Source organism: Nostoc sp. PA-18-2419 (assembly GCF_005869855.1).
Classification (GTDB): domain Bacteria; phylum Cyanobacteriota; class Cyanobacteriia; order Cyanobacteriales; family Nostocaceae; genus Nostoc.
The window spans coordinates 115,344-173,014 of the sequence record NZ_SZNH01000004.1 but is presented as its reverse complement, the minus strand read 5'-3'; the positions used below and the strand labels follow the sequence as shown (position 1 = coordinate 173,014).

At 41.0% G+C, this 57,671-nt stretch carries 47 protein-coding genes and 1 pseudogene (2 of these 48 cut by a window edge); 23 read left to right on the top strand and 25 right to left on the bottom strand.

The genetic code is table 11. The features are described 5' to 3' along the window. The 4 genes from FCR06_RS06300 to FCR06_RS06285 all read right to left on the bottom strand — a co-directional run. Window positions 1–1,059: the 5' portion of a Fic family protein gene (locus FCR06_RS06300; RefSeq protein WP_138497989.1), read on the bottom strand. It extends 93 nt beyond the left edge of the window; 1,059 of the gene's 1,152 nt are visible here — the first part of the coding sequence; the start codon lies at window positions 1,057–1,059; the stop codon falls past the left edge of the window. Between the two features lie 188 nt (window positions 1,060–1,247). Beyond that, window positions 1,248–2,204: a 1-aminocyclopropane-1-carboxylate deaminase/D-cysteine desulfhydrase gene (locus tag FCR06_RS06295; protein ID WP_138497988.1), complete on the bottom strand. Its 957-nt coding sequence runs from the start codon at window positions 2,202–2,204 to the stop codon at window positions 1,248–1,250. Window positions 2,205–2,648: 444 nt separating this feature from the next. Beyond that, window positions 2,649–3,563 (bottom strand): FTR1 family protein, encoded by a 915-nt coding sequence (locus tag FCR06_RS06290; RefSeq protein ID WP_138497987.1) that lies wholly within the window; start codon window positions 3,561–3,563, stop codon window positions 2,649–2,651. A 193-nt stretch (window positions 3,564–3,756) separates the two neighbouring features. Next, on the bottom strand, window positions 3,757–4,305 hold the full coding sequence (locus tag FCR06_RS06285) for a hypothetical protein (RefSeq protein WP_138497986.1): 549 nt from the start codon (window positions 4,303–4,305) through the stop codon (window positions 3,757–3,759). 855 nt (window positions 4,306–5,160) lie between these two features. Here FCR06_RS06285 and FCR06_RS06280 point away from each other — a divergent pair. After that, a complete protein-coding gene (locus tag FCR06_RS06280) occupies window positions 5,161–5,370 on the top strand; it encodes a molybdopterin-binding protein (protein WP_138497985.1) in 210 nt (69 codons plus the stop codon). A gap of 280 nt (window positions 5,371–5,650) precedes the next feature. Here the strand turns inward: FCR06_RS06280 and FCR06_RS06275 are convergent, their stop codons facing one another. The 5 genes from FCR06_RS06275 to FCR06_RS06255 all read right to left on the bottom strand — a co-directional run bounded on the left by FCR06_RS06275 (window position 5,651) and on the right by FCR06_RS06255 (window position 10,368). Further along, a complete protein-coding gene (locus tag FCR06_RS06275) occupies window positions 5,651–6,253 on the bottom strand; it encodes a heme-copper oxidase subunit III (RefSeq protein WP_138497984.1) in 603 nt (200 codons plus the stop codon). Window positions 6,254–6,482: 229 nt separating this feature from the next. Continuing rightward, the gene (gene ctaD / locus FCR06_RS06270; RefSeq protein WP_138497983.1) at window positions 6,483–8,144 is read right to left on the bottom strand and encodes a cytochrome c oxidase subunit I; all 1,662 of its coding nucleotides are present in this window, start codon (window positions 8,142–8,144) and stop codon (window positions 6,483–6,485) included. 66 nt (window positions 8,145–8,210) lie between these two features. Continuing rightward, window positions 8,211–9,137, bottom strand: coding sequence for a cytochrome c oxidase subunit II (locus tag FCR06_RS06265; protein ID WP_138497982.1), 927 nt, complete (start codon window positions 9,135–9,137; stop codon window positions 8,211–8,213). A 116-nt stretch (window positions 9,138–9,253) separates the two neighbouring features. Continuing rightward, window positions 9,254–9,871 (bottom strand): DUF2231 domain-containing protein, encoded by a 618-nt coding sequence (locus FCR06_RS06260; RefSeq protein ID WP_138497981.1) that lies wholly within the window; start codon window positions 9,869–9,871, stop codon window positions 9,254–9,256. Beyond that, window positions 9,868–10,368 carry a DUF2231 domain-containing protein gene (locus FCR06_RS06255; protein WP_138497980.1) on the bottom strand — a complete coding sequence of 167 codons (501 nt, stop codon included), beginning with the start codon at window positions 10,366–10,368 and terminating at the stop codon, window positions 9,868–9,870. Before FCR06_RS06255 ends, FCR06_RS06260 begins: the two co-directional genes overlap by 4 nt. Window positions 10,369–11,093: 725 nt before the next feature. Between FCR06_RS06255 and FCR06_RS06250 the strand changes: the two genes are divergently transcribed. Together FCR06_RS06250 and FCR06_RS06245 are read left to right on the top strand one after the other, a co-directional pair. After that, window positions 11,094–11,654 carry a chemotaxis protein CheB gene (locus FCR06_RS06250; protein WP_138497979.1) on the top strand — a complete coding sequence of 187 codons (561 nt, stop codon included), beginning with the start codon at window positions 11,094–11,096 and terminating at the stop codon, window positions 11,652–11,654. A gap of 16 nt (window positions 11,655–11,670) precedes the next feature. After that, window positions 11,671–13,800: a response regulator gene (locus FCR06_RS06245; protein ID WP_138497978.1), complete on the top strand. Its 2,130-nt coding sequence runs from the start codon at window positions 11,671–11,673 to the stop codon at window positions 13,798–13,800. Between the two features lie 173 nt (window positions 13,801–13,973). On the opposite strand, the gene FCR06_RS06240 is transcribed toward FCR06_RS06245, so the two are convergent. Next, entirely contained in the window at window positions 13,974–14,333 is a 360-nt protein-coding gene (locus tag FCR06_RS06240; RefSeq protein ID WP_138497977.1) for a DUF2237 family protein, read from the bottom strand. 169 nt (window positions 14,334–14,502) lie between these two features. Then, window positions 14,503–14,934, bottom strand: coding sequence for a hypothetical protein (locus tag FCR06_RS06235; RefSeq protein WP_138497976.1), 432 nt, complete (start codon window positions 14,932–14,934; stop codon window positions 14,503–14,505). A 117-nt stretch (window positions 14,935–15,051) separates the two neighbouring features. Between FCR06_RS06235 and FCR06_RS06230 the strand changes: the two genes are divergently transcribed. Continuing rightward, complete coding sequence (locus tag FCR06_RS06230) at window positions 15,052–16,902, top strand: S8 family peptidase (RefSeq protein ID WP_138497975.1); 1,851 nt, start codon at window positions 15,052–15,054, stop codon at window positions 16,900–16,902. A gap of 109 nt (window positions 16,903–17,011) precedes the next feature. Then, complete coding sequence (locus tag FCR06_RS06225) at window positions 17,012–17,245, top strand: hypothetical protein (RefSeq protein ID WP_138497974.1); 234 nt, start codon at window positions 17,012–17,014, stop codon at window positions 17,243–17,245. Here the strand turns inward: FCR06_RS06225 and FCR06_RS06220 are convergent. Beyond that, complete coding sequence (locus tag FCR06_RS06220) at window positions 17,232–17,555, bottom strand: thioredoxin family protein (RefSeq protein ID WP_138498102.1); 324 nt, start codon at window positions 17,553–17,555, stop codon at window positions 17,232–17,234. The genes FCR06_RS06225 and FCR06_RS06220 overlap by 14 nt on opposite strands. A 1,893-nt stretch (window positions 17,556–19,448) precedes the next feature. On the opposite strand from FCR06_RS06220, the gene hetF reads away from it, so the two are divergent. Next, window positions 19,449–21,953, top strand: coding sequence for a cell division protein HetF (gene hetF, locus FCR06_RS06215; RefSeq protein WP_138497973.1), 2,505 nt, complete (start codon window positions 19,449–19,451; stop codon window positions 21,951–21,953). Window positions 21,954–22,026: 73 nt separating this feature from the next. Here the strand turns inward: hetF and FCR06_RS06210 are convergent, their stop codons facing one another. After that, window positions 22,027–22,272 (bottom strand): hypothetical protein, encoded by a 246-nt coding sequence (locus FCR06_RS06210; RefSeq protein ID WP_138497972.1) that lies wholly within the window; start codon window positions 22,270–22,272, stop codon window positions 22,027–22,029. A 51-nt stretch (window positions 22,273–22,323) separates the two neighbouring features. Then, entirely contained in the window at window positions 22,324–23,052 is a 729-nt protein-coding gene (locus tag FCR06_RS06205) for a COR domain-containing protein (RefSeq protein WP_138497971.1), read from the bottom strand. A gap of 71 nt (window positions 23,053–23,123) precedes the next feature. Here FCR06_RS06205 and FCR06_RS32435 point away from each other — a divergent pair, with 71 nt between their 5' ends. Next, window positions 23,124–23,297, top strand: a complete 174-nt coding sequence (locus FCR06_RS32435) for a hypothetical protein (RefSeq protein ID WP_223280047.1) — start codon at window positions 23,124–23,126, stop codon at window positions 23,295–23,297. Between the two features lie 370 nt (window positions 23,298–23,667). Here the strand turns inward: FCR06_RS32435 and FCR06_RS06200 are convergent, their stop codons facing one another. Next, on the bottom strand, window positions 23,668–24,894 hold the full coding sequence (locus FCR06_RS06200; RefSeq protein WP_411267984.1) for a glycoside hydrolase family 10 protein: 1,227 nt from the start codon (window positions 24,892–24,894) through the stop codon (window positions 23,668–23,670). A gap of 325 nt (window positions 24,895–25,219) precedes the next feature. Here FCR06_RS06200 and bchI point away from each other — a divergent pair, with 325 nt between their 5' ends. Then, window positions 25,220–26,344 carry a magnesium chelatase ATPase subunit I gene (gene bchI, locus FCR06_RS06195; protein WP_138497969.1) on the top strand — a complete coding sequence of 375 codons (1,125 nt, stop codon included), beginning with the start codon at window positions 25,220–25,222 and terminating at the stop codon, window positions 26,342–26,344. A 101-nt stretch (window positions 26,345–26,445) separates the two neighbouring features. Further along, complete coding sequence (locus tag FCR06_RS06190; protein ID WP_138497968.1) at window positions 26,446–26,742, top strand: hypothetical protein; 297 nt, start codon at window positions 26,446–26,448, stop codon at window positions 26,740–26,742. A 51-nt stretch (window positions 26,743–26,793) separates the two neighbouring features. Here FCR06_RS06190 and FCR06_RS06185 read toward each other — a convergent pair whose 3' ends face one another. Next, the gene (locus FCR06_RS06185; protein ID WP_138497967.1) at window positions 26,794–27,882 is read right to left on the bottom strand and encodes a DNA polymerase beta superfamily protein; all 1,089 of its coding nucleotides are present in this window, start codon (window positions 27,880–27,882) and stop codon (window positions 26,794–26,796) included. 440 nt (window positions 27,883–28,322) lie between these two features. Here FCR06_RS06185 and FCR06_RS06180 point away from each other — a divergent pair, with 440 nt between their 5' ends. From FCR06_RS06180 to FCR06_RS06150, 7 genes are all read left to right on the top strand, one after another. After that, the gene (locus FCR06_RS06180) at window positions 28,323–28,883 is read left to right on the top strand and encodes an HdeD family acid-resistance protein (RefSeq protein ID WP_138497966.1); all 561 of its coding nucleotides are present in this window, start codon (window positions 28,323–28,325) and stop codon (window positions 28,881–28,883) included. Window positions 28,884–29,468: 585 nt separating this feature from the next. Continuing rightward, complete coding sequence (gene kdpA, locus FCR06_RS06175; RefSeq protein WP_138497965.1) at window positions 29,469–31,214, top strand: potassium-transporting ATPase subunit KdpA; 1,746 nt, start codon at window positions 29,469–29,471, stop codon at window positions 31,212–31,214. Between the two features lie 351 nt (window positions 31,215–31,565). Continuing rightward, on the top strand, window positions 31,566–33,707 hold the full coding sequence (gene kdpB / locus FCR06_RS06170) for a potassium-transporting ATPase subunit KdpB (protein WP_138497964.1): 2,142 nt from the start codon (window positions 31,566–31,568) through the stop codon (window positions 33,705–33,707). Between the two features lie 7 nt (window positions 33,708–33,714). Continuing rightward, a complete protein-coding gene (locus tag FCR06_RS06165) occupies window positions 33,715–33,984 on the top strand; it encodes a potassium-transporting ATPase subunit F (RefSeq protein ID WP_138497963.1) in 270 nt (89 codons plus the stop codon). Beyond that, on the top strand, window positions 33,984–34,622 hold the full coding sequence (kdpC, locus tag FCR06_RS06160) for a K(+)-transporting ATPase subunit C (RefSeq protein ID WP_138497962.1): 639 nt from the start codon (window positions 33,984–33,986) through the stop codon (window positions 34,620–34,622). Before FCR06_RS06165 ends, kdpC begins: the two co-directional genes overlap by 1 nt. A 329-nt stretch (window positions 34,623–34,951) precedes the next feature. Then, window positions 34,952–35,329 (top strand): hypothetical protein, encoded by a 378-nt coding sequence (locus FCR06_RS06155; RefSeq protein ID WP_138497961.1) that lies wholly within the window; start codon window positions 34,952–34,954, stop codon window positions 35,327–35,329. A 365-nt stretch (window positions 35,330–35,694) separates the two neighbouring features. Continuing rightward, the gene (locus FCR06_RS06150; protein WP_138497960.1) at window positions 35,695–37,473 is read left to right on the top strand and encodes an iron uptake porin; all 1,779 of its coding nucleotides are present in this window, start codon (window positions 35,695–35,697) and stop codon (window positions 37,471–37,473) included. A 257-nt stretch (window positions 37,474–37,730) separates the two neighbouring features. Here FCR06_RS06150 and FCR06_RS06145 read toward each other — a convergent pair whose 3' ends face one another. From FCR06_RS06145 to FCR06_RS06110, 8 genes are all read right to left on the bottom strand, one after another. Further along, complete coding sequence (locus FCR06_RS06145) at window positions 37,731–38,636, bottom strand: carbohydrate ABC transporter permease (RefSeq protein ID WP_138498101.1); 906 nt, start codon at window positions 38,634–38,636, stop codon at window positions 37,731–37,733. 267 nt (window positions 38,637–38,903) lie between these two features. Further along, window positions 38,904–39,032, bottom strand: coding sequence for a hypothetical protein (locus tag FCR06_RS34175; protein WP_262984646.1), 129 nt, complete (start codon window positions 39,030–39,032; stop codon window positions 38,904–38,906). Between the two features lie 133 nt (window positions 39,033–39,165). After that, window positions 39,166–39,678, bottom strand: a complete 513-nt coding sequence (infC, locus tag FCR06_RS06135; protein WP_138497959.1) for a translation initiation factor IF-3 — start codon at window positions 39,676–39,678, stop codon at window positions 39,166–39,168. A 130-nt stretch (window positions 39,679–39,808) separates the two neighbouring features. Next, window positions 39,809–41,023 carry a precorrin-6y C5,15-methyltransferase (decarboxylating) subunit CbiE gene (gene cbiE, locus FCR06_RS06130; protein ID WP_138497958.1) on the bottom strand — a complete coding sequence of 405 codons (1,215 nt, stop codon included), beginning with the start codon at window positions 41,021–41,023 and terminating at the stop codon, window positions 39,809–39,811. A 993-nt stretch (window positions 41,024–42,016) separates the two neighbouring features. Further along, on the bottom strand, window positions 42,017–43,225 hold the full coding sequence (locus FCR06_RS06125; RefSeq protein ID WP_138497957.1) for a 4-hydroxy-3-methylbut-2-enyl diphosphate reductase: 1,209 nt from the start codon (window positions 43,223–43,225) through the stop codon (window positions 42,017–42,019). Between the two features lie 78 nt (window positions 43,226–43,303). Continuing rightward, on the bottom strand, window positions 43,304–44,173 hold the full coding sequence (locus tag FCR06_RS06120) for an SGNH/GDSL hydrolase family protein (protein ID WP_138497956.1): 870 nt from the start codon (window positions 44,171–44,173) through the stop codon (window positions 43,304–43,306). 201 nt (window positions 44,174–44,374) lie between these two features. Then, a complete protein-coding gene (locus FCR06_RS06115) occupies window positions 44,375–45,772 on the bottom strand; it encodes an ammonium transporter (protein WP_411267985.1) in 1,398 nt (465 codons plus the stop codon). 578 nt (window positions 45,773–46,350) lie between these two features. Next, window positions 46,351–46,674, bottom strand: coding sequence for a YnfA family protein (locus FCR06_RS06110; RefSeq protein ID WP_138497954.1), 324 nt, complete (start codon window positions 46,672–46,674; stop codon window positions 46,351–46,353). A 191-nt stretch (window positions 46,675–46,865) separates the two neighbouring features. Here FCR06_RS06110 and FCR06_RS06105 point away from each other — a divergent pair, with 191 nt between their 5' ends. Then, window positions 46,866–51,191 carry a GAF domain-containing protein gene (locus FCR06_RS06105; protein ID WP_138497953.1) on the top strand — a complete coding sequence of 1,442 codons (4,326 nt, stop codon included), beginning with the start codon at window positions 46,866–46,868 and terminating at the stop codon, window positions 51,189–51,191. Window positions 51,192–51,279: 88 nt separating this feature from the next. Here the strand turns inward: FCR06_RS06105 and FCR06_RS06100 are convergent, their stop codons facing one another. Continuing rightward, window positions 51,280–52,149, bottom strand: coding sequence for an inositol monophosphatase family protein (locus tag FCR06_RS06100; protein WP_138497952.1), 870 nt, complete (start codon window positions 52,147–52,149; stop codon window positions 51,280–51,282). A gap of 446 nt (window positions 52,150–52,595) precedes the next feature. Here FCR06_RS06100 and ureE point away from each other — a divergent pair, with 446 nt between their 5' ends. The 6 genes and pseudogenes from ureE to FCR06_RS06075 all read left to right on the top strand — a co-directional run. Next, window positions 52,596–53,042: an urease accessory protein UreE gene (ureE, locus tag FCR06_RS06095; protein ID WP_138497951.1), complete on the top strand. Its 447-nt coding sequence runs from the start codon at window positions 52,596–52,598 to the stop codon at window positions 53,040–53,042. Next, on the top strand, window positions 53,017–53,709 hold the full coding sequence (locus tag FCR06_RS06090; RefSeq protein WP_138497950.1) for an urease accessory protein UreF: 693 nt from the start codon (window positions 53,017–53,019) through the stop codon (window positions 53,707–53,709). Before ureE ends, FCR06_RS06090 begins: the two co-directional genes overlap by 26 nt. A gap of 198 nt (window positions 53,710–53,907) precedes the next feature. Further along, window positions 53,908–54,510 (top strand): urease accessory protein UreG, encoded by a 603-nt coding sequence (gene ureG, locus FCR06_RS06085; protein ID WP_138497949.1) that lies wholly within the window; start codon window positions 53,908–53,910, stop codon window positions 54,508–54,510. 1,044 nt (window positions 54,511–55,554) lie between these two features. After that, window positions 55,555–56,118, top strand: a pseudogene (ribA, locus tag FCR06_RS33380) (GTP cyclohydrolase II); the annotation flags it as partial. Window positions 56,119–56,214: 96 nt separating this feature from the next. Further along, a complete protein-coding gene (locus FCR06_RS34570) occupies window positions 56,215–57,234 on the top strand; it encodes a RibD family protein (RefSeq protein ID WP_317616803.1) in 1,020 nt (339 codons plus the stop codon). Between the two features lie 27 nt (window positions 57,235–57,261). Further along, window positions 57,262–57,671 carry the 5' portion of a zinc-dependent alcohol dehydrogenase gene (locus tag FCR06_RS06075; RefSeq protein ID WP_138497947.1) on the top strand. Its footprint extends 571 nt past the window's final position, so only the first 410 of its 981 coding nucleotides appear in the window; its start codon is at window positions 57,262–57,264; its stop codon lies beyond the right edge, outside the window.

Here is a 57,671-nt window from a genome sequence, read left to right as displayed (position 1 = left end):
TAATTCTTTAACTAAGTTGTTAGCATTAGTATATGATAACTGGGTAATTTCTTGAGCAATTTCTATATTAAAAATTGGTTTGTAATAGAGTTGTTCAAGTAAAGCTATAGCATTTCCTGCTTTACGATTGCCCATTTTATTCATAACTATTTGACGATGTTCTTCTTTTAAATTAACTATTTGACGAGCAACACTAGACGCTTCCTGAGCAACTTCATATACACCTTTTAGAAAAAACTTAACCCAGCTTTCCCAATCTCCATTATCTCTTATAGATTGGAGATAATCATAATATTGCAAACGGCATTTTTTGAAGTAATGAGAGATATACAATAACGGACGTTTTAATATATTTTTTTCACATAGTAAGAAAGTAATTAGCAAGCGTCCTGTTCTTCCGTTGCCATCTTCAAAAGGATGAATTGTCTCAAACTGAGCATGAGCTAATCCAATTTTAATTAAAGCTGGCATTGGAGCGGAGTCATGTAAAAACTTCTCAAAATTGCTCAAAGCTTCTTGCATTTCATGAGGTGGAGGTGGAACATAAGTAGCTTCCTTTAAAGAACATCTTCCCTCACCAATCCAATTTTGGCTACGGCGAAATTCTCCTGGTTCCTTTTCAGAACCTCGTCCTTCTCTCAATAATTCTTTATGAATTTCACGGATTAATCGCAATGATAAAGGGAAATCCTTTAATCTTTTGAGTCCGTGATTAATTGCTGCAATATAGTTGACAACTTCGGTTACATCTTGTGGGTTGTCTGGTTCCACTGTATGAGATTCAAATTCAAGAACATCTATCAAAGAAGCTTGTGTTCCTTCTATCTGACTTGATAACACTGCCTCTTTACGAACATACATAAATACGAACAAGTCAGGATTAGGTAGAGCGTCTGTTGACCCATCTAAACGACCTAACGCTCTATCTGCTTGTGATAAAAGTTCTAACATTTCATCGTCAATATATAATTTAGGTTTAGGCGGCAAAGAATTAGGTATAAAAGCTTTGTATCCAGTAACTTGCTCTACGTATCTACCTGCCCTCTGAGTATCAGCCATATTATCGATTCCATTCACAAGGGACGATTTTTAATCTATATTATCAAATTTTATTATTATCAGTAATAAAAATATTTTTTGGTTATATTGTGATATAATATCCGATTTTTATAACTGCCATAACTAGCAACTAACTGCATTTGTTTTGCATTAGTAATTTCTATTTACCTAGCTAGCAACTTACATTTTTAGATTTGACACATTTTCTGCAACCTATATTCCATACCAACATTACCTTGTAAGCCACCTGTATGTACCAGCAGCAAACTTTTGCCTTTAGCAAAAAATCCCTGCTGTAATAAATCCATCACTCCATAAAACATTTTTGCAGTATATACGTAATCGAGAGGTACGCCGTGCGCCGAGCTAAATTCCTGACTGAATCGTAGTAACTGCTGATTCACCTTTGCATAGCCGCCGAAATGATAATCACACATTAATTCCCAAGCTGCGGGAGAATTATATGGAGTCCGTAAACTAGAAGCGAGGTAATTTGTCAATATATTTTCGATTTCCTGTTTGAGAAAAGCACCTTTCAAAACAGGAAAAGCGATCGCTTTTTGTCCTTGGTGCAACGAAAGCGCAATTCCAGCTAGTGTTGTAGCCGTACCGCAGGCTACGCAAATATAATCAAATGCGTAGGCGTAGCCAGGCGTAGGCATCGCTTGACTAATTATCTCTGTGCAACCACGCACACCGTTTAAATTATTACCGCCTTCAGGAATGATAAATACCTCGCCAAAACGCTGTTGCAGATATTCATTTAGCGCCACTGTGCTGCGTTGTCGATACATCTGGCGCGAGAGGTACACAAGCTCCATACCCTGCTGTAGAGCGAAACTCAGCGTTGGATTGAGCGGTAAATTTTCTTCGCCACGAATAACCCCAATGGTCTGAAAACCCAAAAGATTCCCGGCGGCGGCGGTTGCATAGATGTGGTTAGAATAAGCGCCGCCAAACGTCAGCAGCCTTGTGAAATTTTTCTGCTCAGCTTCCAAAAGATTATATTTCAACTTAAACCACTTATTGCCATTAACCCACGGATGCATCACATCAAGGCGTAGTACAAACAAATCAACGTCAGCCTGACGAGCAATTTCGCTATTGATTTGTTGTACAAAAGGAGGAATAAGTATTAAGGACATCAGGTGAAATAATTCGTAATTCGTAATGACGCTCGTTCCGACGCTCCTCCGTCGCTAACGCTTCGCTATCGCTACCGCTTCGCTAACGTAATTCGTAATTGAATTATATAATATTTATTAATCTGCTCAGTTAGTTAGTAAATTGCTAATAAATTTGGCTAAACCTTTGTCTTGAAAAGCTTTGATGCCTCCGGCAAGCCGCCCTCCGGGTGTCTACGCCGGAAGCCGGCGCTCAAACTTTTCGCTGCGTACCTCTGCGCTTGACTCTGTGTTACTCTGCGTTTAAAAATATTGGTTTTGCACCTCGGCAAACTGGGAATTGCAATAGAATTTAATACAGTTCAGTTAAGGCTAAGATTCTTTGTAGAAGTCAATTTTTAATAAATCGCCTACGCAAAAAAACGAATAAATGTTTAACTGAACTGCATTTTATATAATTAGGAATTACGAGTTAGTAATTAATTGTTTCGGTTGACTGAGACTGCGGAAATAAAGACCACCAACAGTTATCCAGAAAAGCAAATAACCGACAGCTTGAACTAAATACAGTTTTTGAGTATAGCCAAATAAAGTTTTCAATAAAATACCAGGAAACTCACGATCAGGTAAGCTAGTTGATAAATCCCAAACTTGGGGGCCTAAAAGACAAGATGTATTTCCTTGTCCGCAAATGCCCAAAACTTCGGGATTAATTTGGCTAAAAGTGATCGCCGCAGCATCAAGATGGCGTAGGGCAGAAATTACCAACCCAGAGACAATCAGCAGCAAAAACACACCCATCACCTGGAAAAATCGACTCAAATTGATCCGAATGCTCCATTTAAACAGCAGTATCCCGATGAGAAATGCGATCGCTAATCCTCCCATTGCACCTAAAACGGGTGTCAAACCTTCTTGAAACTTAGCGACGATAAACAAAGCTGTTTCTAAACCTTCACGAAACACAGCAATAAAAATTAAGCTAAAAATCGCCCAGCCTGCGCTATCACTTCCGCCCAAGGCACTTTTAACAGAACCTTCAATCTCTGCTTTCAGAAATCGGGCTTGTCGTGTCATCCAAATCAACATCCAACTGAGCATGGCGATCGCAATTAGTCCTAATCCAACTTCAAAAAGTTGCTTAAAAACAGGTGCGTATAGTTGCTCAGATGTCTGTAATCCTTGTATCCCTAAATGAATTAGCAAACCAAATACAAAACTTGCAAAAATCCCGCTAATAACTCCTAAATAAACCCAACGATACAATTTTTGTTGTTGAGCTTGTTGTAAACAGGCAAAAACGATTCCTACAACTAAAGCAGCTTCTACACCTTCTCTTAAGGTAATAAAAAAAGTTGGTAATGCAGCACTCCAATTCATAGTATGTTAATTAGATAATTTCAGTAACAGAAGTTTAGAGGGAGGTTTTGAGTATACTTGCTGAGTTTTCCAACAACCTTTCACAAACTTCTGCTAAAGCTATGCTAACAGTGATCGCAATCAGAGTATTAAGCTGCCGTTGCATTTAGCAAAGCACATCTTTTTGTATTGGCTATTGACTGTTAGCTGTTAACTATAACTCTGGCGTCCTATTTTTTACTGCCCGCTCGCGATACCAACTGGGGAAACGCACCGTCATCAAGATGGCGATCGCAAGCAGGGCAAGGTGCAGCACCGTATAGGCGCTGAGTGGCAGCAACCAACTGGCTAACGCACTCAGCGCAAAGGTAATTCCCCATGTCAAAGTAAGAATCTGATTCACACGAATGAAAATTGGACTATTCCAATGTTCTTGAGCCGTTTGCTCACGAGCATACTGGATCGTAAATGGAATGCCCACTAGCAAGGAGCCAATCGCAATCACCGCTAAGGCTCCGTCGGAAAAAAGTCCGGGATGTTGTGTGACAAATGGGTGCTGCAAGTAAACACCCACGACGAGGATGAAAGCAAAAAAGGCAATCGTACACCAATCTAAAATGAAGCCTTTTCGTAAATTATCACGTCCAAGAATCACCGCCAAAATAAGTGCAATAATTACTCCGTGGAGGATACCCTTTTCCCCTCTATTTGCGAACTCAGAATAAATGATCCAAGGTAAAAATCCTAGAATAACTCTTTTCATGATATTTATCCTTCGTAACACCTGAGCAATTGACCTTCTGCAAACTGATTTCCTCGCTTGTCAAGAATACTTTTATATAGCTTAGTTATAGCGGTTCTGTTACAAAAAGCCGCGAATGTTAAGCTAGACTGATTTTTTGTAAGAGGCTAACCCTCTCCCTGTTTTATCGCTTTGACTCAATCACAGGCTTGTTCTCATACCTTACTTCTCATTTAGCATAATTCTTTGGGTCTACCAAGACAACTTTGCTAGATGTGACTGTAGGATTTTTGCGTGCTATTAAACCACGTCTTTTCGTGCGATTGTAGAAAAATCCTATAATATCCCCTTGATTATTGCTTGATTATTGATGCCATACACAAGCTTTTCCTATTTGTTAAGAACCCATAACTTAATTGAGGAATTTTTAGAGGTAATGCAAGAAATAAAGTTTTAAATCATATTCATAGGAGTGATAAATTTAGTGGCTTAGTTTTTTGGATCGGAAAGCTATTTATTAGGGCTAGTTTGAGTAATGTGTTGAATGCTCAATCAGTCTCTCAAGCATTTTTTCCTAGTTAATTAATAATTTACCAGCTTAGTGCTAAAACACCAATTTAATTGGTAAAAAAATAGACTATTTAGAATTGGGCGATCGCAAAAACTGTTTATTATATTCAGTAAACTTTGTTAGAGTCTTTTACCATGTAAGTTCGCCTATCAAATATAATTACCAAAAAATTTGGCAAACAGTGTGTATATTTGCTATATTAAAAAACAGTAAAAATTCGTGTATTTTCTATCTGTAGCCAGATAAATTTATTGAGCTACTTGTTATTATTTTTATGTAGTTATAAACATTAAAAGATTTAAAAAATGCAAGTTAGCGCTCGTAATGCTCTCAAAGGAACTGTAAAAAGCGTTGTTGTTGGCTCTGTAAACACAGAAGTTACCGTAGAAGTAGCACCAGGAGTAGAGGTGACTGCTATTATTACCAAATCATCGGCAGAAAATTTGAAACTTGCTGAAGGCAAACAAGTACATGCCATCATCAAATCATCAGATGTCATCATCGCTGTTGACTAATTTTTGGGAAATTTCTCAAACAAGGGGCAATATAACTGTCCCTTTTTTAATACAAAATCGAGATACGTTATATTATTAAGTTGGGATAAAAAATAGTATAGTCAAGCTTTTTGTGAGATTGTTTTTTTGTTAAAATAGTAACTTTTTTAAGTTTATTGCATTGATTTTTTTGTGCAGATATAGTAATTTGCTGTGATTTTCCCCATCCGCCAATCCCTTCTTCCCAGTTGGGAAACAAGTTAGCGGTGGGGACTTATACACAAGATATCCCCATCAATATTTATTGCCAGACATAGATGAGAATAAACAAAATAATCCAGATAACATCGACGAAATGCCAAAACAGCGAGGTTGCATTAACACCGAAGTGACCTGAATCGTAGTTGCCAGGGATAAAAGAGCGTACTAAGATAATCAACTGCAACAGAATACCAGTTAAAACATGCAGACCGTGGAAACCTGTAAGTAAATAGAACGTCCCACCAAATACCCCTGAGGTAAACCCAAAGGCGAGGCTATTCCATTCAATTGCTTGTCCAACCAAAAAGTAAGTTCCCATCGCCATTGTTGCCAAAAGAAATAGGCGAAATTTCACTAAGTCATGGCGTTGAAGGGCGCGTTCTGCTAAGTAAATTACAAAGCTACTGGCAACAAGAATTACTGTGTTGATTGCTGGTTCTTTTACTTCTAGTCCAGAAACACCGACAGGTAGCCAGTTAGGAGTTGTTGTTTTGTAGATAATATATCCTGCAAAAAAACTGAGAAAAATTACGCTCTCAGACAGTAAGAACACAATGAAGCCAAACATTTTATTGCCTTCTTCATCGTGGCTATGTTCTGCGTGTGTCTGGTGTAATTCATGGGAATTGATATAACTGTCCATTGGTGGAGTTTGGTTTTTGAGGGGTGAATTTAAAACGAAAAGGGGAGGCAGGGGGTTGCAAAGAGAAGTCTGAGCGGAGGCTTCCTGCGATCAGAACTTCGGGGGGTTCCCACGTCACTTCCTTCAAGCCGGGGAACCCGGACAACGGAGTGGCTCCCCGTTGTAGCGACTGTCGTCACGCGAAGGGAAGCGCAGAGGTATGCCGAGGGCCTCTGCGTCTTCCCTGAGGTTATTCTGGGAGGTTTGCTGTTAAGGGTTCTGATTTGCCGTAGCCGTAAGGTTCAGAGATGATGATGGGAATTTCTTCAAAGTTTTCTACTGGGGGCGGTGAAGATACTAACCACTCTAGTCCAATTGCCCGCCAAGGGTTATCAGGTGCTTTTTCACCTTGCATCCAAGAAATCACCATGTTGAAAATGAAAGGCAAGGTGGACATTCCCAACAGAAATCCGCCGATGCTAGCGATGATATTCCAGAATGCATACTCTGGGGCGTAGGAGGCAACTCGGCGCAGCATTCCTTGCAGTCCTAAAGGGTGCATGGGTAAAAAGTTGAGGTTGGTGCCGATGAAGGCTAACCAGAAGTGCAATTTACCCCAGCCTTCGGAGTACATCCGCCCAGTCATTTTGGGGAACCAGTGGTAAATACCAGCATACAAGCCCATCGTTACGGTGCCATAGAGGACGTAGTGGAAGTGTCCCACTACAAAGTAGGTATTGTTAACGTGGACATCGACCGGCACAGAGGAAAGCATAATGCCTGTAATGCCAGCGAAAACAAACATAACTAATGCACCTAGAGCGAACAACATGGGTGTATGCAGTCGTAGTTTACCTCCCCAGATGGTCGCTACCCAAGCAAATACCTTAATTCCAGTAGGTACAGATACACACATTGTTGTCAGCATGAAAATCAACCGCATCCAGCCTGGTGTACCGCTGACGTACATGTGGTGTACCCAAACGATGCCGCTGACTACTGCAATCAAGATTGATGAAACAGCGACTACCTTATAGCCAAACAGAGGTTTACGAGAATAAACTGGGAAGATTTCCGAGAAAATCGCAAATACAGGCAGAACAATCACGTAAACGGCTGGGTGGGAGTAGAACCAGAAGTAATGTTGGAACATTACTGGATTACCTCCCCTACTAGGATCGAAAAAGCTAGTACCAGCTGTGAGGTCGAGCAGTAGCATTACTGCACCTGCTGTTAGTGCAGGTAGTCCAAATAGTTGGATAATCTGGGCGCTGAATACTCCCCAGACAAACAAGGGCATCCGAAAAAAGGTCATCCCTGGCGCACGCATTTTCACAATTGTGGTGACAAAGTTAACTGCCCCCATAATTGAGGACACGCCAGATATTGCGACTGCTAACAGCCAGAGAACTTGCCCGTTAATTAAGTTACCGGTGGGATTCTGGAGACTCACCGGAGGGTAAGCCCACCAGCCTGCTTGGGCTGGGCCGCCAGGAACAAAGAAACTACTCATCAACAGAATACCCACTACCGGCACCATCCAAAAGGCAACGGCGTTGAGGCGGGGAAATGCCATATCTCGCGCCCCAATCATCAATGGCACTAGATAGTTAGCAAAACCAACCAGTGAGGGGAATGTCCACAAAAACAGCATTATGGTGCCGTGCATGGTAAACATGCCATTGTATACTGTGCGATCAACTAAATCTGATTCGGGTGTAATCAGTTCTCCCCGAATCACCATTGCAAAGATACCGGCGACAAGAAAGAAGAAGAATGAGGTTACAAGATATTGGATACCAATAACTTTATGGTCAGTGCTAAAGCTAAAGTATCGCTTCCAATCGCCATTTGATTCATGGTGAGAGTTCTCACTGGCGATACTGATGCCGTCAATAGGAACATTAGTCATGAGTTACTTTCGTGTTAATAAATACACAGAATAGGGAGATGGGGACAAAGTGGTTGTTTAATTTTTTCAACCAGGAGAATTGACCAGAGTTGGTGCAGCAGGGGCAATTGTAGTCCAACCAGTTTGAACTGATTGATTGGATGTTTGAGCATACTCAGAAGCTGCTTGATTTTTGGCTGGGGATGGCTTTTGAGTTGCCGCTTGGGACAGCCATTGGTGGTAATCTTCAGGAGATTCGACAACCACATTTGCCTGCATGGTTGCAAAATATGTACCGCTATATTGGGAATCGGTCAATCGATATTGACCGGGACGGATGGGAGTAAATTCAAAGTCAATAGTATGGTTGGGAATAATATCCTGTTTGAGGCGAAATGCAGGTATATAAAAGCCGTGGAGAACATCTTGTGAGTTTAGCGCTAAACGTACGCGGCGATCGCTCGGCAAATGCAATTCACTACTAGTGACATCTGTTTCTGGATAATGAAATACCCACGCCCATTGTTTAGCTAGGACATCGATTTTCTCGACGGGTTCAGTTAAAGCCTTGGCAGGTGCGTCTTTTGCTGCTGCATAAGCTGATTCCATTCCCAACGGATTATGCAGGTGAACTAGTTGGGCTGGGCCTTGAATTCCCATTTGCTCATAGACTTGGTAGCTGTAACCTGCAATCCAAAACACTAATAGAATTGGGATTGCCGTCCAGACAACTTCCAAGGTGATATTACCTTCAATTGGAGGGCCATCGGTAAAGTCATCCTTAACTGCCCGATGGAAAATCACAGAATACATTAGAGTACTCGTTACTCCCAAGAAGATAAAGGCACCAAGGGTTACTAAAAAACTAATCAAATCATCAATTAGTCGGGATTCAACTGCTGCTTGTGGGGGAAGCCAAGAATAAGCCTGTTTACCTATCCACAGACTAGTCGCACTTACTGCGATCGCACCTGTAAACAGCGTCAAAATATTTAAAATCTTCTGGATTTTCATAGTCGTTGGTCAGTGGTCATTGGTCAGTGGTCATTGGTCAGTGGTCATTGGTCAGTGGTCAGTGGTCATTAGTCATTAGTCATTAGACAAATGGCTAATGACGAAGGACAAATGACTTATTTAAGTGTTGTGTTGAGGTCTTGGCCTAGTCGTAACAACCTATCTGCGGTATTGTGTATGCCAAACTCAGTAGCCATTTGCGCTCCCAGTGTGCCGTGGACGTACATCACTAATATGACTGCTACGCCTGCGAACAGATAACTCCATTGCACTTGTCTATCTGTCTGTCTATATTCTTGTTTGCTCCAAATGAAGCGCTGCCATCCTCTCCAGACGGTCATGATAACCATCATTGCTAACAAGAACACACCACCTAAACCATGCCAAAGCATCGTTTCCATTGCCTGCAATCCCCAGGCACTTTTCACATCTGCTGGTGGTGCTGCTAACAGCATTTCGTAAAAACCTGCTCCTACTGTGAAAAATGTAATGATGCTGGATGCAAACATGTTGTACCAGCCAACATCAAAGAAGTTGTCGCGTTCCACAGTAATTGCTAAATATTTGAAGACCCATTTTTGAAAGGGGAAGAAAACACCAACGATATCAAAGATGATGCCAATGATGAATAAACCCAGAGTCAGATGGACTAAGTTAGGATGAATGGGAATTGTATAAGGTAGTCCGTTTGCACCTAATTGTGCTTTTAATTGGTCAATCAGTTCTGAGTTCATGGCAATAAACCATCCTTTACTGCTTCTACAACTGGTACTGTATGCAGTCCATATACCCAAACAAGTTGGTCTCCGAGATATACCTGCAAGCCAACTATCAAGATTAAAATTAGTCCGGCTCCTAGATAGTAAATCGGTACTTTTTGGGGGTTTCGGGTACGAATTACATAGCGCCAAGCTGTAATTCCAGCGATAATTCCCGAAAGCGACCAACCAATCAATGTATGCAAATTCAGCACCGATTTGGCTAGGCTGTAAGGGTGTGCTAAACCAGCTTCAAACTGACCAAAAATGATGGCGATGAAGATGGCAAGAGTGGCAACAGACATATTCCACCAACTCACCTCAAAAAGCCGAGTTTTACCAGTAAAGTAGCCAATTACATCGCAGAAAAAGGAAAATAATACCATCGCAATTACAAAATGGACAAAGATAGGATGAATCGTATCTGGATACGGCAAATTGTGGTCATTTAAAGATGTAAAATTCTCAAGCATTGTATTCTCCTGGATATATATACCGCACTAAATCAAACTTCAAAGTTTTATGGATACTCACTAATCTCACCAAAAGCATCCATTCAAAAATTACGGAAATCTGTTCAACGGTTATTAGCCATCAGTTATATAGGAAAAGTCTAATAACTGTTTACTAATTTAATATTTGCGCGGTGCAATATCCTCGATTGTGTCTTAGCCTTTTGGAGTCAATTTTAGTGAAATTGCCTCGAAAAAATAATGGTTCTTCCGATTCCTTTCCTCATGCTGATAGTCTACAACAGCAATTTTTGATGGAGCTAAACATAATTGCTGTTATTCATTGATTTACTTAACCTATCTTTTAGCTTAAGTAAATTTTTATGAATTGTCAAAAAATAAAATATTAAAATTTTAAGGTTAGTTAGTTAGCAAAATTAAATATTTCTTACTGTATTTAATTTTGCATAATTAAAATATTATTAAAACTAAAAATAATAATTTGATGTCAAGTATTTCACATTTCAAAAATATTTATTTGTAAAGAAAATAACAAAAATATATAATCTTCAGTAGTTTGGGGAAAAGTAGGGATTAGGGAATGAGGAATGGGGAAAATGAGGGAGATAAGAGAGATGGGCAATGGGGAGAGATTTTCACCCCACCACCCTACTCCTCCCACACTCGCTGTTTGCCCCATACCCCATGCCCAATGACGACATTCAGTGGGTATGAGGGCTAAATTAATGTCATTTCAAATTGTAGTAATTGGTACTTCGTTAGGTGGATTATCAGCACTAAAAATTATCTTAGAAAAATTACCAAAAGATTTTTCAGTACCGATCGCGATCGTGCAACACCGTCACAAAGAGTCGAACAATGTACTCCAGCAATTATTACAAGAATCAATTTTCTTGCCAATTAGAGAAGTAGAAGACAAAGACGAAATACTACCAAGACATGTCTACCTAGCTCCACCAGATTATCACTTACTCGTTGAACCAGGTTACTTTGCCCTTTCAATTGATGAGCCTGTTTCCTATGCCCGACCATCAATCGATGTGTTGTTTGAGTCAGCAGCCGATATCTATGGCGAGCAAGTTATTGGTATAATATTGACAGGAGCAAACCACGATGGTATGCAAGGATTAAAAAAGATAAAAGCGCGGGGAGGAACCACTATAGTACAAAAACCCGCTACGGCTGAGAGCTGTATTATGCCAGAGGCAGCAATTTCTGCTGTTGCAGTAGACTGGATTTTGACACTCTCAGACATTGCTGACCAAATGGTCAAGCTTTGTTACTAATCACGGAAATTAACCCATGCAGATGGAACCCAAAGTAAACATCCTCCTAGTAGATGATAAGCTGGAAAATTTACTTGCACTAGAGGCAATCCTAGAAAAACTGGGTGAGAATCTGGTTAGAGCTACTTCTGGGGAAGAAGCTTTAAGGTGTCTGCTGCATCAGGACTTTGCAGTGATTTTGTTGGATGTGCAAATGCCAGGAATGGATGGCTTTGAAACTGCTACTTTAATTCGTAATCGTGGGCGATCGCGTCATACGCCAATCATCTTTCTTACCGCCTTCAGCACCAGTGACCAAATGCTATTTAAAGGCTATGCCTTGGGTGCAGTAGATTATTTGCTCAAACCAATAGATCCCAATATCCTAACTTCTAAAGTCACAGTATTCGTAGAACTATTTAAAAAAACAGAAGCCGTCAAGCGACAAGCAGCGCAACTAGTAGCAGTTAATGCCGAACTGCGGCAAAGTGAAGAAAGATTTCGTTCTCTAAGTACCTGCTCACCAGTTGGCATTTTTGAAATTGATACAGAAGGGCGCTGTAGGTATACTAATCCGCGTTATCAGACAATTTGTGGCATGAAAGCGGCAGAAAGTTTAGAAAACAGATGGCTGGAATCTGTTCATCCTGAGGATAAAGAACGAGCAGTTACTAGTTGGTCTATTTATATTAATCAAGGTCGCGACTACTCCCAAGAATTTCGCTTTCAAACTGCTCATGGCAATGTTCGTTGGGTTCAGGTACGCTCATCACCGATGCTTTCCGGTCAAGGGGAATTACTGGGGTATGTAGGCACTTTGGAAGATATTACTGAACGCAAGCAAGCAGAAGAAGTCCGCGCTCAAGTAATTCGAGAACAAACAGCAAGACAGGAAGCAGAAGCAGCAAATCGCATGAAAGATGAATTTCTCGCTGTTCTCTCCCACGAACTCCGCACACCCCTAACTTCGATGCTTGGCTGGTCAAAAATCCTGCGTTCTAAGAAGCTTGATGATAAAGCCACTTCCCGCGCCTTGGAGGCGATCGAACGCAACGCTACATCTCAAATGCAATTAATTGAGGACATCTTGGATGTATCGCGGATTATCCGCGGTCAGTTGCGATTAAATATATGTGCAGTAAATCTAATCTCAGTGATGGAGGCAGCCTTAGAAGCAGTGCGTCCCTTGGCAGAAGCCAAAGAAATTCAGTTACAGACTGCTTTGGATACTTCAATAGGGTCAGTGTACGGAGATTCAGCCCGTTTACAGCAAGTTGTTTGGAATCTACTAACCAACGCCATTAAGTTTACACCCAAAGGTGGTAGGGTAGAAGTCAGCCTGTCTACCTATTTTGGATTTTCAATTGAGGATTTGGGAACGAAATCTGAGAGCAAAAATTTTAACTCTTCAAACATTGACGAAAATATTAATCCCGAATCCGAAATTGCAAATCTCAAATTTCAATACGCCCAAATTCAAGTCATTGATACTGGCATTGGCATCAGTGCAGAGTTTTTACCGAAAGTATTTGAGCGTTTTCGGCAAGCAGACAGCACCACAACCCGATCGCACAATGGACTAGGACTAGGACTAGCAATTGTCCGTCATTTAGTAGAACTACACAAAGGTACCATCTGTGCCGAAAGTCCAGGCACAGAACAAGGGGCAACCTTTACTGTAAGACTGCCATTGCTACAAGATAATATTAATAACATAGCAACTACAGAAGTAACAGCAGAAATTTCCTCCCCTGGAGTTTCTACTCCTCTTGCTGGATTAAAGGTTTTAGTTGTCGATGATGAAGCAGATACCCGTAACTTTCTCAGTTTTATGTTTGAGGATTATGGAGCAGTTACCACTGCTGTGGCCTCAGTGGATGAAGCACTAGCAGTAGTGGAACAAGCAAAACCAGATATTTTGATTAGTGACATCGGCATGTCAGAGCAAGATGGCTACACGCTAATTCGTAAACTGCGTTCATTAGAACCAGAAAAAGGCGGAGGCATTCCGGCGATCGCTTTAACTGCATACACTAGAGAAGAAGACCGCTTACAAGCACTTGCAGCAGGATTTCAACAGTACCTATCTAAACCAATTGACCCTACTAAATTAATTGGTGTGGTTGTTAATATCTTAAAACTACCTCTGGAAGTATCACTCAGGTAGTGCCGAAGGTGGGCCCCCTCTGGGGATAAGGGGTAATGGGGAGATAAGGAGATGGAGGAGTGTGAGGAAATTATAAAAAAGCTTCCCACTCGTGGCCATGCCCTGAGCGTACCCTTGCTCTTAAGCAAGCTAGCAAGAGCGTCTTTGTTAGGAGAAGTCGAAGGGATGCCCAATCAAGAAAGGGCATGTTTTTTGAGTTCGTCTAAGGAAACTACTTCCAAAGCTCTAGGGTGGGTTGCACAAAGAATTACTGGAGGAGCAACCCCAGCATCAAGAGCTTCTTGCCAGCGAGAAGCACACAAACACCAGCGATCGCCAGGTTTGAGTCCGGGAAAATTATATTCTGGAACCGGAGTACTCAGGTCATTCCCGCGTGATTTGGTAAACTCAAGGAATTCTGATGTTAGTTCGGCACAGATAACGTGCGACCCAAAATCTTGACCACCTGTACGACAAAAGCCGTCGCGGTAGAACCCAGTCATTGGAGAAGTACAGCAAGCTTCTAGGTTTCCACCGATTACGTTTGAATTCATTGCTTGAGTTGCAGAAGTATTATCTTAATTGTAACAAGCTCAACTAATTTGTGAGGAATAATTCACCAATTTAAAACTCAGGATTCGAATAATATTTACCAATTCTAAATGAGAAATTCTGACTCTAGGTTGATGATATCTATTACATAATTAGCCTGACTTGAAATCGCTACTGGTTTGGCGATCGTAAACTTGCTAACGCTGAATGCAAATACTTTCCCCATTCCGCTGCCAAAGGGATTTCTGTAAACGGAACCCTAACTGAGTCAGCTGATTGGAAAAAGATAAATTCTAACTCTATAGAACGACCTTTGTCAGGTATACTATCAATATTTACTGATTTTCCATCTATCAAAAGAGATATTTCATTAACATCAATTAAAGAAAATGTTTCAAGTTTAATTGGGCCTTGAGGTGTGGGTTTACCCCAAGTTATAGAGTTGCCTTTTTGACCCAATACTGAATAAATATCGTACTTAGCCCGTTCAAATTGCTCAGCCCAGACACGATAGGCTTCAACTTTTTGATACTCCTTTGAGCCTTGCCAAGCTAGCCAGAAAAACATTGCTAACAGGGGTAACCACAAAAGACCATGTTCCATCGTTTCAACTGTCCTGAGTAATAAAGTGAAGGTAAACTAAAGTGCCAAATCCACCAATAAGGGACATAGATAAGTTATGGTAGTGAGCAAACTGGCAAAAAGCGGTGATGAGTTAATATGAGAAAACTTATATTATTGTGCTTGTTTGTCATTGGGTTGGGAGCTGCCGTATTTGGTTTCCTGAATTTCCAGGGATTGGCAGCTAAAGGCGAGTTTGAGACAATTTTGCTTGATTTTCGGGAAGATATTCCCTCAGTTGTGGTGCAACAGAATCTCCAAGCGCTCGCCAAACAATATAACGTTACACCCCAATTAGACAACAAGTTTTCGGCGAAGGATAATGTGTATATTATCAAGGGCGATCGCCAGCGACTCCAAGAACTGAAAAAATCTCAGTTTGCCCAAACTACAGAATTTATAGAGCCAAATTATATCTACAGAAAGATTCCACAACCAGGTCAACCCGCTTGGCTAGGAGAATTTTTGCGACCCGAAGAAAATGATGAGGTCAGTGTTTCATTAACTGGCCCCAATGACCAATATTACAGCAAGCAGTGGAACTTGCACAAAATCGGGATTGAAGGCGCATGGAGTCAAACCAAAGGCAGCGGCATCACTGTTGCAGTAATTGACACCGGGATTACTAAGGTGCGCGACTTGTATGAAACCAAATTCGTCAAAGGCTATGATTTTGTTAACGACCGAGAACAAGCTGATGACGATAACGGTCATGGTACTCACGTTGCTGGAACCATTGCTCAAGCTACAAATAATAAATATGGTGTAGCTGGGATTGCTTATGAAGCCAGTCTGATGCCGCTAAAGGTACTGAATTCATACGGTGGCGGTACTGTTGCCGATATTGCCGAAGCGATTAAATTTGCAGCTGAGAAAGGCGCAGATGTGATTAATATGAGCTTGGGTGGTGGTGGTGAAAGTAAATTGATGAAAGATGCGATCGACTATGCCCATAGAAAAGGTGTAGTTATAGTTGCCGCAGCTGGCAATGAAAGCACCAATGGGGCAAGCTATCCAGCCCGCTATCCTCATGTCATTGGCGTTTCCGCAATTGGGCCTGACGGCGAAAAAGCACCCTATTCTAACTTTGGTGCAGGGGTAGATATCTCTGCTCCTGGTGGTAGTGAAGCTGGTAAGATTCTGCAAGAAACTATCGATGAAAATGGCCAAGGCGTATTTCTTGGCTTCCAAGGTACAAGTATGGCTTCTCCCCACATTGCTGGTGTTGCGGCATTAATCAAAGCTACTGGTATTAAAGAACCAGATGAAGTTTTAAAAGTCCTCAAACAGTCAGCACGAGTTATCCAAGATGATGGTTTGAATTATTATGGCGCTGGACAACTCAATGCAGAAGCAGCAGTCAAACTGGCTGTTGAAGGGCAAATCAGTTTTCAAGATTTCTTCCGGTGGTTACGGGATAGCGGCTATTTAAATCCCGGCTTTTGGATTGATGGCGGTGCAATAGCACTGTTACCTAAGATTTTAATGGTAGTTGGTTCCTACCTGCTGGCTTGGTTTCTACGGGTTTACTTCCCCTTCACTTGGAGTTGGTCTTTATTTAGTGGTTTAATTGCTGGCAGTTCAGGGTTATTCTTCCTTAAAGGAATCTATATCTTTGATCTTCCCCAGTGGCCTTTCAGGGTTTTAGGCAGTTCAATTCCGGAACTCGGTAATACCCTCCAGGGAACTGGTGCATTAAATCCCGTGTTTGCTAGCGTATTGATTCCAATTGTGTTAATGGCATTACTGTTAGGACATCCTAGTTGGAAATGGTTTGCTATTGGTTCAACATTAGGAGTAGCAGCCTGCTTGATGGTAAGTGCTATTTATGACCCGGCAGTTTGGGGATTCGGAAATGTTCACTTAGCACGCCTATTCCTCATCGCCAACGCCATACTTTGTTATGGACTTGCTCGTTTAGCATTGCAAAACGAAGAAAAAACAGCATAAATAGGGATTGGGTACTGGGTATTGGGGATTGGGAAAATTACTTTGTTAATCCTTAGTCCCCAGTCCCTAGTACCAACTACCCACCCCTACTCAGCACTCAGTACTATTTATGAGCATTACACTTACAGGTACAATTCAACGCCGTGATATTGGCCCAGGCGCATGGGCGTTAGTTACAGAAGAAGGCGTTACTTACGAAATCCTTAAAGGGGCTGACAAAGACTTACTCAAAGCCGGACAAAAAGCAAAAGTTAAAGGACAGGTACGTGAAGACATCATGACAACTGCCATGATCGGCCCTGTCCTAGAGGTTAAATCTTTTGAAGTAGTTAATTCTGATTAGTAGTAGAATCGAGAACCTGTTGGAGACGGGTTCTAAATTCACCTTTGGGATGACCTCCTTTTACCTCACCCACAATCTGAAATTCTCCTTCTAGAGAATCGCAAACGATGTAAGTAGGCCATCCCATTTCTGATTTATCTGGATACTGAGTTAATAAAATCTTGCGATACTTGCGGTAAGCAGCAGTATCCTGCATTTTCACATCGATAAATTCTAAACCCAGTTCCTCAGTCACCTTTTTGTCGTAAAAAGACATTTTGTGGCAGATGCCGCACTCTTCTGAAGAGAACTTAATTACAGCTAAACTCATCGGTTGGCAACTCTTTGGTTTTAGGCTAGACATCCTAGCATAACGCCATGAAATATACCACATAGCATGTTATTAATGTCAACAAAAAGCGCTTGAGGAGATCAGGGAAGAGGGGGAGATAATAACTCTTAACCAAAGCAACCCAAACGTCTCCAGCAAGGCTCCGGACTCAGCACTCCCTGTTTGCCGCGTACCCAGCCAATTTTTGAGAAAGCAGCAGTCCAAAAATCGAAAAGTAGGAATCTAGAAAAAAACTTAAGAATGTGATTAAATATCATAGCAATCATTTTGAAGTCGCGTTTTTCGCCGACAATAAAAGCAAAGCGGTTCAGGAATTAGAGTGACTGGGTTTTGTTCTGTGCTGGCAATTAGGAAATACTCAAGCTCTATTAGCAGTAGTAATAAGGTGCATTATAGCTATGTGGGCAGGTTATGGAGACTGGTGATGTCTAACGACAAGCTGCTACGCGTCTAGAGTAGAAAAAACCCCCAGTGGGTGTTAGCCCAACCAGGGGAGTTAGTTATCAGGGTGCATCTACCAATTAAATGTTCTGAGGTTGAACACCATACTCCGGATAAATTTGTACAAAGGTCAGTTATTTTTTAAAATAAAAAAACCCCAGTTGGTGTTAACCTACTAGGGGAGTGAGTTATCAGGGTGCATCTACTAACAATGTCTTCTCGGGGCAGCCAGTATCTTCCGGAAAAATGCTCAAAATCAGAGTTGATGGCGATCCCAATTAGAAAAAACCCCCCAGTGGGTATTAGCCAACTAGGGGAGTTGAGTTATCAGGGTGCATCTACCAATTATTTTTTCTCAAGTTAATGGCTATCCACCGGATAAATTATGCACAAGTTGAGGTTATTGCTGTTTGTTCACCAGAAAAAAAATTCTCAACAGGTGTTAGCCAATCAGAGGGGTTAGTTATCAGTTAAAACCTACCAATTATTAAATGACTACTACAGCATGGCGGAAATAAATAACCAATTCCAAATCAATGAAATGCTTATGCTGTATTGATTTGGAAGTTTAGATTCCGCCTTGCAGTATTAGTGGCTGTCTGAAAAATAAGTGTGTAATGAGTAAAAAAAACCCCCAGTAGCTATTAGCCGACCAGGGGAGCTAGTTATCAGGGTGCATCTACCAATTAAATGTTCTAAGTTTAACCACTATGCTCCGGATAGATTTGGGAGAAAGTTGATTGTTGTTTTGTGTTAAAAAATTAGTGGCACAAGTTTTCCTACCTTTGAGATCGGAGGCTTAAGTCCCAAGTCTGATTAATTTAGATGTTAGTCTATGCTTTTGCCGTGCTGTAATAGTGGATATTAACTGAATTAGGGGAGTTAAAGACTGAGGCTCATCCATCTGCCAATCAAGCATTCTTAAGTTAAGCACTATTTTCTAATAGAGAATGTCTGCGTTATCTCGAGTTCGTTTAATTACTTATAATTCAAAACGCCCCGCGCAGAGTGTCGCAGTGTTTGGGCATCAGCCTTTACTATAAGTATTTATACAAACTTGATCTAGCAACTGTATTTGAATTGTGAGCTGAGTGGTGATGCCAAGCCAACAGGCAACAGACAAAAGGTAATAGATTTTTTCCGAATCATTTCGGATTACTAGATCGGAGGTTGCTGTTGTTTGCCAAAATAAAAAAACCCCCAGTGGGTGTTAGCCAACTAGGGGAGTTGAAGATCAAGGTGCATCTACCAATAAAGTGTTCTAGACCCAAGTAATCCGATCCGGATAAAGTTGTAGAGGTACAAAAAGCAGAACAATTAAAAATTAGAAACATTCAGGGGTGGGATGCATCTAAGTTATCAGAGGGAGCAAAAAATCTACTTGAAACTTTCACGTTTCAAACCGAATTTAGGAGGCGAACAGGAGAAGCTGTGACCCAGGAATTCCATATATCCGTAACCCCAGTAGGGCAAAACGACTACTTGGTGCGGACGGAACAAGTCGCGCCTGGGGTGCCATTGGCAGAAGAATTGGTGACTTGGCCTGTAGCTGATTGGTTGATGGCTGCTGGGCATTTGATGAATGACCCGTTGAAGTCCGTGTTACAGGGAGATGCATTTGCCTCTAGTGGGCGGGAAAGCGATATTGCCAGAAACTCTGTTAACTTGGTGGCGTTGGGTCAACAATTATATAATGCACTATTTCAAGGCACTCTCAGAGATAGCTGGATTACTGCCCAAGGTATTGCCCAGAACCACCAGCAAGTACTCCGCTTACGCTTGGGGCTGAAAGACACCAGGTTAGCTCGTTTGCCTTGGGAAGTGATGCACGCAGGCGATCGCCCTCTAGCCACCGGTCCTTATGTGGCTTTTTCTCGCTTCCAAAGTGGAATTTTGGGGGTTTCTCGTTTGCGATCGCCAAATATGCCCACACCACTAGAAGAAAGTAGTGTAAAAGTATTGATGGTAATTGCTTCGCCTTTAGATCAAGTCCGGCTAGACCTACTCAAACACGAAGCTATCAAACTCCAAGCGGAACTTAGGCGAAAAATACCACGATTGGCTGAAAATAGCAATCACCTTCCAGAAATTGAACTCACTGTTTTAGACCAACCAGGACGGGAAGAACTGACTCAAGCTTTAGAGCAAGGCAGATACCACGTTCTCCACTACTCTGGTCATAGTAACTTAGGCGCAAATGGCGGAGAAATTTATCTTGCCAGTCGCAGAACTGGGTTAACGGAAATTCTCACTGGAGATGATTTAGCAGGTTTGCTAGTCAACAATAACATCCAGATGGCAGTGTTTAATTCCTGCTTAGGAGCGTATACAGCTGCGTTTGGATCTGCTGGAGATATAGGCGAACGCAACCTGGCAGAAAGTCTTGTCAAACGAGGAATTGCCAGTGTTTTGGCAATGTCAGAGCGGATTCCTGATGAAGTGGCACTGACACTGACGCAATTATTTTACCGCAACTTGAGTCAGGGATATCCAGTAGATTTATGTGTCAGTCGGGTGCGCCAAGGATTAATTTCTGCCTATGGTTCTCACCAAATGTACTGGGCATTACCAATTTTGTATCTTCAGCCGGAATTTGACGGTTTTTTGAGCTACGAAACTGGTTTACCTGAAAGTCGCGAGTTGCTCAACCAGTATAGTTCGCCTTTGGGGGCAATTCCCAATACTATGTATGCTGGTATGACAGACGATACCGAGATGGGTTTAGGAATTGAGGAAATGATTCCTGCTGATATGGCACGTGAGTCTTCTAGCTTGGATTGGCTAGGTGAGGATACTTGGGGCGATCTCGTTGATGAAATTGAGTATGATGACCCAAGCTATGCAGAAGATTCGGCGATGGTTTCGGATTTGTTTCGGCGGCTGGATGAGCAAAAAGCCTCGACGGAAATCGAGCAACAAATTCAGGAAAATAGTCTTCCAAATAGGCAGGTTTCAGAAGAAATGACTTCCTCCTTTGAGGAAACAGATTTGTGGGGAGAAGTCTCAGCACCGCCTCCTGAAACTGTTGGGAACCTAGAAAGACATTGGGAAAATTCTGATTCGCGATCGCACTCAATTTCATCTCCATCTAGAAATCGGACTCGGCGGCGCAAGCTATGGCCAATTGTTGGGATTGCAGGAATCAGTGCGATCGCAATTGCCATCGGTTTAAATTGGTGGCAAAATCGACCCCAGGCAACTCTGTCGAGGATACCAGCAATTCCCACCGAGTCTTTACCCATCCAAAAGCAACCGAATATCGATTTAGAAACAGCACCAACTGGAATTGTCACCGCCACCGCTACTGAAAAATTGAGCCAAGGTGATTTACAAGGTGGGTTATTTGCTGTAGAAGAATTACTCAATCGTGGTGCTTTTGCGGCAGCTGAAACTGCTTTGAAACTAGTTACAAACAAGCAAGCTAACGATCCATCCGTCAACTTTTTAAAGGGACGATTAGCATGGCAATCAATCCAAACTGGAGACAATAACTATAGCGTTGATGATGCCCGTCGTTACTGGGAAACTGCTGCCAAAGCTAAACCAGATTCGCTATTGTATAATAACGCTTTAGGATTTGCTTACTACACAGAAGGTAATTTGAATCGAGCTAATGATTCTTGGTTCAAGGCTTTAAATTTAGCTCTCAAACCGCAGAATACAGCCTCGACCACAGCATCTATAAAGACACCAGTACCTCAGGATGCTTTAACTTCCTATGCTGGTTTAGCTTTGGGACTGTATAAATCTGCACTTGGTCAATCTAGTGCTAAACAACCACAATATATGAATGAAGCGATCAAGTTGCGACAAATGGTGATGAAGTCTGATCGCGTGAATTTTCAGGTGGATAAATTAGCTAAAAATTGGCTATGGACAGAAAAAGCAATTGAAGATTGGCGATCGCTGCTTCAGGAGAAGAATCGAGAAGAGTAGATAATAATTCAAAATTCAGAAGACAAAATTACTTTGAACTTTGTTTTGCCGCGAATTTTATTCACCGGGAGTTTCATTTGTTGCCTTGAAACTGCTTAAGAATATTGCCAATTAAAGGCAACTGTTCTAATACCATTTTTGTCAAATCTACAAAAGATTTTTCAGATAGGCGGTTGTCTTGCCGAAGTTGCAGAACGCCTATCAAGATGATGAATATTGCTGTACCAATAATTGTTAAAGCTAAATAATGAAATGGTAGCGAACCACCAAAAAATGCAATTAGACAAAATACAACTACAAATACGAATAAATAGAACATTCCATTTCTAAACGCAAACGGAAGTTTAACTATGTCTTCTGGCTGAGAATTTTATTGCTGTTTAGATGATTCTGTCATAAAATTATTCTCTTGTTTTGATGGCTGAATTACATTATTAATTGTTACAACAACATTGTGATTTTTTACCTCAGAATAATTAGAGAGAAAATCACCTTCTTTCTGCTGTTCTATTTTCAAGAACTCTCTTCGGTTCATTACATCAATTAAACCCAAGGCATCAACCATTTGATAGCTTTTTTGACATTGAATACTTTCTTGCTTATCGGCTACAAACTTTCGCAATATCTCAAAGGAGTAAAAGTGTGGCTCTTGGCTATCTTTGCAGGTGTGGCAATTACAGGGAATTAACTTGTTGTACTTCAGGCGTTTATTATATGAGTCATGAATTTTATCAAGTTCATGTGTAACTATCGTCATTAAATCTCTTTTGTGATGACCTGCAACTCGAATCTTAATTTCTCGCTTGTCATAATATTCAATCACTTCTGCTTTCGTCTGGTCTTTGCTGAGAATAACGCCGCTTTTCCAAACACATTTTTGTTCATTTATTAACTCATGCATGACGACAATGAACTGGGTAATAATACCCTTGGGCATGAACTCGTAAGTGTAACGCAGAATCAGATTATTAGTTTCATTCCAGTCATAGGAAGGTTGATTAGCAGATAGCAATTGTGGAGCAATGTATTTTCCTAGGCTTCTGGGAATCTCGTAGCACAGTTTGAAGTTGATCATTAGGCGCAAGAGTTCATCATGCATTGTACTGAGGTTGACTAGTTAATGAATCTCTGATACTCATTAATGAGGTTCGGAATTGCGTTAATGAGTCTTTGATACTCGTTGACGAGTATATTTTGCCGATTAATGAAGATATTTTGCTCGTTAACGAGTATATTTTGTCGGTTAATGAGGATATTTTGCTCGTCAACGAGGATATTTTGTCGGTTAATGAGGATATTTTGCTGGTTAATGAGGATATTTTGCTCGTAGACGAGTTTTCGTAACTCGTCAATGAGTATTTAAGATTCACTTACAAGTGTTTGTAACTCTGAATGAGTTTTTCAGCTTCGTGGATGAGTCTTTGGGATTCGTAACAAATTACCCATGATAAAACAACTCCACCCTTAACCCCTTAAAAGCAAGCTCTTAGGAGAGCTAGAGCATAGCTTTTACGGAGTGGGGTTTCGGGTATTACGGTTAATTACGCGGACATCATATAACCCCTTTCTGTAGTAGGAAAAGGGGAAAATTCAAAGCCTCTCGCCGAAGCGGGAAGAGGAATGGAAGTGRRGTTCTTCAGAATCTATCGAAYTCACCTACAGTTATTATTTCCAACCTAATATTAATCAGATGTGCTAAACCTCAGTAAAAAAATTATTCAACTCTGGCGCGGAGTGCGGGAGATGGAAAAAAATTTTCAAATGCTGCTTGGCGTTCGTTTAAAGGTTCAGGTGCATAGTTCCAAAGACTTTCATAATAAAAGAAGATTACACCTAGACCCCGTTCTTGGGCAGCGCGCACTTGAGACCTAATTTGTTGTATGGGAACTGGGTTATTGCGTAACCCTGTCATAATCCCAACTCCAGTGGGAATGGTTTGTTGGGATTCTTGAATTTCTGGGCGGGAAATATTTGCGATAAAACTTTGCAGATTTGGACGATATATTTGCACAATTAACTCGTCTACAATATTTTGCCGTATCCAACTAAGCCAGTCTTGGAGGTGAAATTTGTAAGCAAAGTCATAGTAATTAGGAGCAACGGAGAAAATCGCCTGGGGTTTTCTCTGCTTCACCGCTTGGTTAAGTTGTACCATGAACGCGGTAATTTTATCTGCCCGCCACTTTACCCATTCCGGATCTTCAGCATTAGCCGGCGGATTGTTGTTGGTTTCTTGAGTATACAAGGCAGTTGTATAGCGATCGTAGCCAAATTCGCGGGGCAAACTCATGTGATCGTCAAACTGAATGCCATCGGCATCATACTGAGTGACAACTTCTAGCACGAGGTTGGTGATGAACTGTTGCACTTGTGGATAGAAGGGATTAAGCCACATCACCTCACCAGCCGCACTGATGGAAGTTTGGCTACCATCACGCTTTTGTGTAAACCAATCTGGATAATTAAGCGCTAGTTCCGAGGTTGGGGGAGCCATAAATCCAAATTCAAACCAAGGAATTGCTAAGAGTCCCTTGTGATGAGCTTGGTTAATCAGGTCAGCAAGAATATCATGTCCATCTGAACCTCGCAAGACAAAAGGTTGAATGCCTGCACGTTGTGCTGTGGCACTAGGATACATCACATAACCAGAATTCCAAACTACAGGATAAATTGTGTTGAAGTTCAGCCGCCGCAGCTGATTCATCGCCTCTTGCACTTTGTCACGATTCTTCAGGGTGTCAAAATCATTGTTTGTCATCCAAACCCCGCGAATTTCCTGACGCGGTAGCTGCGCGATGGCGCTGAAGCGCCCACCTTCGGTGAACGCAGGGGTGAAGCTGTCTACCAACAATACTGTAATAAATGATATTAAAATCAGGAGTGGAAAAAGATATTTTATTAGTTTTCGTCGCCAGTTTTGAACAAAAAAAGTTGATTTCATAGGTCTGAATGATGCATTAGCTACCCACACACGCCATTGCTTGCTTTTGTGATTCAATCTACTAGTCATATAGTGTACAAGCATTTATACTTACTACAAAATTGATGAATTGGTAGTTGTTCGTTCGCTGTAGATGGAACTTTTGCACCAGAAAAACTAAATCAAACTTAGGGAAATTAAGAGAATTGACGCAGTGAGTAGTTATTAGTGCCTGGGGACTGGGGATTGGGTAGAATTTAGTCCCTATTCCCCAGTCCCTATTCCCCAGTCCCCAGCTGTGTCACAATAAAGAACTGTAATCAGAAAAATATTGTTAGGTAATTTAGTGAGTCCAACTGCTCAATCTACGGCAAGTGCGCGTCGTGTGGTATTTCCTTTTACGGCAATTGTCGGCCAGGAAGAAATGAAACTGGCGCTGCTGTTGAACGTGATTGACCCCAAAATTGGTGGTGTAATGATCATGGGCGATCGCGGTACCGGTAAATCCACAACTATCCGGGCGCTGGCGGATCTGCTGCCAGAAATCTCCGTGGTTGCTAATGACCCGTTTAGTAGCGATCCTATCGACCCCGACTTGATGAGCGATGAAGTCCGCCAATTGTTAGAACAAGGGGCAGAAATTCCTGTAACTCACAAAAAAGTCCAAATGGTAGACCTGCCGTTGGGAGCTACAGAAGACCGGGTTTGCGGCACAATCGACATTGAAAAAGCTTTATCTGAGGGTGTCAAAGCTTTTGAACCAGGATTACTGGCAAAGGCTAACCGAGGCATTCTTTATGTGGATGAAGTCAACTTACTAGATGACCACCTTGTAGACGTGCTACTTGATTCCGCGGCCAGTGGTTGGAACACTGTAGAACGGGAAGGCATTTCAATTCGTCACCCAGCACGTTTTGTGCTTGTTGGTTCTGGAAACCCTGAAGAAGGCGAACTTCGCCCCCAATTACTCGATCGCTTTGGGATGCACGCAGAAATTCATACAGTCAAACAACCAGCCTTACGAGTCCAAATCGTAGAACAACGCTCGGAATTTGACCAAAATCCGCCGATATTTCTGGAAAACCACAAACCTCAGCAAGAATCACTACAACAGCAAATTGTCAATGCCCAGCAGTTATTACCAGAAGTAAAAATTGAGTACGATTTGCGGGTAAAAATTTCTGAGGTCTGCTCGGAACTCGATGTAGATGGTTTACGGGGTGACATTGTAAGTAACCGCGCTGCCAAAGCCTTAACGGCATTTGAAGGACGCACTGAAGTTACAGTTGATGATATCCGCCGCGTGATTACGCTGTGTTTGCGTCACAGACTCCGGAAAGACCCGTTAGAATCGATTGATTCTGGCTACAAAGTCGCCAAAGCTTTTAGCCGCGTCTTTGGCGTCGAACTTCCAGAAGATGAGACTGCACAAAAAAATGGTACCGGTCAGAAGTTAGGAGTTAGAAGTTAGGAGGAAGATGAGGGAGAATTCTTATAACTCTTTACTCCTAACTCTTGTAGAGACGCGATTAATCACGTCTCTACTCAGCATATAGCACTGAATACTGAACTATGAGATTTTGGTATTTTTGGTTCAATAGCTTTATTTTATCTACCCAATACAACCCGCCCCGGTTTGTAGAATTATTGATGCTGTTTTTAGCCATCGCCATGCTAGGGATAGCAAGTATTTTACCCGACAGACCATATTTAATTTTAGGTTTGAGCTTAGTAGTTGGGGCATCTATTTCGATCTTAGTGCGAGAGGCGATCGCTCCCTCACCGCAGACACGAATTACTCAAGTCACAGCATTACTATTGCTCATTATTAGCCTTTATGGCTTTGCTGACTTAATTTATACTCTTTAATTAATCATTTGTCAGTTGTCCTTTGTCCTTTACAAATGACAAATGACTGACTTACCAATTTTGCATTTCCACTAATTCCATACATAATTCATTAATTTGCTCTAAATCAGGTTTATGAGGTAAGGCAGATTGTTCGTAGACAATTTCCATTTCAGCAACTAAGTCTTCTGCCATTTTCATCACCTGCTCATAAGAATATTCACCCTTGAGGATAGCTTTTAAATCATCAGCATCACCAGCTATTCTCCTATCTACAATCACTTCACCTTGACGCAATATTTCTAGTCCACTGCGTAACAATCTAATACAGTGCATTCCGTGTTTGAGATCAAAACCAGACTTGATTTCCATTTCTGCTCTAACCGGATTTCTATTTTCCTGCCAAGATAAGTAAGCCTTCCATTCTCTAAAAGCTGTTTGATAACTTTGACTTTTCTGAAGCAGGCGGATAAAATCTTTACGGCTATTAGTTAACTTTTGGGTATATTCTAAAGTATTATCGGGTAAAGTATATTGTTTTAATACTCCTTTAAAATCAATATCTGCTGTCAGCAATTTGTATAATTGCTCAGCTTCTTCCAAAAACTCAATCCGACCTCTGATTAAGTTATAAAGATATTCCAAAAAAGCATTTAGTTCCTCTTTGCTTAGCGCTGCTTCGTCTTCTATACCAAAGTCAGATGGAATTGGTTTTTTTTGCGGTGGTTTTAATAACCACTTGCGATGAGTTTCCATTTTTTTGATTTGAGCAAAGGCATAACCAGTGTAAGTATGCTTTACCTTTTTGCTCAAAAATAACTGTTTATGATTAATTAAATGCTGTCCTACTGGAGTGAGAAAAGGATAGTTATTTAACCACAGTAATTCTAAAACATTGGGGTTGGCTCCCGATAATAATTGGAGAATTTTTTTTAATTCATATATAACTGTGTCTTTGTTATTATCTAGAAATTGAAATATTCCTGGTTCATCCCAACCAGTATCTTTTTGTTCTACGCGATCAAATCCTAAATAGTACCTTTTGGGTGCAATAAATACTCCTCGATAATCAAAGTCTGAATTTGGACGATTTAAACCATAGCCGTGACTACCTGCCAAACCAATCAAAATAGTTCTTTGTTCAACTTCTATTCTTTTCATATCACCTAAATTAAAATATACCATCTTAACTTATAAGTTAAATTATGTCCGCTTCAACCGGGATTTTCATAAACGAGAAAAATTATGACGATGAACTGCAATAATCTTGTAGATGTTGCAATAGCAAATGTTAAGCTTCTTCAGTATTGTTGAGATATAAAGTATAACTAATTGAGCACGCAGTGTTTTACTACTGATTTATTGCAACCAGCAATACTTCACATCAAATATAGTTAAGCTTTCTTTCATCACTCTAGGGAAAGAATAATAGAGATTAAATATAAGATTGGCATTATTCCTAGAGAATGAGGAAGTCAAAACTTTAGGTAATGTACACTTTTTGCTTATCTAAAGTAATGTTCATTTTTGATACTTAAAGAAAATTATAAAATTCAAAGCTTCTGAATATAAATCAAAATTAACGCAATTAGGAAACTTTTATGAATACTGAAAATATTAATCAGACGAGACGAGGATCCGGATGGTCGATGGGTTTAGGCATTTTTATGGTTGTCTTGGGTATTGGAGCGATCGCAGAACCATTGGTTGCGACTATTGCTATTACAATTTTACTATCCTGGATTTTATTGATTGCTAGTATCATCCGAACTGTTGACGCATTTCAATCACGACGAAAACGAGGTTTTTGGCCAAAGTTGCTGATAGGTATTTTATACTTCCTTGCTGCAATTGTATTAATTAGCAACATCTTTGGTGCTGCACTCTCCCTTACTCTAGCCTTGGGAATTCTCTTCTTAATTGAGGGTGTATTTGAGGTGATTACAGCATTCCAAATCCGTCGAGAGCTAAACTGGGGTTGGACACTGTTTAGTGGCATGATGGCTATTATTCTGGGGATTTTGATTTTGGGTGAATGGCCTTTTAGCGCAGCTTGGGTGCTGGGAGTATTCGCAGGAATTGATTTTTTGTTGACGGGTATTTGGATGATTATGCTCTCACTACCTAATCGCAGACTTGTTAACCAGAGGACAGGAATTTGAAGTGAGATGAGTGGGGAGTATAGCTGCTAAGGAAAAGTTGCAGTAAGTCTTTGTAGAGTCTTGATGATGCTCCTTGTGTATTCTAATGCACTAAACCAGGCTTCTAAATCTGTAGGGTGTGTTATGGCGTAGCTTAACGCACCTAAATCGTTAACTGGTGCGTTAGGGATTTCCAGAGAATAAATTATCCCTCTTGTGGGGTGGGCAGGAAAGCCCGCCCTGAATATAGAACGGGTGAGAACACCCATCCCACAATAAAATTTGGGATATTTTTTTTTGTCAGTCCCTTAACCTTTGGCGTAACGCACCCTACGTGTATTTCAAAAATAAAATATGAGTCATATATATTTGCATGTATATATCAAAATAAATACTCTACGAATTTATATTTATGGAAAACTATATCACTCATATATTGAAGTTTAAATATTAATTTATACCTTGTTTTCCATAAAAAAAAGCCTCATGATTGACTTTAAAAGTACATATTCATAAACCAGTAACTAATTATTCGATATTTTTGTTTTGCCGAAAAATATCGAATAGTCATCTCAACATAATCAATGTCGTAGTTGGAATAATCCAATGTTAGAAGGATGGATTCAAATTATATTAACGCTAGTAATTGTAGTAGCAATTACTCCATTTTTTGGACACTACATGGCGAATGTATACCTAGATAAAAGCACTTTTATTGACCCAATTTTAAATCCGGTTGAGCGAGTGCTTTATTCTCTGGTTGGCATTAAAAACAAAGAAAATATGACGGGTTGGCAGTATGGGCGGGCAATCTTGTATAGCAATGTAGCAATGGGGTTGCTGATTTTCTTGATTATTATGAATCAAGGATGGTTACCATTAAACCCAACCAAGATAAATGCCCCAACTTGGGATACAGTATTACATACTACTATTTCCTTTATTACTAACACCAACCAGCAGCATTATTCTGGTGAAACGTACATGAGTTACGCCAGCCAAATGTGGGGGCTTGGTTATCATATGTTCACCTCAGCGGCAACTGGCTTGGCTGTAGGAATTGCTTTTATTCGAGGATTAACTGGTAGACCGTTGGGCAACTTTTATGTAGACTTAATTCGCTCAATTACGCGAATTTTGTTGCCTATTTGTATTGTAGGTGGGATTGTTTTGATGGCAATTGGTGTACCAGAAACGCTGGCGGGTGTAGCAGTGTTTCCCACTTTGGAAAATCCTAATATTAGTCAGGCGATCGCCCGCGGCCCCGTTGCCCATTTTGAAATTATCAAACAATTAGGGGAGAACGGTGGCGGCTTTTTCGCCATCAACTCAGCACACCCCTTTGAAAATCCCAACGGATTTTCTAATTTAATTCAAATTGTCGCCATGCTTTCGATTCCCACTTCCTTAATTTATACCTATGGCTTGTTTGCTAATAACACCAAGCAAGCTTGGTTAGTTTATGGCATGGTGGGCGTGCTTTATGTAGCATTTATTGTCATTACAGCCATTGGCGAATACAACGGTAATCCGGCTGTGAATACTCTGCTGGGAAGTCAGCAGCCGAATTTAGAGGGTAAAGAAGTCCGGTTTGGTTGGGCACAATCTGTGCTATTTGCGGTCAGTACAACCGGTACAATGTGCGGCGCAGTCAACAGTTTACACGATTCCTTCATGCCCAACGGCGGTTTTATTACTCTTTCCAACATGTTTTTGCAAATTATCTGGGGTGGACAGGGTACAGGAACCGCTTACCTGTTTGCTTACTTGATTCTGGCTGTGTTCGCTACAGGATTAATGGTGGGACGCACGCCAGAATTTCTCGGACGCAAAATTGAGAAGCGGGAAGTTGTGCTGGCTAGTTTCCTGATTTTGCTAGTTCACCCCATTGCTATCATGATTCCCGCAGGTATCGCCTTAGCATTTCCCGACCAACTATCAGGAATTAGCAATCCTGGTTTCCACGGCTTTGCTCAAGTTATCTACGAATACGCCTCTGCTGCTGCTAACAATGGTTCTGGGTTTGAAGGCTTAGGCGATTCCCAACCTTCGCCGTTAGCTATCGCTACAGGCACAAAAACCACTGCAACTGCACTGTGGTGGAACTTGAGTACCTGCTTTAGTTTATTGGCAGGACGCTATATTCCTGTGCTAGGTTTACTGTTCTTAGCAGATAGCATGTCTCGCAAACAAGCTGTTCCTTACACCACTGGGACATTGCGAACTGATACCGGACTATTTACAGGCGTTACCGCAGGTGTGATTTTAATTCTAGGCGCACTTACATTCTTCCCAGTATTAGCATTAGGTCCCATTGGTGAAGCCTTTTTTATTAGCAAAGGTATTGGGTAGGAGTCGGGAGGTGGGGAGGTGGGGAGATGGAGATGGAGAGCAAAAAAATTATAGAAACTCGTTAATCCACCTCAGAACTCCATTAATGAGTCTTTGATACTCGTTAATCTACCTCAGAACTCCATTAATGAGTCTTTGATACTCGTTAATCCACCTCGGAACTCCATTAATGAGTCTTTGATACTCGTTAATCCACCTCAGAACTCCATTAATGAGTCTTTGATACTCGTTAATCCACATCGGAACTCCATTAATGAGTCTTTGATATTCATTAATCCACTTCAGAACTCCATTAACCTACCTCAAAGACTTATGCCCAATGCCGCATTGCCTATTCTTCAAATTTAATTTATGCCAAATAATACTAATTCTCATTCGCGCCGCGTGCCATCGGGAACTCGTGACTCGCGTAAGCATACTCCCAAAGCAGATATGCAGGGAATTTACCAAAGGGCAATTCGTGAGTCATTTGTTAAGCTCGACCCGCGAGTTACTGTGAAAAACCCTGTTATGTTTGTTGTTTGGGTGGGAACAATTGTTACTTTCCTTGTTACCCTTAACCCAAATTTGTTTGGTACAATTCAGGCAAATGTCAACCAACAACGCTTGTTAAATGGGTTGATTACCTTTATTCTGTTTTTCACACTCGTTTTTGCTAACTTTGCGGAAGCTGTGGCTGAAGGACGCGGCAAAGCTCAAGCTGATTCACTGAGAACGACGCGATCAGATACGATCGCTAATAAAATTCTCCCTGATGGTTCGATTGAAAAAGTCAATTCTACCGAACTACGGCGCGGGGATTTGGTAAAGGTAATTGCTAATAATTTGATTCCCGCCGATGGCGAAGTCATTAAAGGTGTTGGCTCGGTAGATGAGTCTGCAATTACCGGGGAATCTGCGCCTGTATTGAAGCAACCAGGTACAGATATAGCTAGTTCGGTGACAGGAGGTACACGTCTACTTTCCGATGAGTTGACGATTAAGATTACTGCCGATCCTGGTCAAGGTTTTATCGACCGCATGATCTCACTGGTGGAAGGAGCAGAACGCAGCAAAACTCCCAATGAGATTGCCTTGACAGTATTGTTAGCAGTGCTGACACAGGTGTTCTTAATTGTAGTGGCGACGATGCCGCCATTTGTCAGCTATATCGCCAATTTTATCAGCAGTGTATTTGGGGCTGAGGCGGGAAATAGTTTGCGTGCGGGTGCTAGCGTGGCGATTTTAATTTCATTACTGGTAGCTTTGATTCCCACGACTATTGGTGGTTTGCTCAGTGCGATCGGTATTGCTGGGATGGACAGGGTTGCTCAATTTAACGTCATTGCGACCTCTGGTCGAGCAGTGGAAGCTTGTGGCGATATCAACACTTTGGTGTTAGATAAGACAGGGACAATCACTTTGGGTAATCGGATGGCTGATGAGTTTATTCCCCTGGATAATCATTCAGTAGCAGATGTGGCGCGAGTTTCCTTAGCTGCTAGCTTATTTGACGATACCCCAGAAGGCAAGTCAATTGTGGCATTAGCAGAAACATCCCAGGCTGCGGTAGTTTTTAATCTTGATAAAGCCGAAGGTGTGGAATTTTCTGCGAAAACCCGCATGAGTGGCACAAATCTACCCGATGGCAAACAAGTTCGCAAGGGTGCGGTAGATGCCATTAAGGGATTTGTTCGTTCTCGTGGTGGTTACATTCCCGATGATATAGATGCAGCTAATGAGCGAGTTTCCCGGTTAGGGGGTACACCCTTAGCTGTTTGCCAGGATGACAAAATTTATGGTGTGATTTACCTCAAAGATATTGTTAAACCGGGTTTGCGAGAACGGTTTGACCAACTCCGCCGGATGGGTGTTCGCACGGTCATGCTCACAGGCGATAATCGGATTACAGCTTCGGTGATTGCTGAGGAAGCTGGAGTTGATGATTTCATTGCCGAAGCAACTCCAGAAGACAAAATTGAAGTGATTCGCTCCGAACAATCCCAAGGTAAGCTGGTGGCAATGACTGGGGATGGCACTAACGATGCACCTGCTTTGGCTCAAGCAAACGTAGGTTTGGCGATGAACTCTGGGACACAAGCTGCTAAAGAAGCTGCTAACATGGTGGACTTAGATTCTGATCCCACCAAGTTGATTGATTTAGTAACTATTGGTAAACAACTGCTGATTACTCGTGGAGCATTGACAACATTCTCCATTGCCAACGATATCGCCAAATATTTTGCGATTATTCCGACTATCTTTGCTGCGGCTGGAATCGGCGCACTTAATATTATGGGACTCAAGAGCGCTCAATCTGCGATCGTCTCGGCGCTAATTTACAACGCCTTGATTATTCCGGCGCTAATTCCTTTAGCACTTAAAGGAGTAAAATTTTTGCCTCTTTCGGCAGATCAATTGCTACGCCGTAACATCTTCATTTATGGCGTTGGTGGTATTATTGCTCCTTTCATTGCCATCAAACTGATAGATATAATTTTGCCCTTGTCTTAATTTATTTATGAAATTCTTTCATCTACAACGCACTATCTCTGTATCCCAAATATCAGAAGCAATAACTGAAATCTGGTGTCAATGGCGAAAACAAAAACTGCCACTGTATTTGTTTTTAGCGATGTGCTTCAACTTAGTGGTTGCACCTGTAGTTTATGCTGCCACAAGCGAACAACTCACCCGCAGTCAAGCTTGGGGAGTGGGACTGTTAGGACTGGTGACAGTTGGACTTTCTATTTATTTATTTTTTGTGATGTTTGTACCGGAGAAATTCTAATGAGTTTTGCACGCGAAGCCAGCAGAGCTATTCGTTCAACCTTGATACTCTGGGTAATAGGAGCGATTATTTATCCTTTTTTGATGGTTGCCATTGGACAGATTGTATTTCCTTTTCAAGCTAATGGTAGTCTACTGAGAAATAGCACAGGTCAAGTTGTCGGTTCTGCGTTGATTGGTCAACCTTTTAGTAGCGATCGCTATTTTAACAGCCGTCCCAGCACCACTAGTTACAGCACCGCCGACCCCAAAAAGGACGATGCAGGAGTTTTGCTAACCGGAGTTTCCGGTGCTAGTAACTTAGCTCCCAGTAATCCCGCATTACTAGAACGCATCAAAGGAAAAGATGACCCAGACCCGAGCAAAAAAGTAGAGGGTGACTTGAATCGTCTGAAAACAGCAGGTGTGCAGCCGACTGCTGATTTAGTCTACACCTCTGGTTCCAGCCTCGACCCCCACATCACCCCCGAAGCCGCCAAAGCCCAAATTGCACGAGTAGCCAAAGCACGGGGAGTTCAACCTAACCAACTAGAAACTTTAATTGCTCAAAATACCGATGGTCGCTTTCTCGGCATCTTTGGTGAGCCTGGAGTTAATGTATTGAAGTTAAATTTAGCTTTGGATAAAATCAAGGGATAGAAATATGTAAATTGGCTAAGAAAAGCTATTTATTCAAGCCTTATAATCCCAATTTATCGATAAATAGGGGTCACTTTTCTTGATACTAGTTAAACTTTAATTAACTCAAATTCAGTTCCTAACTAAATGTGTTTTTTTGCTAATTCTGAGAGAAAAAAAGTTATTTCAGCAACGGCTCATCTATTAGTTTTAGCGAAAATTACATATTAGTGATTGCAATTCATCAGGTGATAATTTTTGCTCTCAAAATCACTCTCAAAAATCTTATTTAGTATTGACTCAACAATTGCTTATTGCCAGCTTAACAAACAAGCAATCTTTCAATTCAGATGATTCAAAATTTATTCCACCAAAATAGTTTTTATCAGTCTACCTTGATTGAAGTTAAACCGATTGAAACAACATATAATCACACCAAAGCAAGGCACGGAGATATTTACTTTGTAGCAGTGTTTTTAGCTCACGTTTGCTTCATGATTACTTGGGTAATCGTCGTTTATCTTGTTTCATATTTCTGCAAACCAATAGAAAATCCCTCACAAAATACAATAGAAGATAAAGACGAAATAGTAAGCATCAAACCTGTACAGCAGCATCGCTGTAAGAAGTGTCATTTTTTTAATAACAATTCTCAACTCAAGTGTGCAGTACATCCTTCTATTGCTCTAACCAAAGAAGCGTTTAATTGCTATGACTACAAATCTTGATAGAATTGTTTAATCTATAAATCTAGCGAAATACTAAAACAAAGACTTTTTTACAACTCAACAGCAAAGCTGGAGACGCTTTGCTCCTTGGCGTCAGAATTCATGATAACATGATGAGAAATCAACAAACTAATCATCCTATATTCTGACTCCTGACTCCTGGGTGCTAAATTCTGACAACGCTTGATTTATCAAACAAGCCATTTTTGGGCAAACTTTACGATTCTTCATTCTTAAAAAGTCTCATAGATATAGCTTTAGTTGACTCCAATCTGATAAGATTTTCCACAAGTAGAATAATTGCTTATTCTCTTTTTCTTGAACCTACTGATTTTAGGTCTTTTTTGGGAAAGGAAAATAAAAAAATGTCTCATTTATTGTGGAAAACTCTGGTACTAAGTCCAGTAGTTTTGGGAGTGACGGTGTTAGTTTCCGCTAGGGCGATCGCAACTGAAGTAGTAAGCTCTTCTAAAGATGCAAAAGCAAAAGCTGTTCAGACAGAAGTACCAAAAGCTATTGGCGCTTCACTATTGCTGAAAACAGAGCAACCAACTAGTGATCGATTTTTGGTTGCCCAAGCAAAAATTGATGATAATAAAGTCTTAGAACAAGTTAACCGCTACAGCAACGAAGGCAAGAACCAAAATTCCCAGTCTCAAGTCACATCAGTTTCTCAGTTTTCTGACGTACAGCCAACTGACTGGGCATTCCAAGCTTTGCAATCACTGGTTGAACGCTACGGTTGTATAGCAGGATACCCTAATGGTACTTACCGGGGTAACCGAGCAATGACTCGTTATGAGTTTGCCGCAGGTTTAAACGCTTGTTTAGATCGGGTTAATGAACTGATTGCCACAGCAACCGCTGACTTGGTGACAAAACAGGATTTGGCAACCCTCCAACGTTTGCAAGAAGAATTTTCAGCTGAGTTGGCAACTCTGCGTGGTCGAGTAGATGCTTTAGAAGCACGTACTAGTGAATTAGAAGCAAATCAGTTTTCCACTACCACAAAATTGGTGGGTGAAGCTATTTTTGCGGTTACTGATATATTTGGCAGTAACACTGGCAATGCTAACAATACTGTCTTCCAAGATAGGGTACGTTTAGACTTGCAAACCAGCTTCACGGGTAAAGATGTCCTGCACACGCGTCTTGCAGCCGGGAATGTAATACCCTTTACACAAGTGGATGATGCTGGTTTGCCCATCGATACTGCCGAAGGCGTACAAACTTTTCAAATCGGCAGCGGTGGTAACAACAGTGTGGCTATAGACTGGCTAGCGTATTACGTACCCATAGGCCCAGCCCAAGTTTACTTTGCGGCTAACGGAGGTATTCATAGCGATTATGTTGCCACTAATAACCCTTACTTTGAGGACTATGATGGTGGTAATGGAGCCTTATCTTCCTTTGCTTCTGAAAGTCCCATCTATCGCATTGGTGGTGGTGCCGGCGCAGCAGTGACTTTACCCTTTGGTAAGGGTGGTAGCATTTTGAAACCAAGTTCGCTCACTGTAGGCTACTTGGCGTCAAATGCTAATAATCCCGGGCCAAATCTAGGTTTGTTCGAGGGTAACTATGCTGCTTTAGGACAGTTGAACTTTAGTATTGGCGATAGCTTAGCGATCGCTGCTACTTACGTTCACGGGTATCATGGTGCTGGAGGCGGTAATTTATTCGATCTAGGTGCTGGTTTGGGTAGCGCTAACCGCTATGTAGGTACGGCTCAAGCTAACACCCTAACTGCCCTAAACGGATCTTCCAGTAATTCTTACGGTGTAGAAGCAGCTTTCAGACCTAGTGATAAATTGTCAATTAGTGGCTTCATTTCTTATCATGATGTTACAGGCTTCGGTGCAGGTGATGATTATGAAGCTTGGAGTTACGGTGCTGGAGTAGCTTTACCTGACTTCGGTAAAAAAGGTAACGTACTGGGTATTTTTGCTGGTGTAGAACCTTATTCCCGTAATCGGCCAGGCTTTGTTGGTAACGATTTGCCTTATCACTTTGAAGGCTTCTATAAATATCGCGTCTCAGATAATATCTCAATCACCCCTGGCGTAATTTGGTTGACCTCTCCTGGTCAAAATAGCGCTAACGATGATGCCTTTATCGGTACTTTAAGAACAACTTTCACGTTTTAAAGGTTAACTTAAACAGTGCCCAGTCACCGAAGCTCTTAACTTTGGTGACTCAAAATATATAATTTTTAGTTAAAATTTTAGGCATTGCTGAGTAGCAATATGAATTAGTGTCACGCTTCAGCCGCTAAGTCCCAGAGAGTAAGAGTTGAGAAGAGTTGATTTTTGAATTTAATTTAGTGATTCAGCAACGCCAAATTTGATGATTGATTATTAAATAAATTTGATAATTGAAAGATTTTTAACGGTTAAGTTTGCAGTTATTCAAAGGTATTAATTTGAAACTTTTGAAGCAAAAAACTAACAATAGCAACCGTCACAACTAGTAACATAAAAGTACAAATAACTAAAGTTGCCCCATACCCAATGTCTAAATAGCGCATAATAGTAGAATAAATATACAATGCTACTACCTCTGTTGCACCACCAGGCCCACCCCCGGTCATCACAGCAATCAAATCAAAAATTCCAAAAGCCTGAGCAAATCTAAATAATACAGCGATCAGAATTTGTGGCATTAGCAAAGGTAAAGTAACTTTGTAGAAACTTTGCCAAGGTGTAGCACCATCAATCATATGAGCTTCATATAAATCGGGAGAAATGGATTGTAAACCAGCTAATAGTAAGACACTAATAAATGGAGTTGTTTTCCATACATCTGCAACAATTATGGCTATCATCGCTAGTAGAGGATCTCCTAACCAGTTAATTCCAGCTTTAATCAAGCCTAGCTGTAGCAGAATATCATTGACAACTCCAAACTGATCGTTAAAAATCCAAGCCCAAGCAAGACCGATAAGGGCAGTAGGCAATGCCCAAGGTAAAATTGCAATAGTACGCACTACATCTCTGCCAAAAAACTGCTTATTCAATACCAAAGCAATAGCTAATCCGAGTAATAACTCAAGAAATACTGTTGAGATGGTGAATAGTATTGTCGTTCCAAAACTCTGCCAAAAACGACCATCTCCTGCCATGCGTATGTAGTTATTAAAACCAGAAAAGATAGGGAATAGTTTTGTTCCTAAATTTTCAGTAAAGAAACTTAACCAAAAAGCACGAGCTATTGGGTAGCCAAAGACGAGTAACAACAATAATAATGCAGGTAGTAAGAAAATCCATGCTGTTTGTTGTTCTCGATTTCTAATCTTTTCTAGATTTATCATCATTTATTAGTAAGCGATTATTCACCTTGCACTTTATTCATAGTACATCTTCAAATTAAGTTTGATGGTAGTAGGTCAATATTGAAAAACGTAAGATAAAATATTTACGATTACTTCTCTACGAGACGCTTTGCGAACACTTGACTCAGTTTTCCTCATGTTAGTTAAAAGACCATTTATAAAGTAAATCTTTAGACAGCTAGACGACTTAACATAATGCCAGTCATAAGAAACGGTATGACAAAGAGATCGCCAGATTGGGCTACATCAAAACCGAAATGGCAATCCTGCTAATCTTGGTAAAGAGATAACCTCAGCATCGGCAATACAATCAACTGCGATCGCATTCAACATTGCAACTTCAGTTTTACCCCAAGATACAGCGATACCTTCCACAATTGTTTGATGAATCTTACCCTTTGAGCGACGGGAATCTCATAAAGCATCACTTCTGCCCAAAAAGCTGTGGTGCGCTCAAGCCGAAAGCCAAAGCGCACCACAGAATTTAAGATATCTTTGAAAAATTAATTTAGGCTGGAACTAGTTGAGCAACCAATGAGCGTTTATCAAGAGTGTGGACTTTACCTACTTCACTCAGAGCATTTACAATCCGCTCTAGCATTTCTCCAGCTTGTTCGCGATATTGATTTTCGCGACCTCGCAAACGAATAACAAACTTCACTGAATCGCCTTTACTCAACCAACCAACTGCTTGCTCAATGCGTAAATTGTAATCAGCCACTCCCACGTTGGGACGTAACCGAACTTCTTTTACCGTTGGTCTAGCACTCTGCGTCTGACGCTTTTTCTTTTGATACTGAAACTTGCCATAGTTGAGGATCTTCGCTACTGGAGCTTCTTTGCCTTCGGAGACTACAACTAAGTCGAGTTCTACGCTCTGCGCTAGCTGTAGAGCCTCACGTGTGTCGGTCAGACCACGATTGTTATTCTCATGGTCGATTAGGAACACTTGAGGGGACTTGATTTGGGAGTTAATTTGTTGCTTTTGGATTGCGATAACGTTTTTCTCTCTATTGTTCAATATTTTTGCTTTACAAGCAATTAAATTGTAACACAAGCTTCAAGTGAAGACATCACAATCTATTCCAAACCTTTGACATGACTGCATTTACACTTTCCAAAATGCCCCATGCACTTTTGTATCATTAATCTTAATTAGACTTTACACCTATCCATTGCGTCACAGGTGCCATTCCTCGCCAGCCCAAAAATTTACCAATAGGTTCCGCTCGCTGAATGGCAATACGAGTGAAATCGCCACCGACTCGTTCGTGCCATTGAAATAAAGTTTGCTCGCCTTCTACCGTCACCACATTTGCCACCAAACGTCCCCCCGGCCGCAGTGCTTCCCAGCAAGCATCAAAAAGTCCGGTTGCTGTTACCCCGCCACCAATAAAAATTGCATCTGGTGTCGGCAAGTCTTTTAAGGCATCGGGCGCTTTACCTGCAATAATTTGCAGATTTGGAGTACCAAGAGTAGCGGCATTATCAGCAATATATAGTAGTCTAGAGGAATTTTGCTCGATCGCCACCGCCCGGCATCGAGGATGAGTTCGCATCCATTCGATAGAAATTGAACCGCAACCCGCGCCCACATCCCATAATAATTCTCCCGGTGTCGGTGCCAAAGCTGCTAAGGTAATTGCCCTAACTTCACGCTTGGTTAACTGTCCATCGTGATGGTAGGCGTTATCTGCTAATCCTGGTAATCTTGGTAAAGTGATAACCCCAGCATCGGCAATACAATCAACTGCGATCGCATTCAAAGCTGCAACTTCAGTTTCACTCCAAGATACAGCCGTACCTTTGATAATTCTTTCATGAATGCCGCCCATACGCTCCAAGACGGTGATTTTGCTCTTACCATAGCCGCGATTTGTCAAAATTTCGCTAACAATGGCAGGTGTGTCCTTTCCTTCGCTTAAAATTAACAGCTTAGCTCCCGGATAAATGTAAGATTGCAGCAGGGAGGATGGACGACCATTCAAACTCAAGGTTTCCACCTCAGTTAAAGACCATCCCACCCTGGCACAGGCGAGGCTGAAGGCTGAAGGTGCGGGAATAATCGTTATTTCGGAAGTCGGAATTCGCCGCCCTAAGGTGACACCAATGCCGTAACACATAGGATCGCCGCTTGCAAGTACGCAAATTGACTCACCGCGACGCTTGATGATTTGCTCTACAGAAGTGCCAATTGGAGATGTCCAGACTAATTTCTCGCGTTGGTCATCTAAAGGCAGCATTGCTAAATGGCGATCGCCTCCTACAATTACTTTAGCTTGAGCGACTAAACAAAGAGCGATCGGGCTTAACCCTTGTAACCCATCTTCCCCAATACCGACGATAGAAAGCCATTTCTCTGTCATGCTAATTCATAACTAATGCCATTTTTGATTTGTTCTACAACTAAATTTAGGGGTTTATCTAGGAGATACTAAGGGAGCAGACTTTTTTATAATTTAAAATTTGGTAAAATATTTTGATATTTTAATTTTTGCTCCATGCAGGCAAGCTATTACCAGCTTCCGGATGAGTGAGAAAATAATCTTGGAGCCATTGACATCCTCGCGTCAGTAAATTATCTAATTGCAAACTCCATCAAATTATTTTATCATCCTGACTAGCAGAGGCAATAATTTTCCATCAGGAATAAAACTGAGACTAGTTCCTAAACCTTTATGACCAAGCAATGTAGTGATAGGGATTCGATTTTTACAATATTCCCCAGCCTTGAGCAACTCAAAAATTTGTGCATCCGCTTTCCTAACCACATAAGTCCGATGATTAGCATTTAAACTCCACCAACCTTATAACAATTACTAAACTCCATTCCTCCTCTGTGCGCCTTTGTCTTGGAAAGTTCTGAGCGGAGGAAACCTCCGCTCAGACTTTCCGCTGCATCTCTGCTCGAGATTATTTTTAGGTCAGTGCAGATGGTCTAGTTTTAACTAATGCTTACGTTGTCGAAGATAGTTCTAAAACTGTTGCAATACTACTGGCTGATTATATTTGCTGCTTCCCACTAAAGAACGATTAGTGGCAGAAAACGACGACATTTACCCAAAGGATTTTAATGCTCGATTGACTGTCACTTTACCAAAAGATGGCGTCTATTATTTATTGGCTAATACTTTTAAAACAGGAAAATCTGGGAGTTACAACTTACGACCAGCGATATCTCAGAGATGATTTATTTTTGAGTTGGCGAATTACTAAGAGGATGTTTAAAAAGTATTAGACATCTGGTGAAAAAAATATAGAGACGTAGAACTGCTACGTCTGGTAACGATTTCGGGTAATGCAGAATTAATTTCACCGGATGTCTAATTATTGGTTGAACCTTTGATGTTTAACTATGTTTACACTAGCGTTACTGTTGCTTTCAAAGCAAAAATCTTTTCAATCACATCTTCTACTACCTTATCTGGCGTGGAAGCACCAGAAGTAATTCCCACAACAATTTCTCCCTCTGGTAACCAGTTTTCTGTAATGGTTAATTGTCCATTTAATAACCGATGTTCAATAGAAATTGCTGATTTTAAGCGTTGAACACTATCAATGTGATAAGAAGGAATTCCCCTCTCAATAGCAATTTGTTGCAATTGAGTAGTGTTTGAAGAATTAAAACCGCCAATCACCACTATTAAATCTAAATTATCTTCCACTAACTCCAACATTGCATCTTGCCGTTCTTGGGTGGCGTCACAAATGGTGTTGAAGCTTTGGAAATGCTGAGTTAATTCGGTAGGGCCGTACTTCTGCAACATCGTACGCTCGAAAAGCTTGCCAATTTGTTCGGTTTCACCTTTAAGCATGGTAGTTTGATTAGCAATACCAACTTTTTCTAAATCGCGATCGGGGTCAAATCCTGGCGAACAAGCTTTGGCAAATTTTTCCAAAAATTCTTCACGGTTTCCACCATTAATAATATAATTAGCAACATATTCTGCTTGTGATAAATTCAAGATAATTAAATACTTGCCAGCAAAGGAACTCGTTGCAACTGTTTCTTCGTGTTTATATTTACCGTGAATAATTGAAGTATAATCAACTTTTTTGTGCTTTTCTACTGTATTCCAAACTTTAGATACCCAAGGGCAAGTTGTATCAACAATTTTGCAGCCTTTCTCATGAAGTATCTGCATTTCTTGAACGCTAGCCCCAAAAGCAGGTAATATGACGACATCACCAATATCAACAACAGAAAAGTCTTTTTGATTTGCTTCCACCGGGATAAATTTTACCTGCATCTCCTGCATCCGCTGATTCACAGAAGGGTTGTGAATAATCTCGTTAGTAATCCAGATGCTTTCTGTGGGGAAGTGTTGACGGGTTTCATAAGCCATAGCTACAGCACGTTCTACACCCCAACAAAAGCCAAAGGCTTGCGCTAGTCGGATGGTGACATCACCCCGTTGCAGAGTGTAATTGCGATCGCGAATTTCCTGAATCAAGTTACTTTGATACTCAGACTGCAACCGGGTGGTAACTTCTGCTTGATGACCAAACCCCTTGCGATTGTAATTTTGGGAATGTTGGAGCGTACGCTTAAAAGCTTTTGTATCCATTAGATTTGTTTACTTAAACCACTATTTTTTATTCTCTCGCGCCAAGACGCGATTTATACAGACTTCTATTCAAACATATTACTTCTTGTGTTTTTCGCTGCCGGAAGCACGTTGATGTTGGGGTTTTAATTCCATATCGCTATAAATCTGCAATGCCGAACGCCAAACTATATAGCCTTCACGATTTAAGTGTAAGCCATCGGTAGTAAATTCCTGGCGGAGATTACCTTGGGTATTGGTAAACAAGGGATATAAATCGAGAAATTTCACACCTTTTTTAGCAGATATGGTTTGTAGTTGCTGATTCAATCGGTGGATACGATTATTACTAATGCCCAGAAGTTTATCTCGTCCTTGCCAAGTTATTTCCTGGGCACTATGCGGCAAAATTGATTGGACAACTATTTCGGCGGTGGGATGTGTCTTTTGCAGGTAACTGATAATTTCCTGATAATTATTTAAAATAACCTTGTCGCTTGTCCCGCGAATGAGGTCATTAATCCCAATCATCACAAAAATCACCTCCGGCTGGGTGCGCTCAAATATATTCAATCTTTTCAAAAGTCCCTTGGTGGTTTCGCCAGAAATTCCTTGATTGAGCCAATTTTTCCCTTCAGGTAATAACTCAGTCGGAAACCACAAACTTAGAGAATCTCCGGCCAGTATAGTTAAGTGCAAAGGACGGTGATCTGCGGCTACCTTTGCCTCTTGTTTAAGAATGTCTACCCACTGTTGGTAAGTTAGTTGGTGACGCCGACCTAAATCAGGTGTAACAGCTGGACGCGAGTTGTTGAGGTTGATTTGCTGTGGGGATGTTATAACCCCCCCAAAAAAAGCGGTCAATCTCTGCTGTTGCCAAATTAGCAGAATGACCGCCAACAATAGTACGCCGTTGGTTAACAGCGAGATAAATGCCCAGATAGGAAAGGTTTTAAAAGAAGTAGACACGACTAGCGAAATTTACCAATTATTTTGAATCAGATTTTAACGCTAGCATTCAAAAACGACACTCAATGAAAATAGGGAATGGGGAGCAGGAAAGTAGAGGGGATTAAATTCTAACTCTTGGAAAGACGCGATTAATCGCGTCTCTACTCCTAACCGCAGCTAACCCAAACGTCTTTGGCGAGGCTTCTAACTCAAGACTCATTACTGAATCGGGCGATCGCCAAACTCAGAATTATAACCTTCTTCGCCGTGTTCGTTGATATCCAAACCTTGTAATTCTTGTTGCTCGTTGACTCGCAGTCCGACTGTAGCATCAATAATTTTGAGAATAATCCAGGTACCAACAGCTGCTATTACATAGGCAACGATAATTGCTACTAGTTGAACTCCTAATTCCCCAAAATTACCACGTAGCACTCCGTCTTTCCCTCCTGAGTTGACTTGGGTGGTGGCAAATATTGCTGTTAAAATCGCCCCCACAGTTCCACCAACGCCATGCACCGGATATGTATCTAAGGCATCGTCAATGAGCAGCTTGTGCTTGAAACTAATTGCATAGAAGCAGACAAAGGCGGTGATGAAACCAATTAAAAGCGCTGATAACGGGGTGACAAATCCGGCGGCTGGAGTTACACCCACCAAACCAGCAACGGCTCCTGTAGCTGCTCCCACAGCAGTTGGTTTACCGCGTAAAACTGTTTCCAAAATTAGCCACATTAAAGCTGCCCCTGCCGTTGCTGTATTAGTGGCGACAAAGGCTGTTGTTGCTACATTTGTTGACAAGTTACCAGAAGTTCCACTAGCAACGGATAGGGCACTGCCAGCGTTGAAGCCGAACCAGCCAAACCACAGCAAGCCAGCACCCAGTAAAATGAAAGGAACGTTATGGGGCGGACTCAGGCGATCGGGATGGGTTTTCCGAGGCTTAAGGACGAGTGCTGCTACTAAAGCAGAAACACCAGAACTAATGTGAACTACGGTACCGCCTGCAAAGTCGAGGGCACCCAAACCACCAGCCAAACCTAAAAATCCACCTTTCGCCCATACCATGTGGGCTAGAGGAGCGTAAACAAAGGTTGACCACAGCAGTACAAACAGCGAATAGGCGCGGAAACTTACCCGCTCAACGATCGCTCCAGAAATTAAGGCTGGGGTGATAATGGCAAACATGGCTTGGTAAATCATGTATGCTTGGTGGGGAATCGTCGTTGCATAAGAAACAACTTCCGCTGGGTTTGACCCTTTGAGATAATCGGTTGTCTCTAGCCCGACACCATTCAACCCAAACCACTGCAATCCACCGATAAAAGGCAAACCTGGGGCAAATGCAAGACTATAACCCCAGAGAACCCAGGTAACTCCCACGATCGCCATTAATACAAAGCTCATCATCAATGTATTTAGGATATTGCGCGATCGTACGAATCCACCATAGAAGAATGCTAACCCTGGTGTCATTAACAGCACGAGTGCTGCCGAAATCAGCATGAATGCTGTGTCTCCAGTATCAGCAGCAGGGGGAGCGGCAGCTGGTGTTTGGGCAAAAGCATTGCCCATCAGCGGCCCTCCCAAAATTAGTAGGGTGATAGCCCCAATCATGACAACTTTCTTTAACACTTGTTTTTTGTTCCTAAGCACCAACAAATTTGTATTACTTTAATATATTTCAGTACTGTTTGATACTCTATTTTGTCTTCAAAGCTACTCTACTTTCTTTTTTTTGAAATGTTAACAAAAGTATAATTATCTATTTGAGTTTATGAGAGTTTAATCAGTATTTCAAGAATTTGTAAACCGTATAGTTACATGTCAGTCCGTAGTTGCTAAGAAAACTTGGGAATTTTGTCTGCTGTTATCATATTTTGAAAATCAATCATCATAAAGTTTATCGATGAAAGGGTGTAGGGGGTAGGGTGTAGGGAACCCCATACTTGAAAGTAGGGGTTTCAAACAAGGACGTCATATTTCTACGCACTACATGTCTCAAAATACATTTTTTTCTTTTTCTATTCTTGAAACAAGGGGCTTGTATCCTTTTTATTTGGGGCTAGAGTCCTCTTCCCCCTACACCTTACACCCGCCCCTTTGGGGCTTGGTCATCTAGCAGCACAAGGGGATAAGGGGTTAATCCCTCTTCCCCTTGTCCTATCGTGTCAGCAATAATTTAGTAATCTTACTTAAGCTCTGGGTGCAAACATGATAATTAATACACTTATCAAAGCTAAACCAGCTCCAATTAGGTCGTAGCGGTCTGGGATTACACCGTCAACCTTCCAACCCCAAAGCATTGCCATTGCAATAAAAATACCGCCATAAGCCGCATACACTCTGCCAAAATTTGCTGGTTGAAGAGTTGCAATAACCCCATAGATAGCTAAAGCAATTCCACCCAATATTCCCCACCAGAACGGCTTAGCTTCACGCAACCATAACCAGACCAAGTAACCACCCGTGATTTCAAATAAACCAGCCCACAAAAAATACAATAACGACTTAATCATTTGACCAATTTCTGACTAAGGTTGAACTCAGTGAAATTACGCTAACGCTTTTAACTCAACTATTGTCATTAATTAAAGTAGTTTGTTGATGAATTGGGTATTGGGTACTGAGAAAGTATTCCTAAATATTTATTTCCTATTCCCCAGTTCCCAGTCCCTAATACCCAGTCCCGTGTAAATAAGGCTTAAGGATGAAAGCACCATTACCTGATAACGAAGCACAGAGAATCGAAACGCTTTTGGAGTATAAAATCCTCGATACACTACCTGAAGCCGCCTTTGACGACCTCACTCGTTTAGCCTCGTATATTTGCCAAACTCCTATTGCTTTAATTAGCTTAGTTGATACAAATCGCCAGTGGTTTAAGTCAAAAGTTGGTTTGGATGTCCCAGAAACACACCGAGACCAGGCGTTCTGTGCCCATGCTATTCTACAACCTGATGTTCTTATTGTGCCTGATACTACAAAGGACGAACGGTTTGCCACAAATCCACTGGTGACTTCTGACCCAAAAATCCGGTTTTATACTGGTGTCCCTCTAATTAATGCTGAGGGATATCCACTGGGAACACTTTGCGTAATTGACTATGTACCACGAACGCTGACTTCAGATCAGATAGAAGCATTACGAACTTTGGCCTGTCAAGTTATCAAGCAACTAGAATTGCATCGCAATTTAGCAAGTTTAGTGCTTGTGACTAATAAAAGCAAACAATCAAAAAAACTACGCCAGGAATTTTTCAAAAAAATTGTGGCAGGTTTTGGCTTGGCATCGATACTTTTAGTTGTGATTGGCGCAGTTTCTTATCAAAATACAAGAGTATCTAGTAATAATCAAAGTATAATAAAAAACATTAATAAAAAAATTAACAGTTTAGAAAAACTACTGTCACAGACAAAGGATGCCGAAAGTGTCCAACGTGGTTATATCCTCACTGGAAAAGAAATTTATTTAAAAGCGTATCAAGTAGCACTTAATAATGTCCAGCGAGAAATTATAACACTGAAGAATTTAGCCGCAGGTCAATCAAACCAACAAAAACAGCTCGCAACGCTTGAAGTTCTGATTTCGGCTAAGTTCACTCAACTAAAACAGACTATCGACTTGCGCCAAAACAAGGGATTAAAGGCGACCTCACAGGTACTAGCGACAAATGATAGTCAAAATCTGATGAATGATATCCGCAAGGTGAGCAATGAGATAGAGAATCAGGAAACAGAGCGGCATCAGCAACTATTACAACAAACAAAAGCTTGGACGCAAAAAACAACTGTGACAATTGCGATCGCCATTTTTCTAAGTTTTCTAATTCTTGGTGTAATCTACTACTCAATTTATCATGAGGTTGGTGAGCGCAAAAGAACAGAAGAAACTTTAAACCAAGAACGCAACTTTATTTCAACAATCCTGGATACAGCCAGCGCCTTAGTACTAGTTACTAACTCCCAAGGGCAAATCGTTCGTTTTAATCAAGCTTGTGAGCAAACAACAGGTTACTCCTTCGACGAGGTAAGAGGTAGGTATTTCTGGAATTTGTTGTTACTTCCTGAAGAGGTAGAGTCAGTCAAAGCAGTTTTTGAGCAATTGCGAGCTGGTAAGAGCTTCTATGAATACGAAAACTATTGGGTAATCAAGGATGGTAGTCGGCGACTAATTGCCTGGTCGAATACCATCTTAAAAGACTATGACGGTTCAGTAGAGTACATTGTTAGCACAGGTATTGATATCACTGAGCGCAAACGAGCTGAACGACATCTGACTGCCCAATACGCTGCAACCCGCGTTTTAGCAGATTCCACCACAATCAAGGAAGCGATGCCTCAAATTGTCCAAGGAATCTGTGAAAGTTTGGCATGGGATTTGGGCGAAATTTGGATGGTAGACCGGGAAGCAAATGTGCTACGTTTTTTCGATATCTGGCACAAAGCATCCCTTGAAGTGCAAGAGTTTGCAGCATTGAAGCGGCAAACGACTTTTGCTTTAGGAATTGGACTACCTGGCCGTGTTTGGGCTAGTTCTGAACCTGTCTGGATTGCTGATATCGTAAAAGATTTGAATTTCCCGAGCTTGAAAATCGCCCCTCAAGTAGGACTACATGCAGCTTTCGGTTTTCCTCTCCGCACTGGTAACAATATCCTTGGCGTCATTACCTGCTTTAATCGTCAAATCCAACAACCTGACGCAGAATTGGCAAAAACGATGAATTTTATTGGCGAACAAGTCGGGCAATTTATCCAACGTAAACAGGCTGAAGAGGAATTACAACGCCAAAACTTGCGATCGCAACTTTTTACGGAAATCACCTTGAAAATTCGCCAGTCTTTGCAAATTGAAGAAATTCTGGAAATCACTGTCAAGGAGGTGCAAAAAATTCTCCAAACTGACCGAGTATTAATCTATCAGCTGTTACCAGATGAGTCTACAACCACTGTTATTGAAGCAGTAGTTTCTGGCTTACCAGCAATTAAGGAGCAAAACATCATTACCCCCTACTTTCAAGCCGAATACCTACAACAATACTATCTACAGCAGTACCGTCAAGGACGAATTATGGGATTGGCTAATTTGGATTTACTGGAAGTCCAACAAAGTCAGCTGCAATTAATGCAACAGTTTGGGGTGAAAGTCAATTTAGTTGTGCCAATTCTGGTCAAAGAAGAACTTCGCGGTTTGCTCATAGTCCATCAGTGTGACCATTCCCACCAATGGTCTAGCTTTGAAACTCATCTTTTGCGGGAAATAGCCGACCAAGTCGGTATTGCCTTAACCCAAGCCCAACTATTAGCAGCAGAAACTCGTCAACGACAAGAACTTGAAATTGCTCGTTACCAAGCTGAATTAGCTTCTCAGACCAAAAGTGCCTTTTTAGCGAATATGAGTCATGAAATTCGTACTCCGATGAATGCCGTATTAGGAATGACTAATTTAGCCTTAGATACTCCCTTAGACCCAGAACAACGAGATTTTATTGAAACAATTCGCATTAGTGGAGAAGCTTTATTGACTTTAATCAACGAAATTTTGGATCTCTCCAAGCTGGAGGCTGGAGAGATGGCTCTAGAAACTTTAGATTTTAACTTATCTACCTGTGTTGAAGAAGTCTTGGAATTATTGGCTCCCTCAGCCCATAATAAGGGATTAGAAATAGCTGCCCTGATTGAGCGTAATCTCCCCATTCACCTCCAAGGAGATGCTGGTAGACTGCGGCAAATTCTCATGAACCTGATTAGTAACGCTATCAAGTTTACTAGTGCTGGCGAAGTAGTAGTGGAAGCACAATTACGTTCCCTTTCCTCGACTACAGTCAGCGTTTACTTTGCGATTACAGACACAGGTCTTGGTATTAGTCCTGAAGACCAACTTAGACTCTTTATGCCATTTACCCAAGTCGATGCTTCTACCACTCGCAAGTATGGTGGTACAGGCTTGGGATTAGCCATTTGTAAACAACTAGTGACTTTGATGGGAGGAGTAATTGGAGTGGAAAGTCAAATCGACAGAGGATCTAAATTTTGGTTTGAAGTACCTTTCGCCAAGCAAGTGGAGCCTGTTTTCAAGTCAGGCGAACGCCCACTTTTGATCAATCGCCGCGCCTTAGTAGTAGATGACAACTCTACCAGTTGCAAAACGATCCACCATCAAGCTACCGCTTGGGGAATGCAAGTAGATCGAGTTAACAGTGCTGCTGCTGCACTCAGAGCAATCAAGAAAGCTTATGAGCAAAAAAATCCCTATGATGTTGCCTTAATTGATATGCTAATGCCCGAAACAGATGGCATCAAACTAGGAGAACAAATTAAAGCTAATTCTGCATTTGCTGAGATACCTTTAATTATCCTCGCGTCAACTAATCAACGAAATCAAGTACAGGAAGCTCTCAAAATCGGATTTACTGCTTATTTAGTCAAACCCGTTAAAGCATCTCGACTTCTGGATCTGATGCTCAATATTTTAGAAATTACCCCTCAATTAGAACAATCGACTCTTGAACTGCAAAGTAGAAATTCAAGTATTCCCACTTCATTTAATTTTCAGTCGTTAGCTCCTAACTCCTCTAATCAATCTAAGTTGAAAATTTTGCTAGCCGAAGATAATTTGGTAAATCAGAAAGTAACCCTAAAACAACTCGAAACTTTAGGGTATAAAGCTGATGTCGTTGCCAATGGTAAGGAAGTTTTACAGCTATTAGAAAAAATTCCTTATGATTTAATTTTAATGGATTGCCACATGCCAATTCTGGATGGTTTAGAAACTACAAAAGAAATTCATCATTGGCAAGAAAGTGCTTTTGCCAGTCATCGTCGACCTGTGGTAATCGCAATGACAGCTAATGCGATGAAAGAAGACAAACAAAAGTGTCTCAAAGCCGGAATGGACGATTATCTAAGTAAACCAGTGTTGAAAGAAAAATTGGCAAGCACCCTAGAATATTGGGCAGACATCATCCTTTCACAACAGGTGGTAGCCAAATATGAGCAGACAGTTTCCACCACGAAGAATGAGCCAGTTGACTGAAGAATCAAAGCTAAAGCAAGTAGATTGAATATTAATTTTTAATTTTTATTTTTCAGTTTTTCTCCATCAAAGGTGATCGGATACGCCTTCAAACAAGTAAGCTTTGCGTCGCTGACAGCAAATCTTGATGAACGGATTTTGACGCAGCTACGATTAATCCTGGCAGGCTATAGTTTTTACAAGTATAGAGTGGCGGTAAAGTCGAACCGTCTAGAGTAGTGACAAGATAGCCAGCTTCTTTTGCCAAAAAAGCCAGTGCAGCACCATCAATAAATTTGCCTGCTCTGATTACTGCTCCACTCAAATCACCACTAAGAATACCATTGAGATTAGGAATTTGAATCTCACTAGAATAATCAGTGGCAATATCGATTACTTGATAATTATCTTTTAGTAGAGGTGCGATCGCATTCATTCCCCATCCCAATAAGATAGCAGGTTTGGGTGATGTAATCTGCAACAAAGTGCAGGCTTCTAAATTCATTTGTAGGGTTCCTTTAAAAGTACCTTCACCTCGAAAAGCATAAAAATAAACATTTTCACCAGGAGAAATTGCCACTACTGCCTCAAAATCATCTGCATTTAGAATACTAAGAATAATTTGGTAATTAGAGTGCCCATCCATGTAAAACTTTGTGCCATCAATTGGGTCGAGTGTAACTAAATAATCACCTTGCAAACCAAGTTCAGTAGCACGAAAATACTTAGTGTTTCGAGAACTTTCATACTCTTCACCAAAAAAGCGAATCTCTGGAAAACTACCCAGCAGTACTACTTCTACCATATTTTGAATCGCCACATCTGCATCAGTAAGTGCAGCCGCAAAAAAGTTTTTTCCTTGTTCTTTAGCCGGAAGTGCAGCAATCTTTGGTTGCAGAAAACGGGCATAGGCTGCTGCTACTTTCAGATGGGGAAGTAAAGTCTCTAAAATTAATCGAGTAGTCGGTGTTGTGGACATTGCAGCAAACTCCTTTGAGAAATAATCTTCTATTAGCAGGGTAATAGGATTTTAAATGCAGACAAAATTACGGTATCATTTTGATGCAATAATACCACCGTTGCTATATTACTCTAATCTGTTTAATTAAAAGGAAGGAGATGAGAAGGATTTTGAGTATTTGAAGTGGATGAATCCACCTTTGAACTAGATTAACGAGTATTTGAACTGGGTGAACGAATCTTTGAGGTTAATATTTCAAGTTCTAAATCTACTTGATACTATTTCACAAAATAGCTCATATAGATAGATATGTATGGGCGTACAGATGTACACCCCTACCTTAGATTTATGTCTTGTAAAGATTTTTAGGAATAGTATTATTTTCCTCATCTTCCCCAGTCCCCTGTGCCCTTGTGTTTTTTCTCATTTCATGAGTCGATGGTTTTAGATCGGGCGAAACTTTGATGCTGACATTTACCCAACTCAAACCACCCAATTACGATACAGCAGTCAGCTTAACTCTGGCGCTAACAGCAGAAGAACGTACCCGCAGTCGTCATCGCTTTGAAACCGAAGAGGGAAAAGTTGTATTTTTGCATTTACCTAGAGGAACTGTTTTACACGATGGCGATATTCTCCAAGAAGAAACCCATAACAGTTTAATTAGAATTACTGCTAAACCAGAACTAGTGATGACTGCCTTTGCCGAAACACCACTTTTATTACTCAGAGCAGCATATCATTTGGGAAATCGCCATGTACCTGTAGAAATTACCCCAAGTTATTTACGCTTGTCTTCAGATTCGGTTCTACGCTCGATGTTGGAACAATTGGGATTAGAAGTTAAAGAAGAAATTTTACCGTTTCAGCCAGAATTGGGAGCTTATGGACAACACCATCACGCTCACTGATAGCCATTTTTTGCATATTTTACAGCTTGCTAGCCCTGCTTTGCCTGTGGGAGCATATAGTTATTCTGAAGGCTTGGAAACATTAGTGGAAAATGGTACGATCGCCAACCAAGTAGCTCTCAAGCATTGGTTAGAAGCACAATTAATTTACGGAGCAATTCGGCTAGAGGCGGCGGTAATGGTACGGGCTGATAAATCTGCAAAAATCGGTGATGTCGAGTCTTTATGCTCCTGGAATCTCTGGTTATCTGCTGCTAGAGAAACAGAAGAATTACGCGCCTCTAGTTGGCAAATGGGGCGATCGCTCATCCAATTACTTGGTAAACTAGAACCGCAAATTGAACCTATAACCAAGGCTGTAGGTAATCCTTGCAATTATGCGATCGCTTTTGGCATCGCCCTTGCTCATTGGCAAATTAATATCAAAGCCGGATTATTAGCATATTTGCACAGTTGGGCAAGTAATTTAATTACAGCTGGCATCAAACTTATCCCCTTGGGACAAACAGCAGGACAGCAGTTATTACTTGATTTGCAATTATTAATCAGTACTACAGCATTGGAAATTCTCACGTTAGAAGATGAACAACTCGGCTGTTGGAGTTGGGGTTTATCCCTAGCAAGTATGCAGCATCAAACGCAGTATACAAGGTTGTTTAGGAGTTAAATGGGGAGATGGAGAGATGAGGAAGTGTGGGGAGAGAGGGGGAATGGGAGAGTATCGAGAGAGGGGATGGGGGAATGTGGGGAGAGAAGGGGGCAAGATTTCTTCTCCATCCTCCTTTTCCTCCCACACCTGCATTTGTTCCCCATCCTCCCACACTCCCTGTTTGCCTAATAACCAACAACAAATGACAAATGACAAATGACAAACAACGCATTTAGAGTAGGTGTTGCTGGGCCCGTGGGTTCGGGGAAGACGGCTTTAGTGGATGCTTTGTGCAAGAAATTGCGCCAGCAGTATCAGCTGGCGGTGGTGACGAATGATATTTATACTCAAGAAGATGCTCAATTTTTAGTGCGTTCTCAAGCCTTAGCAAGCGATCGCATTTTGGGTGTAGAGACTGGCGGCTGTCCTCATACTGCTATCCGCGAAGATGCTTCGATGAATTTAGCAGCAATTGAACAGTTAGAAGAACGTTTTACGGATTTGGATTTAGTATTTTTGGAAAGTGGCGGTGATAATTTGGCTGCTACCTTTAGTCCAGAATTGGTAGATTTGACGATTTATGTCATCGATGTTGCAGCTGGTGATAAAATTCCTCGCAAGGGTGGCCCTGGTATTACTAAATCTGATTTGTTGGTGATTAATAAAATCGACCTTGCACCTTATGTCGGCGCCGATTTAACTGTTATGGAACGAGATGCTAAAAAAATGCGCGGCGATAAACCTTTTATTTTTACTAATTTGAAAACTCAGTCAGGGCTTATAGATGTAATTAACTTTGTCTGCACGAATATCTGTTAGAAGCTATTTACAAACACAATATTACAAGAAGGCAAAAGTAAAAAGACAAAAGATACAAGAGAATATCAATATTTAAGCATTATTACTTATTGACAAATGATTTATGACTTTAACTTTTGAGTAATGATATATGTAGTTCATTTTTGAGGTATTTTTGAAAAAATACTATGTCCTCTTAGTTGTACTTTGTTTTCCCCAGTTCTCAAATTTAAAAGAATTGTATCTGACTTATGAGTCAGAAATCCTCTGAAAACAGACCTCATATATGTTGTTTGTTATTTTGATAGATGCATTATACATATTTATTTATTTTTATATAGTTTTGTTTTTCCACACCGACTTGCTTATAGAATTTAGGCATATAACTGTCTGAAACTCTTATTATTGGGCGTCTTCTGGCTTCTGTGTGGTTTGATTTTTCCTTCCCTGTCCGTAAGTTTTGACTTAGTTCGGATAAATTTGCATTAAGTAACTATACATTTCTTAATCTTTAAAGATTTCATTTGTAGCTGTTTCATGATAATTTGACTAAGTACAGATGTTGTTTGCCTGTTTTTTGCCACACCCAAAACAATCATCAGGGGTTTTGAGACATTTTTTATTGACACTGACTACGTAAGCTGTGAGGAGATTTAAAATTGGCAGCTTAGTTTGGTAAGTGTCAAAGACTATCTGTAAAATATTCTAGAGAACATATTTTGTCAATCAGGAAAATACTCAATATAAATGTTCTACATTCTTATAAAAATAAATCAAAGTAATAAATTTATTCAAGAATTTAAGCTGAAAACTGTTTTAAAATTTCAAGCTAAATTAATTTATGTTTAATAATAATCCGTTTTTATAATATACTTAAATACTCATCGCTCCTTTGCGATCTGCTTGGTAATGAGCGAGTCAATTTGGTTGAAATTTAGAGTTAAGATTTAAATCTTGAGAACGTTTAACGTCTACTTGAAAGTAAGAAAAGATTGAGAAGATTGTCATAAACTTATGAGCAAGCAAAGACCGATTACTGAAATGGCTTTTACCGAAACTGTAGCGATCGCCAAGTTACCTAGTGAGTTCGGTACATTTAAAATATATGGCTATCGTAATGCTCTGGACGATTCAGAGAATATCGCCATCATTAAGGGAGAAGTAGAAAACTTCGATAACCCGGTAATGGTAAGAATACACTCCGAATGCTTAACCGGCGATGCTTTAGGTTCTCTACGTTGTGATTGTGGAGGCCAGTTGCAAACGGCACTGAGGATGATTGAAACCGCAGGTCAAGGAGTGATAATTTATTTGCCACAAGAGGGAAGAGGCATTGGTTTGTTGAATAAGGTGAGAGCCTATTCTTTGCAAGATTTGGGACTAGATACAGTAGAAGCAAATGAACGTCTGGGATTTTCTGCTGACCTCCGAGACTACAGTATGGCGGCGCAAATCCTCAAGGATTTAGGGTTGAAGGAAATTCGCTTAATTACTAATAATCCTCGCAAAATTGCTCGTTTGCAAAACTATGGGATTGAAGTAGTCGAACGAATTCCTTTAGCCATTGAACCCAATGACTACAATTTTAATTATTTGACAACTAAAACCAAGAAGCTGGGGCATCTTCTGGAATTCAAAAATCGCCAATCTATAGCCAGAAATGCCTTTAAAATTGACGATCATTTAGATGATATCTGGTCGGCATTGCTGGAATGCAAACAGACAATGAAAAATGAAGCTCCCCAAAAGAATGAGTATTGGGCTTTTTTTGGGAATGCTCAAAGTCCGTGGAGTTTCCAAAAACTTTCTGCCGAAAAGATACCGCAAATTCCGGAAAGTGATTTCTTGATTATCATCGATTTGACAAATGATTTTTGTGAAAACTTAAATTTTGCCAATCAACTATTTTCTCGAGTAGAATCTGCCATTGTATTCAAAAGCGGCTCGCCTTTGAAGACCAATTTTGTGCAAGATGACCAATGTTTTAAAGGAATGTGGCACAGCAATGGATGGCAAACTTTTTCTCTATATGTCAGGCTCTTAATTGCTCAACGAGCAGCTTATCTAGAAAAGCGTCCATTTCTGATGGCTCACCTAGCACAATCTCTAGACGGCAGAATTGCAGCAATCAATGGCAACTCTCAATGGCTGAGCAATGAAGCTAACTTGAAACATGCTCATCGTCTGCGTGCCCTTCATGATGCCGTTATGGTAGGCGCACTCACAGCAACACTCGACAATCCTAAACTAACGGTTCGTTTAGTAGCTGGCAAGCATCCAACTCCTGTGATTATTGAAGGAGAAAGCGATTTGAAGCTGGATGATTTGCAGATGATGGCAGTCCACGAAAAAGTTATTGTGTTATATCCTCAAGGAAAGCAGCATCGAGTCGTACCACAAGCAGTAAAAGACAAAATTTTGGAGATTCCGATTTCTCCTAAAACAGGTTCTCAGAAAAATACAGTTTTAGAACCTTCGGAGATTTTAAACGCTTTATACGAAAATGGCATTTCTAGTATTTTTTTGGAAGGTGGAGGACAAACCGTTTCCTATTTCTTGCAAGCTGATTGCATAGAGTTACTGCATCTCCATTTTTCTCCTTTGATTTTGGGTTCGGGACGGTCGAGTTTCACCCTTCCAGTTATAGACTCCATCGACCAAGGACTGCGCTTTCAAATGAAACACTTCGATCTCGATGGAGAAATTCTAGTGGAATTACTTCTAGATAAGGAGTCACGCATTTAATTTGCTCGTTAAGGCTGCTGGTTAAAGATGTCTACAAATTCTCAAGCTTATGCTTACTGGCTAGTCTCTCCAAGCGTTGGTGAAATTAGAGAAACTTCAGTCACGGCGTTGCCTAAAGAGCCTCTGTTTTTGGAAACTCTCTACAGTGGCATTAGTCCGGGGACAGAACGCCTGGTAGGTCTAGCAAAAGTCCCCGAAGAGTGTTGGGAAACAATGCGCTGTTGGTATATGGAAGGCAGTTTTGCCTTACCTTTAAAGTACGGCTACAGTCTTGTCGGTCAAGCTGATGAAGCCTCCAATCAGGGTAAACGATTTTTCGTTATGCATCCCCATCAATCGAGAGTCGTGGTGGAGAGTTCTGATGCATTAGAATTGCCAGATTGGTTACCTAGTAAACGGGCAACTTTAATTCCCAACACAGAAACAGCCCTGAATGC

Bases quoted from the DNA above. Each gene is read 5' to 3' on its own strand.
- FCR06_RS06295 (WP_138497988.1), bottom strand. From the start codon at position 2,204: ATGTCCTTAATACTTATTCCTCCTTTTGTACAACAAATCAATAGCGAA.
- FCR06_RS06290 (WP_138497987.1), bottom strand. From the start codon at position 3,563: ATGAATTGGAGTGCTGCATTACCAACTTTTTTTATTACCTTAAGAGAA.
- FCR06_RS06285 (WP_138497986.1), bottom strand. From the start codon at position 4,305: ATGAAAAGAGTTATTCTAGGATTTTTACCTTGGATCATTTATTCTGAG.
- FCR06_RS06280 (WP_138497985.1), top strand. From the start codon at position 5,161: ATGCAAGTTAGCGCTCGTAATGCTCTCAAAGGAACTGTAAAAAGCGTT.
- FCR06_RS06275 (WP_138497984.1), bottom strand. From the start codon at position 6,253: ATGGACAGTTATATCAATTCCCATGAATTACACCAGACACACGCAGAA.
- ctaD (WP_138497983.1), bottom strand. From the start codon at position 8,144: ATGACTAATGTTCCTATTGACGGCATCAGTATCGCCAGTGAGAACTCT.
- FCR06_RS06265 (WP_138497982.1), bottom strand. From the start codon at position 9,137: ATGAAAATCCAGAAGATTTTAAATATTTTGACGCTGTTTACAGGTGCG.
- FCR06_RS06260 (WP_138497981.1), bottom strand. From the start codon at position 9,871: ATGAACTCAGAACTGATTGACCAATTAAAAGCACAATTAGGTGCAAAC.
- FCR06_RS06255 (WP_138497980.1), bottom strand. From the start codon at position 10,368: ATGCTTGAGAATTTTACATCTTTAAATGACCACAATTTGCCGTATCCA.
- FCR06_RS06250 (WP_138497979.1), top strand. From the start codon at position 11,094: ATGTCATTTCAAATTGTAGTAATTGGTACTTCGTTAGGTGGATTATCA.
- FCR06_RS06245 (WP_138497978.1), top strand. From the start codon at position 11,671: ATGCAGATGGAACCCAAAGTAAACATCCTCCTAGTAGATGATAAGCTG.
- FCR06_RS06240 (WP_138497977.1), bottom strand. From the start codon at position 14,333: ATGAATTCAAACGTAATCGGTGGAAACCTAGAAGCTTGCTGTACTTCT.
- FCR06_RS06235 (WP_138497976.1), bottom strand. From the start codon at position 14,934: ATGGAACATGGTCTTTTGTGGTTACCCCTGTTAGCAATGTTTTTCTGG.
- FCR06_RS06230 (WP_138497975.1), top strand. From the start codon at position 15,052: ATGAGAAAACTTATATTATTGTGCTTGTTTGTCATTGGGTTGGGAGCT.
- FCR06_RS06225 (WP_138497974.1), top strand. From the start codon at position 17,012: ATGAGCATTACACTTACAGGTACAATTCAACGCCGTGATATTGGCCCA.
- FCR06_RS06220 (WP_138498102.1), bottom strand. From the start codon at position 17,555: ATGAGTTTAGCTGTAATTAAGTTCTCTTCAGAAGAGTGCGGCATCTGC.
- FCR06_RS06210 (WP_138497972.1), bottom strand. From the start codon at position 22,272: ATGTTCTATTTATTCGTATTTGTAGTTGTATTTTGTCTAATTGCATTT.
- FCR06_RS06205 (WP_138497971.1), bottom strand. From the start codon at position 23,052: ATGCATGATGAACTCTTGCGCCTAATGATCAACTTCAAACTGTGCTAC.
- FCR06_RS06200 (WP_411267984.1), bottom strand. From the start codon at position 24,894: ATGAAATCAACTTTTTTTGTTCAAAACTGGCGACGAAAACTAATAAAA.
- FCR06_RS06190 (WP_138497968.1), top strand. From the start codon at position 26,446: ATGAGATTTTGGTATTTTTGGTTCAATAGCTTTATTTTATCTACCCAA.
- FCR06_RS06185 (WP_138497967.1), bottom strand. From the start codon at position 27,882: ATGAAAAGAATAGAAGTTGAACAAAGAACTATTTTGATTGGTTTGGCA.
- FCR06_RS06180 (WP_138497966.1), top strand. From the start codon at position 28,323: ATGAATACTGAAAATATTAATCAGACGAGACGAGGATCCGGATGGTCG.
- kdpA (WP_138497965.1), top strand. From the start codon at position 29,469: ATGTTAGAAGGATGGATTCAAATTATATTAACGCTAGTAATTGTAGTA.
- kdpB (WP_138497964.1), top strand. From the start codon at position 31,566: ATGCCAAATAATACTAATTCTCATTCGCGCCGCGTGCCATCGGGAACT.
- FCR06_RS06165 (WP_138497963.1), top strand. From the start codon at position 33,715: ATGAAATTCTTTCATCTACAACGCACTATCTCTGTATCCCAAATATCA.
- kdpC (WP_138497962.1), top strand. From the start codon at position 33,984: ATGAGTTTTGCACGCGAAGCCAGCAGAGCTATTCGTTCAACCTTGATA.
- FCR06_RS06155 (WP_138497961.1), top strand. From the start codon at position 34,952: ATGATTCAAAATTTATTCCACCAAAATAGTTTTTATCAGTCTACCTTG.
- FCR06_RS06150 (WP_138497960.1), top strand. From the start codon at position 35,695: ATGTCTCATTTATTGTGGAAAACTCTGGTACTAAGTCCAGTAGTTTTG.
- FCR06_RS06145 (WP_138498101.1), bottom strand. From the start codon at position 38,636: ATGATAAATCTAGAAAAGATTAGAAATCGAGAACAACAAACAGCATGG.
- cbiE (WP_138497958.1), bottom strand. From the start codon at position 41,023: ATGACAGAGAAATGGCTTTCTATCGTCGGTATTGGGGAAGATGGGTTA.
- FCR06_RS06125 (WP_138497957.1), bottom strand. From the start codon at position 43,225: ATGGATACAAAAGCTTTTAAGCGTACGCTCCAACATTCCCAAAATTAC.
- FCR06_RS06115 (WP_411267985.1), bottom strand. From the start codon at position 45,772: ATGATTGGGGCTATCACCCTACTAATTTTGGGAGGGCCGCTGATGGGC.
- FCR06_RS06110 (WP_138497954.1), bottom strand. From the start codon at position 46,674: ATGATTAAGTCGTTATTGTATTTTTTGTGGGCTGGTTTATTTGAAATC.
- FCR06_RS06105 (WP_138497953.1), top strand. From the start codon at position 46,866: ATGAAAGCACCATTACCTGATAACGAAGCACAGAGAATCGAAACGCTT.
- FCR06_RS06100 (WP_138497952.1), bottom strand. From the start codon at position 52,149: ATGTCCACAACACCGACTACTCGATTAATTTTAGAGACTTTACTTCCC.
- ureE (WP_138497951.1), top strand. From the start codon at position 52,596: ATGCTGACATTTACCCAACTCAAACCACCCAATTACGATACAGCAGTC.
- FCR06_RS06090 (WP_138497950.1), top strand. From the start codon at position 53,017: ATGGACAACACCATCACGCTCACTGATAGCCATTTTTTGCATATTTTA.
- ureG (WP_138497949.1), top strand. From the start codon at position 53,908: ATGACAAACAACGCATTTAGAGTAGGTGTTGCTGGGCCCGTGGGTTCG.
- FCR06_RS34570 (WP_317616803.1), top strand. From the start codon at position 56,215: ATGAAAAATGAAGCTCCCCAAAAGAATGAGTATTGGGCTTTTTTTGGG.